This is a genomic window from Citrobacter sp. wls711 (assembly GCF_005281055.1).
GTDB lineage: Bacteria > Pseudomonadota > Gammaproteobacteria > Enterobacterales > Enterobacteriaceae > Citrobacter > Citrobacter gillenii.
In genome coordinates this window covers 57672-100350 of record NZ_SZXC01000008.1, presented here as the reverse complement: position 1 = coordinate 100350, position 42679 = coordinate 57672, and the positions used below count along the sequence as shown (strand labels likewise).

Annotated in this window: 43 protein-coding genes and 1 riboswitch (1 of these 44 running past the window's edge); of the genes, 19 read left to right on the top strand and 24 right to left on the bottom strand. The window is 53.6% G+C overall.

Translation table 11 applies throughout. The features are described from left to right. The 3 genes from FDW98_RS04460 to rlmA form a co-directional block, all read left to right on the top strand. Window positions 1–128, top strand: a 128-nt coding sequence (locus FDW98_RS04460) for a cold shock domain-containing protein (RefSeq protein WP_047525752.1), incomplete at its 5' end; no start/stop codon positions are given. Window positions 129–347: 219 nt separating this feature from the next. After that, window positions 348–2093, top strand: a complete 1746-nt coding sequence (gene ftsI, locus FDW98_RS04455; RefSeq protein WP_096756705.1) for a peptidoglycan glycosyltransferase FtsI — start codon at window positions 348–350, stop codon at window positions 2091–2093. A gap of 63 nt (window positions 2094–2156) precedes the next feature. Then, entirely contained in the window at window positions 2157–2966 is an 810-nt protein-coding gene (gene rlmA, locus FDW98_RS04450; RefSeq protein ID WP_096756706.1) for a 23S rRNA (guanine(745)-N(1))-methyltransferase, read from the top strand. Here rlmA and mntP read toward each other — a convergent pair. The 5 genes from mntP to manX form a co-directional block, all read right to left on the bottom strand. After that, window positions 2963–3529, bottom strand: a complete 567-nt coding sequence (gene mntP / locus FDW98_RS04445) for a manganese efflux pump MntP (RefSeq protein WP_020996621.1) — start codon at window positions 3527–3529, stop codon at window positions 2963–2965. The two genes, rlmA and mntP, sit on opposite strands and share 4 nt — an antisense overlap. 116 nt (window positions 3530–3645) lie before the next feature. Further along, window positions 3646–3746: riboswitch (yybP-ykoY riboswitch) on the bottom strand. Window positions 3747–3943: 197 nt separating this feature from the next. After that, a complete protein-coding gene (locus tag FDW98_RS04440) occupies window positions 3944–4402 on the bottom strand; it encodes a DUF986 family protein (protein ID WP_096756707.1) in 459 nt (152 codons plus the stop codon). A gap of 61 nt (window positions 4403–4463) precedes the next feature. Next, window positions 4464–5315, bottom strand: a complete 852-nt coding sequence (locus FDW98_RS04435; RefSeq protein ID WP_096756708.1) for a PTS mannose transporter subunit IID — start codon at window positions 5313–5315, stop codon at window positions 4464–4466. Between the two features lie 12 nt (window positions 5316–5327). Next, window positions 5328–6128, bottom strand: coding sequence for a PTS mannose/fructose/sorbose transporter subunit IIC (locus FDW98_RS04430; RefSeq protein ID WP_096756709.1), 801 nt, complete (start codon window positions 6126–6128; stop codon window positions 5328–5330). Window positions 6129–6186: 58 nt separating this feature from the next. Next, on the bottom strand, window positions 6187–7149 hold the full coding sequence (manX, locus tag FDW98_RS04425) for a PTS mannose transporter subunit IIAB (protein WP_096756710.1): 963 nt from the start codon (window positions 7147–7149) through the stop codon (window positions 6187–6189). A gap of 263 nt (window positions 7150–7412) precedes the next feature. Between manX and FDW98_RS23775 the strand changes: the two genes are divergently transcribed. Then, entirely contained in the window at window positions 7413–7622 is a 210-nt protein-coding gene (locus FDW98_RS23775; protein WP_096756711.1) for a hypothetical protein, read from the top strand. Then, on the top strand, window positions 7610–9169 hold the full coding sequence (gene yoaE, locus FDW98_RS04420) for a CNNM family cation transport protein YoaE (protein WP_096756712.1): 1560 nt from the start codon (window positions 7610–7612) through the stop codon (window positions 9167–9169). The genes FDW98_RS23775 and yoaE overlap by 13 nt, the downstream gene beginning before the upstream one ends. Window positions 9170–9175: 6 nt before the next feature. On the opposite strand, the gene FDW98_RS04415 is transcribed toward yoaE, so the two are convergent. From FDW98_RS04415 to pabB, 4 genes are all read right to left on the bottom strand, one after another. After that, a complete protein-coding gene (locus tag FDW98_RS04415; protein WP_096756713.1) occupies window positions 9176–10777 on the bottom strand; it encodes an EAL domain-containing protein in 1602 nt (533 codons plus the stop codon). A 130-nt stretch (window positions 10778–10907) separates the two neighbouring features. After that, window positions 10908–12272, bottom strand: coding sequence for an L-serine ammonia-lyase (gene sdaA / locus FDW98_RS04410; protein WP_137398744.1), 1365 nt, complete (start codon window positions 12270–12272; stop codon window positions 10908–10910). Between the two features lie 183 nt (window positions 12273–12455). Further along, window positions 12456–13034, bottom strand: coding sequence for a CoA pyrophosphatase (locus FDW98_RS04405; protein ID WP_096756715.1), 579 nt, complete (start codon window positions 13032–13034; stop codon window positions 12456–12458). A gap of 3 nt (window positions 13035–13037) precedes the next feature. After that, entirely contained in the window at window positions 13038–14399 is a 1362-nt protein-coding gene (pabB, locus tag FDW98_RS04400) for an aminodeoxychorismate synthase component 1 (protein ID WP_170975195.1), read from the bottom strand. A gap of 83 nt (window positions 14400–14482) precedes the next feature. On the opposite strand from pabB, the gene FDW98_RS04395 reads away from it, so the two are divergent. Further along, a complete protein-coding gene (locus FDW98_RS04395; protein WP_096756717.1) occupies window positions 14483–14668 on the top strand; it encodes a YoaH family protein in 186 nt (61 codons plus the stop codon). A 6-nt stretch (window positions 14669–14674) separates the two neighbouring features. Here the strand turns inward: FDW98_RS04395 and FDW98_RS04390 are convergent, their stop codons facing one another. Next, the gene (locus FDW98_RS04390; protein WP_096756718.1) at window positions 14675–15019 is read right to left on the bottom strand and encodes a RidA family protein; all 345 of its coding nucleotides are present in this window, start codon (window positions 15017–15019) and stop codon (window positions 14675–14677) included. 142 nt (window positions 15020–15161) lie between these two features. Between FDW98_RS04390 and FDW98_RS04385 the strand changes: the two genes are divergently transcribed. From FDW98_RS04385 to rnd, 5 genes are all read left to right on the top strand, one after another. Then, the gene (locus FDW98_RS04385) at window positions 15162–17072 is read left to right on the top strand and encodes an ATP-dependent DNA helicase (RefSeq protein WP_096756719.1); all 1911 of its coding nucleotides are present in this window, start codon (window positions 15162–15164) and stop codon (window positions 17070–17072) included. 58 nt (window positions 17073–17130) lie between these two features. Next, window positions 17131–17826 (top strand): tRNA (adenosine(37)-N6)-threonylcarbamoyltransferase complex dimerization subunit type 1 TsaB, encoded by a 696-nt coding sequence (tsaB, locus tag FDW98_RS04380; RefSeq protein ID WP_096756720.1) that lies wholly within the window; start codon window positions 17131–17133, stop codon window positions 17824–17826. Between the two features lie 105 nt (window positions 17827–17931). Then, window positions 17932–18516: a Slp family lipoprotein gene (locus FDW98_RS04375; RefSeq protein WP_096756721.1), complete on the top strand. Its 585-nt coding sequence runs from the start codon at window positions 17932–17934 to the stop codon at window positions 18514–18516. Window positions 18517–18720: 204 nt separating this feature from the next. After that, on the top strand, window positions 18721–20406 hold the full coding sequence (gene fadD / locus FDW98_RS04370) for a long-chain-fatty-acid--CoA ligase FadD (protein ID WP_137398743.1): 1686 nt from the start codon (window positions 18721–18723) through the stop codon (window positions 20404–20406). Window positions 20407–20490: 84 nt separating this feature from the next. Then, a complete protein-coding gene (gene rnd, locus FDW98_RS04365; protein ID WP_137398742.1) occupies window positions 20491–21606 on the top strand; it encodes a ribonuclease D in 1116 nt (371 codons plus the stop codon). Window positions 21607–21740: 134 nt separating this feature from the next. Here rnd and minE read toward each other — a convergent pair whose 3' ends face one another. The 3 genes from minE to minC are packed head-to-tail and all read right to left on the bottom strand — an operon-like array spanning window position 21741 to window position 23554. Further along, window positions 21741–22007, bottom strand: coding sequence for a cell division topological specificity factor MinE (gene minE / locus FDW98_RS04360; protein ID WP_096756724.1), 267 nt, complete (start codon window positions 22005–22007; stop codon window positions 21741–21743). Between the two features lie 3 nt (window positions 22008–22010). Continuing rightward, window positions 22011–22823: a septum site-determining protein MinD gene (minD, locus tag FDW98_RS04355; protein ID WP_096756725.1), complete on the bottom strand. Its 813-nt coding sequence runs from the start codon at window positions 22821–22823 to the stop codon at window positions 22011–22013. Window positions 22824–22846: 23 nt separating this feature from the next. Continuing rightward, window positions 22847–23554, bottom strand: a complete 708-nt coding sequence (minC, locus tag FDW98_RS04350) for a septum site-determining protein MinC (protein WP_096756726.1) — start codon at window positions 23552–23554, stop codon at window positions 22847–22849. A gap of 126 nt (window positions 23555–23680) precedes the next feature. Here minC and FDW98_RS04345 point away from each other — a divergent pair, with 126 nt between their 5' ends. The 3 genes from FDW98_RS04345 (at window position 23681) to FDW98_RS04335 (ending at window position 25242) form a co-directional block, all read left to right on the top strand. Next, window positions 23681–23974: a YcgL domain-containing protein gene (locus FDW98_RS04345; protein ID WP_096756727.1), complete on the top strand. Its 294-nt coding sequence runs from the start codon at window positions 23681–23683 to the stop codon at window positions 23972–23974. Window positions 23975–24043: 69 nt separating this feature from the next. Then, window positions 24044–24703 carry a fumarylacetoacetate hydrolase family protein gene (locus FDW98_RS04340; RefSeq protein WP_096756728.1) on the top strand — a complete coding sequence of 220 codons (660 nt, stop codon included), beginning with the start codon at window positions 24044–24046 and terminating at the stop codon, window positions 24701–24703. 92 nt (window positions 24704–24795) lie between these two features. After that, the gene (locus FDW98_RS04335; RefSeq protein ID WP_196209307.1) at window positions 24796–25242 is read left to right on the top strand and encodes a YcgN family cysteine cluster protein; all 447 of its coding nucleotides are present in this window, start codon (window positions 24796–24798) and stop codon (window positions 25240–25242) included. A 29-nt stretch (window positions 25243–25271) separates the two neighbouring features. Here FDW98_RS04335 and FDW98_RS04330 read toward each other — a convergent pair whose 3' ends face one another. From FDW98_RS04330 to nhaB, 3 genes are all read right to left on the bottom strand, one after another. Beyond that, window positions 25272–25613, bottom strand: a complete 342-nt coding sequence (locus tag FDW98_RS04330; protein ID WP_096756729.1) for a DUF1971 domain-containing protein — start codon at window positions 25611–25613, stop codon at window positions 25272–25274. A gap of 110 nt (window positions 25614–25723) precedes the next feature. After that, window positions 25724–26254, bottom strand: coding sequence for a disulfide bond formation protein DsbB (gene dsbB, locus FDW98_RS04325; RefSeq protein WP_096756730.1), 531 nt, complete (start codon window positions 26252–26254; stop codon window positions 25724–25726). 141 nt (window positions 26255–26395) lie between these two features. After that, window positions 26396–27937, bottom strand: a complete 1542-nt coding sequence (gene nhaB / locus FDW98_RS04320; protein ID WP_096756731.1) for a Na(+)/H(+) antiporter NhaB — start codon at window positions 27935–27937, stop codon at window positions 26396–26398. Window positions 27938–28174: 237 nt separating this feature from the next. On the opposite strand from nhaB, the gene fadR reads away from it, so the two are divergent. Further along, on the top strand, window positions 28175–28894 hold the full coding sequence (fadR, locus tag FDW98_RS04315) for a fatty acid metabolism transcriptional regulator FadR (protein ID WP_096756732.1): 720 nt from the start codon (window positions 28175–28177) through the stop codon (window positions 28892–28894). 102 nt (window positions 28895–28996) lie between these two features. On the opposite strand, the gene FDW98_RS04310 is transcribed toward fadR, so the two are convergent. Then, window positions 28997–30529 carry a SpoVR family protein gene (locus FDW98_RS04310; RefSeq protein ID WP_096756733.1) on the bottom strand — a complete coding sequence of 511 codons (1533 nt, stop codon included), beginning with the start codon at window positions 30527–30529 and terminating at the stop codon, window positions 28997–28999. Window positions 30530–30851: 322 nt separating this feature from the next. Here FDW98_RS04310 and FDW98_RS04305 point away from each other — a divergent pair, with 322 nt between their 5' ends. Both FDW98_RS04305 and dadX read left to right on the top strand, forming a co-directional pair. Beyond that, window positions 30852–32150, top strand: a complete 1299-nt coding sequence (locus FDW98_RS04305; protein ID WP_096756734.1) for a D-amino acid dehydrogenase — start codon at window positions 30852–30854, stop codon at window positions 32148–32150. 12 nt (window positions 32151–32162) lie between these two features. Next, complete coding sequence (dadX, locus tag FDW98_RS04300; RefSeq protein WP_096756735.1) at window positions 32163–33233, top strand: catabolic alanine racemase DadX; 1071 nt, start codon at window positions 32163–32165, stop codon at window positions 33231–33233. Between the two features lie 103 nt (window positions 33234–33336). Here the strand turns inward: dadX and FDW98_RS04295 are convergent, their stop codons facing one another. Together FDW98_RS04295 and ldcA are read right to left on the bottom strand one after the other, a co-directional pair. After that, window positions 33337–35070 carry a potassium/proton antiporter gene (locus FDW98_RS04295; RefSeq protein WP_096756736.1) on the bottom strand — a complete coding sequence of 578 codons (1734 nt, stop codon included), beginning with the start codon at window positions 35068–35070 and terminating at the stop codon, window positions 33337–33339. A 97-nt stretch (window positions 35071–35167) separates the two neighbouring features. Continuing rightward, window positions 35168–36082 (bottom strand): muramoyltetrapeptide carboxypeptidase, encoded by a 915-nt coding sequence (ldcA, locus tag FDW98_RS04290; protein WP_096756737.1) that lies wholly within the window; start codon window positions 36080–36082, stop codon window positions 35168–35170. A gap of 98 nt (window positions 36083–36180) precedes the next feature. Here ldcA and emtA point away from each other — a divergent pair, with 98 nt between their 5' ends. Then, entirely contained in the window at window positions 36181–36792 is a 612-nt protein-coding gene (emtA, locus tag FDW98_RS04285) for a membrane-bound lytic murein transglycosylase EmtA (protein WP_096756738.1), read from the top strand. A gap of 11 nt (window positions 36793–36803) precedes the next feature. On the opposite strand, the gene FDW98_RS04280 is transcribed toward emtA, so the two are convergent. Beyond that, entirely contained in the window at window positions 36804–37538 is a 735-nt protein-coding gene (locus tag FDW98_RS04280; RefSeq protein WP_096756739.1) for a flagellar brake protein, read from the bottom strand. Between the two features lie 198 nt (window positions 37539–37736). Here FDW98_RS04280 and FDW98_RS04275 point away from each other — a divergent pair, with 198 nt between their 5' ends. Next, entirely contained in the window at window positions 37737–37991 is a 255-nt protein-coding gene (locus tag FDW98_RS04275) for a GlsB/YeaQ/YmgE family stress response membrane protein (protein WP_096759380.1), read from the top strand. Between the two features lie 48 nt (window positions 37992–38039). On the opposite strand, the gene FDW98_RS04270 is transcribed toward FDW98_RS04275, so the two are convergent. From FDW98_RS04270 to dhaK, 4 genes are all read right to left on the bottom strand, one after another. Next, on the bottom strand, window positions 38040–39728 hold the full coding sequence (locus tag FDW98_RS04270) for an alpha,alpha-trehalase (protein ID WP_096756740.1): 1689 nt from the start codon (window positions 39726–39728) through the stop codon (window positions 38040–38042). Window positions 39729–39899: 171 nt separating this feature from the next. Further along, window positions 39900–41330 carry a dihydroxyacetone kinase phosphoryl donor subunit DhaM gene (gene dhaM, locus FDW98_RS04265; RefSeq protein ID WP_096756741.1) on the bottom strand — a complete coding sequence of 477 codons (1431 nt, stop codon included), beginning with the start codon at window positions 41328–41330 and terminating at the stop codon, window positions 39900–39902. Between the two features lie 10 nt (window positions 41331–41340). After that, entirely contained in the window at window positions 41341–41973 is a 633-nt protein-coding gene (gene dhaL, locus FDW98_RS04260) for a dihydroxyacetone kinase subunit DhaL (protein ID WP_096756742.1), read from the bottom strand. 11 nt (window positions 41974–41984) lie between these two features. Continuing rightward, window positions 41985–42679 carry the 3' portion of a dihydroxyacetone kinase subunit DhaK gene (dhaK, locus tag FDW98_RS04255; protein ID WP_096756743.1) on the bottom strand. 376 nt of this gene lie beyond the right edge of the window, so 695 of the gene's 1071 nt are visible here — the last part of the coding sequence; its start codon lies beyond the right edge, outside the window; it ends in the stop codon at window positions 41985–41987.

The window sequence follows — 42679 nt, the reverse complement described above, 5'->3', positions numbered from 1 at the left end:
ATGTGTTCGTACACTTCTCTGCAATCCAGGGTAACGGCTTCAAAACTCTGGCTGAAGGCCAGAACGTTGAGTTCGAAATTCAGGACGGCCAGAAAGGTCCGGCTGCTGTTAACGTAACAGCTATCTGATCGAAACCACTGATTTGAAGCGCTCAGGCGCAGCAATTTCAGATATAAAGCCTCGCATTTGCGGGGCTTTTTAATTCAGATTACGTCAAAGTATTTCAAAATGCCCTCCCATTAGCGCTTTGTTGCAAAGGCGTGATATTCGTAGCATTCTTTTCCCCGCTTTCTGTCGCTAATTCTCGTTAAATCAGTCACCTGAAAAACTATCTTGCTGGAGAACAGGTGAAAAAGAAAAACGACGGCGATGCACGCAATTTTACTCCCGTACGTTTTGCCCTGCTTTGCGCGGCAATTTTATTGAGTCTGGGGCTGCTCCTTGGCAGGGTTGCGTGGTTGCAAATCGTCACGCCGACCAGTCTGGTGAAGCAGGAGGACATGCGCTCGTTACGTGAAGTAACGACGGCATCACCGCGTGGAATGATTACCGACAGAGAAGGGCGACCGTTGGCGGTGAGCGTACCGGTTAATGCTGTCTGGGCCGATCCTAAGACGATTATTAGCAAAGGTGGTGTCGGGTATAACGAGCGCTGGCAAGCGTTGGCAAAAACGTTGAATTTGTCGCTTAGCGCACTGGCGGAACGCGTTAATAGTAACCCCGCCGGACGGTTTATCTACCTGGCGCGCCAGATTTCACCCCAACAGGCGCAGTGGGTTGATAACCTGAATCTTCCGGGGATTAATCTTCGCGAAGAGTCCCGTCGTTTCTATCCCGCCGGCCACGTTGCCGCGAATTTGATTGGCTTCACCAATATTGATGGCCAGGGTATTGAAGGGGTAGAGAAAAGCTTTAATAGCCAGTTGATGGGCAAACCCGGCTCGCGGTTGGTGCGTAAAGACAAATTTGGTCATGTGATTGAGAACATCACGGAAGTGATGCCGGTACCCGCGCATGAGTTACAGCTCAGCATCGATGAACGCTTGCAGACGGTCACCGAGGATGCGCTGGACAATGCCGTGACGTGGAATAAAGCCGAGTCGGGGGCGGCGGTACTGATCAACATCGCCACAGGGGAAATATTGTCGATGGCGAGTTTCCCGGATTTCAACCCCAATAACCGCGACGGTGCGGTGCTGGACGATTTTCGTAACCGCGCGATCAGCGATACCTTTGAGCCAGGATCTACCGTTAAGCCGTTGGTGCTTATGACTGCCCTGCAACAGGGAATTGTACAGCCCGACAGCGTGATTGATACCCACCCCTTTAATCTTGACGGGCACCGTATTCGCGATGTTGGCTATTATCCTGAGTTGTCGCTGACCGGTATTTTGCAAAAATCGAGCGATACCGGCGTGTCACATTTATCATTAGCTATGCCCATTCAGCGATTGTTGGACACCTACAAGAGCTTTGGTTTTGGCGAACCGACAGGTCTAGGGTTGACTGGCGAAAGCAGCGGCTTAATGCCTCAGCGACGTTACTGGAGCAGTTTGGATCGCGCAACCTTTGCCTTCGGCTACGGATTAATGGTCACGCCGCTACAGTTGGCACACGTTTACGCCACCATTGGCAGTTTTGGCATCTATCGACCGCTGTCCATCACCCGTATCGATCCGCCGGTAATAGGCCGACGCGTCATGTCTGAGGCGTTAGTTCATCAGGTTGAGCATATGATGGAAAGCGTCGCGCTGCCCGGCGGTGGGGGAACAAAGGCTGCGGTACGAGATTATCGCGTGGCGGTAAAAACCGGGACGGCAAAGAAAATTGGCGATGACGGCAAATATGTCGATAAATACGTGGCATACACGGCGGGCGTGGCTCCGGCAAGCGATCCTAAGTTTGCGCTGGTGGTGGTTATCAACAACCCGCAAAATGGGGCGTATTACGGTGGTGCCGTATCGGCCCCCGTCTTTAGTCAGATAATGGGGGATGTGCTGCGTCTGGAAAACGTTAAACCGGATGGCATGCCCGCTGACTCGGAACACTTGCTGGTAATGCACGGTAATAACGACGTCTCTCCGGCGCTGTAAGTTATTTTCCCTGGGCGCAATTCGCGTTACACTTGCGCCCTGAAGCCATCTGCCGGAGTTGTCATGTTGTTTTCCTGTCCCCTTTGCCATCAGCCTCTTACTCAAGATAACAACAGTTTTGCCTGCCCTGGGCGGCATCAGTTTGATGTGGCGAAAGAAGGGTATGTCAACTTACTGCCTGTTCAACACAAACGCTCGCGCGATCCAGGTGACAGTGCGGAAATGATGCAGGCACGTCGGGAATTTCTCGATGCCGGCCACTATCAGCCGCTGCGTGAGGCGATTGTGAATGTTCTCCAGGAAACGTTAACGCCAGGTGACGCGGCGATTCTCGATATCGGCTGTGGGGAAGGGTATTACACGCACGCGTTTGCCGATGCGCTGGCAGGAAGTATGACCTTTGGTCTGGATGTCTCGAAGGTGGCGATCAAGGCCGCAGCAAGGCGTTATCCGCAGGTGACATTTTGTGTTGCGTCAAGTCATCGGCTGCCTTTTGCCGATGCTTCAATGGATGCCATTGTCAGGATCTACGCCCCCTGTAAAGCTCTGGAGCTGGCGCGCGTGGTGAAGCCGGGGGGATGGGTGATAACGGCCACGCCGGGCCCGCGCCATTTAATGGAGCTGAAAGGGCTGATTTACGATGAGGTGCGTTTGCATGCGCCACACACGGAACAGCTGGAAGGCTTTGCTCTGCAGCAGAGTATTGCGTTGGGCTATCAGATGCAGCTTAGCGGTAGCGAGGCTGTGGCATTACTGCAAATGACGCCTTTTGCCTGGCGGGCAAAACCGGAAGTCTGGGAAACGCTGGCGGGGAAAACGACATTTGACTGCCAGACAGACTTTAGTATTCATATCTGGCAGCGTGTGAATTAACCGTGGAAATGTGCCCAGAGGATCTGGGCACCGATACCAATTAGCACCACCCCGCCGAGAATTTCAGCACGTTTACCCAGCATGGGGCCGATAAAACGGCCGATCATCATCCCCAGCGTGGACATAATTAGCGTGGCGCAGCCGATAGCCAGCGCGGTGGCAATAATGTTCACCTGCAGGAAAGCCAGACCGACGCCGACGGCCATCGCATCGAGGCTGGTGGCAATGGCGGTGGTCACTAACAGCCAGAAACCGTGGCGACGCTGCGGCTCTTCATCTTCATCACCGTTATCACGGAAACCTTCGATTATCATTCGTCCACCGAGAAAAATCAGCAGGATGAAGGCAATCCAGTGGTTCCACTCGAGTACGAATTTACTCGCCAGCATGCCCATACCCCAACCAATCAGCGGGGTCAGCGTTTCGACAGCGCCGAAAATTAAGCCAGTGCGCAGAGCTTCAGAGAATTTAGGTTTGTGTAGCGTAGCACCTTTACCAATTGATGCAGCGAATGCATCCATCGACATGCCGAAGGCGAGAAGAACAGTAGCGGTGAGATTCATAACAGCGTCCTGACCGGGGTATCCATTAAACACATCACTGCCCCCAGTAACCATGCACGCCCGAACACGCGGTTCAGGAGACATGCATTGCAGTTGATGTGTCTATGGTCTCGCCTGACTGTATGTTTACAGTCCGTACGCGCCACGCCTTGCGACGAGTATGTTGACACGTACATTTCCGGAGTCTGGAAATCGGCTACTCCCCAATGACGGGCGCAACCTTAACATATTTTGAGAATATAAAACAAGAAACGGGGGGATATTATTTGACTTCTAATTGAAAACGATTTTCATTTAGATTTAATTGTCGATAATGCGTTAAATTAAATAGCAAAAAGAGAACGTGAATATAGCCTGTGCTATGTTTGTTTTACGTCAATATACAAATAACATAGTTCAGGCTATGTTTCTATGTCATTGATTTGATATGAGAAGTTTATATATTCTCTCGAGGTCGTCTATATTTCGTACGCGGATCAGCAATCGCCGATGTTCTAATTGCATCACCAGTACGCCATCTTCCGACAAATTCATCTCTTTAATCCGGCTATATTCCACCCAAACATTGGCGAAGAAAAACCCTTTCTGTTTAAAGATGATTTTTGGCGTGCGGATCCAGAACAAATATATTCCCATCAATACCAGCGCACACAATAACCAGGTAGTGAATTGCGCCCCATGGCTGGTGACGTTGTTGTAGATGAGAATCGCGATCAATCCAATGAAGATAACGCTATCGACACGACTACGGGGCAGCAGGGGAACAGCAAGCAGAGTAGGGCCATTACGGCGGGGCATGATGAACTGATCGTAGATGGCAAACGCCAGCAGCGACAGTATAAAAAGAACCAGCACCAGGTCCGTGATAGTCATGAATCCTTAACCCTCTAAATAGAAAAACCGGGAGCAGAGCCCCCGGTATGGTATAGCAGTCTTACAGGCCGAGCAGGCCGACAGCGTAACCCGCGATACCGATGACGAAGAAGCCAACGATAATCCACAGAGCGTTCACTTTCTTACGCAGCAGCCACATACAGGCGAAGGTCAGCAGCAGCGGTACCAGGCCCGGCATCAGCTGGTCAAGGATGGTCTGCACGGTGGTTACGCGAGTCTGACCATCCTGACCGGTGATGGTGGAAACCACCAGCGGGATGTTCACGTGCGTCCACTTATTCACCAGGGCCCCCATGACAAACAGGCCGAGGATTGACGCCCCCTCAGTCAGTTTCTGTAGGAAGCCGCCGCCCATATCTTTAACGATATCGACACCTTTACGGTAACCGTAGGCCACACCGTAGTAGCGTGTTGCCAGACGGACCGCGTTGAACAAGATGAAGAACAGCAGTGGGCCTAGCAGGCTGCCACTCATCGCGATACCCGCACCGAGGGCGGCAAATACCGGACGCACGGTACCCCAGAAGATCGGGTCACCTACGCCTGCCAGCGGACCCATCAGACCGACTTTGATACCGTTGATGGCACCATCGTCAATCTCTGCGCCGTTAGCACGCTGTTCTTCCATCGCCAGCGTTACGCCAAGAACCGGTGCCGCAACATAAGGATGGGTGTTAAAGAATTCCAGGTGACGCTTAATAGCCTGCTTACGCGCGTCGTTGTTCTCCGGGTACAAACGGCGAATTGCCGGTATCATGGAGAAGCAAAAACCCAGCGCCTGCATACGTTCGAAGTTCCATGAACCCTGGAACAGGTTAGAACGAAGGAACACGCCACGAATGTCACTCGGAGTGAGTTTTTTCTCGGTGGTAGTTTTAGTCATATCAACCATTTCGCTCACCTGCTAGTCCAGTTCGTTATCAAGGTCATTGTTGCCAGCAGCTTGCGCTGGCGCACCCGCTACGCGGTTATATTTCGGGCTCAGCTGAATGTAGAGGATGGCCATAACTGCGCCAATCACACCCAGTGCAACCAGGTTAAAGTTGGTAAATGCCGCGGTGACGAAACCGAGGTAGAAGAACGGCATCAGGTAGCCTGCGCGCATCATGTTGATGACCATCGCATAACCGACGACGACGATCATACCGCCCGCGATGTTCAGGCCGCCGGTGACCACTTCAGGGATGGCGTTGAGCAGGCCCTGGACTTCACTGGTGCCGACAGAAATCGCCACGATAACCGCAGGGATCGCGATACGCATTGCCTGCAGGAACAGCGAGGACACATGCAGCCAGGAGAGCGCCGTCAAGTTGCCGCTCTCAGCCGCCTTATCCGCAGCGTGCTGGAAGGCGACTGTGATGGTACGAACGATGATAGTCAGAACCTGGCCAGCTGCTGCCAGCGGGATAGCCAGCGCGATACCGGCACCGATGCTTTGGTGACCTGCGATAACCAGAACGGTAGAAATAATTGAGGCCAGTGCGGCATCAGGTGCAACGGCGGCACCGATGTTCATCCAACCCAGCGCGATCATTTCCAGGGTACCACCGATGATAATACCGGTTTTCATGTCCCCGAGAACGGCACCAATCAGCGTACAGGCCACCAACGGACGGTGGAACTGAAATTCATCGAGTACCGACTCCATACCCGCGATACATGCGACGATGAACACCAGCACAATCTGAAGAGTGGTAATCTCCATTGTACTTCTCCTATTGCTATACAGACTTAAGTGTGAAAACTAAGTAAATGCCAGCGGGTTATTTCGCTTTGGCAATCAAATCCATCATTTTCAGTTTCTGATCGGTAGAAACCTTACGGGCTTCGAGTTCAATGCCGCGTGCGTTGAGTTTCTTGAAGGCTTCGATGTCTTTTTCATCAACGGAAATCGCGTTGTTAACCTGCGTTTTACCCTGACGGAAAGCCATGCCACCAATGTTTACCGAGGTGATTTTTACGCCACCTTCCACGACACGTTCAACATCGGTCGGGTTGGTGAACAGCAGCATCACACGATCGCCTGCATATTTCGGGTTATTGTAGACGCGGATCATTTTCGCGACATCCACCACGTGCGCCGTTACGCCTGGAGGCGCAACCTGCGTCAACAGCGTTTTACGCACCGTATCTGCGGCAACTTCATCGCTGACGACGATAATGCGCGTGACGTTGGTTTCTTTGGTCCAGCGGGTGGCTACCTGACCGTGGATTAAGCGGTCATCGATGCGTGCGAGGCCGATGTGCATATAATCGTTCGGACCCATCGGTTTAGCCGGCGCCGCTGCTTTTGCTGCAGCAACTGGGGCCGGAGCGGCTTTTTCTACCGGTTTTGCTTTCAGCGCTTTCACGCCTTCGCTACCGGTTTCTACTGCCAGTGCGACTAATTCATCAAAGCTTGGGTTGTCATCACGCGCCATAAAGGTTTCGACCAGCATGGGAATGTTCACGCCAGCGATCACTTCGTAATGCTCTTTGTCGACGACAATGCGGCTCGCAGCGTTGAACGGGCTGCCTCCCCATGTATCAACGAGAAATAGCACGCCTTTACTGGTATCGAGTTTTGCCAACTGAGCGTTGTACTTTTCGATCAGCGTTTCAGCATTTTCGCCTGGAACGAAATCGATCCAGCCGACGTTTTCCTGCTCGCCTAACAGCATTTCTGCTGTTTTAAGTAACTGCTCTGCAGCCCAACCATGTGTGCCTATTACAATAGCAATGGTCACTTGCTACCTCCTTTATTATCGTTAACACATCGACAACGAGATGTATTTTGAATCGTCGTCCGCAAGCGAATCGATTCAGATAAGGGTTACAATGAAAAACCTATGATTTTCGTGAATTATTTTAGATATCGAAAAAAATAATTTATGTGATGAAGATCCGTAATTTAACTTTCGATTAAAAGAAATTTCGAAGAGTAAAATATCTCCGACACAACTTATTGCAAAGGAAGGTAAATCTTTGCTAAAAACCGGTTGTGTCTGTTATGTTTAGCATATATTTAATTAATCAGGAGTATAGGGCAGTAGCCCACCGTATGGATCGTCACCGACGTCATTTCACCTCAAGGCCGCTTAGCGCCTGTCAGTTTGGCACTTTTTGCCACACACTTTATCTGCATATTGCTTCAACGCCTGAGATGTTCAGGGCGCAGTTTAGCCATTCTTTGAGCAGGAGCTTGTCATGGAATTCTTAATGGACCCGCAGATTTGGGTGGGTTTGCTCACGCTTGTTGTTCTCGAAATTGTTCTGGGTATTGATAACCTGGTCTTTATTGCGATTCTGGCTGATAAGCTGCCGCCTAAACAGCGGGATAAAGCGCGTCTGATCGGGTTGTCGCTGGCGCTGATTATGCGTCTGGCGCTGCTGTCCGTGATCTCGTGGATGGTGACACTGACGAAACCGCTGTTCACGGTGATGGACTATTCGTTCTCGGGGCGTGACCTGATTATGCTGCTGGGAGGTATCTTCCTGTTGTTCAAGGCTACCACTGAACTGCATGAGCGACTGGAAAACCGTGAGCATGATACCGGCCAGTCAAAAGGCTATGCGAGCTTTTGGGTTGTCGTGACGCAGATTGTGATCCTCGATGCGGTCTTCTCGCTGGATGCGGTGATTACAGCCGTCGGTATGGTGAACCACCTGCCGGTAATGATGGCGGCGGTGGTGATTGCGATGGCGGTGATGCTGCTGGCGTCCAAGCCACTGACGCGATTCGTGAACCAACATCCGACGGTCGTGGTGCTGTGTCTGAGCTTCTTGTTGATGATCGGTTTGAGCCTGGTAGCCGAAGGGTTTGGCTTCCACATTCCGAAAGGTTATCTGTACGCTGCGATCGGCTTCTCGATTATTATCGAACTGTTTAACCAGATTGCTCGTCGCAACTTTATTCGCCACCAGTCGACGCTGCCGCTGCGTGCACGTACCGCCGAGGCCATTGTGCGCTTGATGGGCGGTAAACGTCAGGCCGGTGTGCAGATGGAGTCTGACAACCCGGTGCCGGTACCCGTTCCGGAAGGGGCATTTGTTGAAGAAGAACGCTATATGATCAACGGCGTGCTGTCGCTGGCCTCACGTTCTTTGCGCGGCATTATGACACCGCGTGGCGAAATCAGCTGGGTGGATGCAGATCTGAGCGTGGCAGAAATTCGTGAACAGCTGCTCTCTTCCCCACACAGCCTGTTCCCGGTGTGTCGTGGTGAACTGGACGAAATTATCGGTATCGTGCGGGCGAAAGAACTGTTAGTGGCCCTCGAAGACGGCGTAGATGTGGCAGCAATTGCCTCAGCGTCACCAGCCATCGTGGTCCCAGAAACGCTGGATCCGATTAATCTGTTGGGCGTGTTGCGTCGTGCCCGTGGCAGCTTCGTTATCGTTACCAACGAATTTGGCGTTGTTCAGGGTCTGGTGACCCCTCTGGATGTTCTGGAAGCCATTGCCGGTGAGTTCCCGGATGCTGATGAAACACCGGAAATCATCGCCGATGCGGGTGGCTGGCTGGTTAAAGGCGGCACCGATCTGCACGCTCTGCAGCAGGCGCTTGACGTTGATACGCTGGTGGACGAAGACGAAGACATTGCGACGGTGGCGGGGCTGGTTATCGCGGCTAACGGTCACATTCCGCGTGTTGGCGATGTGATTGAGGTTGCACCGCTAAGCATCACCATTGTCGAAGCGAACGACTATCGTGTGGATCTCGTTCGTATTGTTAAAGAGCAATCCGCTCACCACGAAGACGAATAATTTGACCTACCGAAACGGCATAGCAGGCATGATATGCCCGTTATGCCGGGCGGGTGGTGGTGTACTACTGCCCGCCAGCCATTGAGGAAAATCGCGCAGCGGCATCGGCTTGGCATACAGAAATCCCTGCAATACATTCACGCCATGTCGCCGTAAATGCTGGGCCTGCGCCTGCGTTTCAACCCCTTCAGCTACCAGTTCAATATTCAGTTTTTTCCCCAGTGCGATGATGATGTCAGTAACGGTCGAATTGACGGCATCAGTCCCGATCGCAGAGGTAAAGGATTTATCAATCTTCAGTACATCCGGGCGCAACTTTTCCAGCCACGAGAGCGAGCTGTTGCCGGTACCGAAATCGTCAATGGCCAGTTTTACCCCCAGCCGGTGAAGTTCATGCACCAGTCGATAATCGACATCCAGCAGCGCGTCGCGCTCGGTCAGTTCAATCACCAGTTGCTGGATGGGATGCTGACTGAACCAGTACTGATTAAGGTCTTTTAACAACATACCGTCACGAAAATGGCTGGCGGCGACGTTGATACCGATATGAAACTGGCTGCTCATTGGGAAAACGTGCCGTTGCTGAATGGTTTCTGCGATGACGCGACGAGTCAGGGGGACAATCAGGTTGTGCTCTTCCGCGATAGGGATGAACACTTCAGGTGAAATCCAGCCCTGGCGCGGGTTATTCCAGCGTAAGAGAATTTCAACGCCCGTACACTGCTGGGTGCTGGCGTTCAGTAGTGGCTGGCAAAATAGCTCAAACTCCCGCTCGGCGAGGGCCAGATTAATCTCCCAGGAAAAACTCATTCTGTTAGCGGTCGCCAGCCAGGCCAGATACCCCACTAATAAGCTGAGCATGACCGCTAACGGTAACTGGGTGGGCAGGTGTCTTAACGCCAGTTCGCTGGCTCCTGGTCCGCTGACGCTGATGGCAAAGGGGAAATGTTGTGATGAAAGTTGGTAGTGTTGTTCGCCGTCACTCTCTGGTAGCTTGTCGACGACGCCTTGTCCGTACAGCAGATGCCGCTTACCGATGGTTAAACTGGCATGTGTAATTTGCGGAGGCTGTGGTTCAAGCAGCATGCCCGACAATAATTCAATATTGACGATCTCCAGCACCCCATCTTCGCCATTGGCAGACGACGGATACCATTGCGTCAGAATAGGGCTGCCCTTAATGAGCGAATGATCGGTGGATAACAGTAGCTCTGGCTCGCGGCTGGGCAATTCAGGTTGCAACTGCTTGATGGGCACATTGCGATAGCCAAATATACTCGAACAATAGAGGATGCCACCCTGAACCAGGTTAATAGAGCGCACGGTTTGCAGTCTGGCGGCGTGCTTGCTCAGGGCTAAACGCGCCACCGAGCAGGGCAGGCCAATTAACGGCAGCAGCACATCACGTCCGGTCCGCAACGGCAGCAGGATATCATCCAGCTCTTCTACAGCATGGTTAGCGAACGTGACGGTGGAGTGATGATTTAAATTACGCTCCGAAATAAATCGGACAGATAATGTAAGAATGAGCGTCAGTAGTGCACAAACTGTGCAGACGATTAAGCGATTACGGCGATAATTTTTGATGATCCGTTGTGCTGTTTGCATGCGGGCCGCCCGATAAGCCGTTGGTCACAGAAGCCAACAGCAACAGAGCAAGTGTAGTGGGGAAAATTACCGTAGACGAGGGAGGGGAAGCAAATTCGCCCATCCGTCGCAGATGGGCGAAAATTAAGTATTAGTCACACTGAACTTTGATCGCCAGGCCACCGCGGGAGGTTTCGCGGTATTTGGCGTTCATGTCCTTGCCGGTTTCGTACATGGTCTCGATGACTTTATCCAGCGAGACGCGCGGGGCGCTGGTACGACGCATGGCCATACGTGCCGCGTTGATCGCCTTCACGGAAGCAATAGCGTTACGCTCAATGCACGGCACCTGGACCTGTCCGGCAACCGGATCGCAGGTTAAGCCGAGGTTGTGTTCCATACCGATTTCGGCAGCCACACATACCTGCTCCGGGCTCGCACCCAGTAACTCTGCCAGACCTGCTGCGGCCATAGAACATGCCACACCGACTTCGCCCTGGCAGCCCACTTCTGCGCCAGAGATAGAGGCATTCATTTTGTACAGCGCGCCAATTGCACCGGCCGCCAGGAAATAGCGGGTATAGATATCCGGGCTGACGGGCTCAATGAAGTGATCGTAATAAGCCAGAACCGCAGGCACGATGCCGCAAGCACCGTTGGTCGGCGCTGTCACAACGCGACCACCCGCGGCGTTCTCTTCGTTTACGGCCAGCGCAAACATGTTCACCCAGTCGATCACGTTCATCGGATCGTTGGAGAGTTTGTCGCTGGAGACCAGCATACGACGCAGGGCAGAGGCACGACGAGGCACGCGCAGCGGCCCCGGCAGAATGCCTTCGGTGTTCATCCCACGATCGATACAGGCCTGCATGGTATGCCAGACGTTACCAAAATACTCTTCAATTTCTTTTTTGCTGTGCAGCGCAAGTTCGTTCTGCATTACCATGCCAGAGAGCGACAGACCGGTGCTGTTGCAGTACTCCAGCATTTCAGCGGCAGATTTGAACGGATAAGGTACGCTGACCTCATTCGCCGCGTCCTGACCAAAGTGTTCTTCATCAACGATGAAACCACCGCCAATGGAATAATATGTTTTGCTGTAAACAACGGTGTCACCGTTGTAGGCATGAATTTGCATACCGTTTTCATGCAGCGACAGGTTGCTGTTGCGAAAACGCATGCCGTCGTTTTGTGGGAAGTCGACTTCGTGTTGACCCTGCGCAAGCAGCAGGCGTCCACGCGTTTCTACATCGCGGATAAATCCGGGAATGCTGTCGATGTCCACGGTCGCAGGCTCATAGCCTGCCAGACCCATAATAATGGCGATATCGGTGTGGTGACCTTTACCCGTGAGCGACAGTGAACCATACACATCGACGGCGACACGAGTAACGTTGTCCAGTAATCCTTTTTCGACCAGGTCATCGACGAACTGTTTACCCGCCTTCATAGGTCCTACGGTATGGGAAGATGAGGGACCGATCCCCACCTTAAACATGTCGAATAGACTAATCACGATAATACTCCTACAGGGCGACTGGGCTTTCCAGTAACGATGTTATAACTGCGCATAGTGTAAGAGGGAACGCGGCGATCGGCTTAACTATTCACATGAATTAAACTAATAGATAACCGCGGTTTTACTAATGTTGTGACCGGCGTTTCAGGTTGTGTCTGCGGTGCGTAAAGATAAGTATAGTCAGGGCTTCACACCAATTTGCAGCGCCAGCTCACGAATTATCCCGGCGGTCATTCCCCAGACGAAATAATGCTCATACCAGGAAAGCCAGACGCGATGCGAGTCACCCCGGCGGTAGATATCTAAGGGGTGATAACGACCCAGATGCAACGCTTGCGCCAGCGGCATTTCGAATACTGCAGAGACTTCATCTTCGCTTGCACGATAGGGCAGATTAGGCGGGATAATACCTACCACTGGCGTGACCTGAAAACCGGTGACGCTATCCACCGGCGGCAGGACGCCAATCACCTCAACGCACGAAGGAGGAATGGCCACTTCCTCCTCGGCTTCTCGTAGCGCGGCGGCAATCAGCGACACGTCGCTGCTGTCTACAGCTCCGCCCGGGAAGGCAACCTGTCCGGCATGTTTACGCAAATGCACCGAGCGTTGGGTTAACAGCAATCCCGGCTGTGGGCGGCGAACGACCGGGATCAGCACGGCGGCCTGGCGCTGGTTTAACGCTTCATGATTGACCTGCGGGCGCAGAAGAAGAAAGCGCGATAAAAAGTCATCAAGCGTCAGGCTGCTGTTTTCCACGGTTCAGTTCTCCAGTTGGTGCAAAATACGGTTCACTTTATCAAACGTTTCCTGATATTCCGCGTCTTCCTGACTGTCCGCAACAACTCCACCGCCAGCCGAACAGTAAAGCTGTCCGTCGGTGGCCGTCAGGGTGCGGATGGTAATACTGGTATCCATATTGCCGCAAAAGCTCAGATAGCCGACGCTGCCGCACCAGGCGTTACGTCTGTGCGGTTCCAGTTCGTCAATAATTTCCATCGCCCGCACCTTTGGCGCGCCGGTAATGGAACCACCAGGGAAGGCGGCGCGCAGCAGATCCGTGGCGTGCAGCGATTCCGGCAAACGCGCCGTAATGGTGCTGACCAGATGGTGCACGGCAGGGAAGGGCTCGACAACAAACAGTTCGGGAACCTCGACCGAACCCGGCACGGCAACGCGACCAATGTCGTTACGCATCAGATCCACGATCATCAGGTTTTCAGCACGATCTTTAGGCGAGTTTGCCAGTCTTTGCGCCTGCTGACGATCGGCATCTGGCGAGTCCAGTCGCGGCAGGGTGCCCTTGATGGGACGCGTCTGGATCTGCCGATTTTCCAACTGAATAAACCGCTCTGGTGACAGGCTGAGGATTGCGCCTTCCTCAAGGCGGATAAACGCACTGAACGGGGCGCGGTTGGCCTGGTTGAGTCGCTCAAAGGCGAGCCATTCATCCCCCTGATACTGCGCCTGAAAACGCTGGGCAAGGTTGACCTGATAGCAGTCCCCGCTGTGCAGATAGCGCTGTACCTGGCGAAACTTTTCGCCGTACTGCGCGCGGCTCATATTGGATTGCCACGCTGACGTTAACATAAAAGGCTCACGCGTTGGCGCGCGCTGGCTTTCCAGCCAGTGGCGGCAGGCCTGCACATCACCGTGGCTGAGCAGCGACACGGTTTGCCGCTGGTGGTCGACAATCAGTGCCCAGTCGTAAATGCCAACCGCCATATCCGGCAGGGTGATATCACGTTCAGCGACATTTGGCAGCGCTTCGAAGCGTCGGCCCAAATCGTAGCCAAACAGGCCCAGCGCCCCTCCCTGGAAGGGAAGATCGGGATTATAATCGGGCCGTATTGCCAGTGAAGTTAGCGCCGAGCGTAACACCGTCATCGGGTCATCAGGCGTGTGCGTGATTCCGTCTTTGTCATGCACTGCGGTGTCTGCATCTCGCGTGACCAGCGTCATCACAGGATCGGCGACCAGAATATCAAAGCGATTATGCGGGTGGTCGGCGTGCCCCGAATGTAGCAGCATCGCCCACGGCAGATGGCTTAAGGTCGAGAAATAGCGTTCAGCGGCGTCCTGACGCCAGGGTAATGTAATTACTGCGGGAGATAACGTTTTCATCAGTCCTGACTCGTTACTACTTTACTGGCTTACTGCCCGGTAGCATGGGATAATTAGCGCAGACAATCTAGCAGGAGTTAACAATGTTTGCAGGTTTACCTTCACTCAGTCATGAACAGCAGCAAAAAGCAGTCGAGCGTATTCACGAACTGATGTCACAGGGGATGAGCAGCGGCGAAGCGATCACTCAGGTCGCGGCTGAAATTCGCGCCACTCATACCGGCGAACGGATCGTGGCGCGTTTTGAAGACGAGGACGAAGACGAGTAACGCTCGTTACACTGCGGCGATAATCTTGATCTCGACTTTGTATTTCGGGTTCATCAACCCGGCCTGTACGGTACAACGCACGGGCGCGTGACCGGCAACGACCCACGCGTCCCAGGCTTTGTTCATGGCGGCGAAGTCGCTTTTGTCCGTCAGGAAAATGGTCGCGTCAAGAATACGTGACTTGTTGCTGCCCTGTTTTTCCAGCACCGCATCAATTTGTGCCAGCGTGTTGGCCGTTTGTTCAAACGCGTCAGCATCCAGGTTTTCCGGTACGCCGGTGTAATACAACGTGTTGTTGTGAATCACCACGTCTGACCAACGATCCTCGGCATCAATGCGCACGATAGTCATAAATTATTCCTCATTTACGTTTTTATTTAATCGGTTTCTGCTGGCGACAAGACTGCCATAATGTTGTGCCCTCGTCACCTCTTCAACTGGCGAAAGACCCGCTGGCCTGACATAATCCCTGTTCAAATGAACAGGGGGTAGTGTGACGGACGATTTTGCAGCAGACGGTCAATTGGCTAAAGCGATACCGGGTTTTAAACCGCGTGAACCACAGCGACAGATGGCCGTCGCCGTCTCGCATGCCATTGAAAAATCACAGCCGCTTGTCGTCGAAGCCGGGACCGGGACCGGGAAAACTTACGCCTACCTTGCGCCTGCACTGCGCGCCGGTAAGAAAGTGATCATTTCTACCGGATCGAAAGCGCTGCAGGATCAACTCTACAGCCGCGATCTCCCTACCGTGGCAAAAGCGCTGAAATTTACCGGCAAACTGGCGTTGCTGAAAGGGCGCTCTAACTACCTGTGTCTGGAACGCCTTGAACAACAGGCGTTGGCGGGCGGTGACCTGCCGGTGCAAACCTTAAGCGACGTGATCCTGCTGCGCTCGTGGTCGAATCAAACCGTTGATGGTGATATCAGCACCTGCGTCAGCGTGGCGGAAGACTCGCACGCATGGCCGCTGGTGACCAGTACCAACGACAACTGTCTGGGCAGCGACTGCCCACTGTATAAAGACTGTTTTGTCGTTAAAGCGCGTAAAAAAGCCATGGATGCCGATGTGGTGGTAGTTAACCATCACCTGTTTCTCGCTGATATGGTGGTGAAAGAGAGCGGGTTCGGGGAGCTGATCCCGGAGGCAGACGTGATGATCTTCGATGAAGCCCATCAGCTACCGGATATCGCCAGCCAGTATTTTGGTCAGTCGCTTTCCAGCCGCCAACTGCTCGATCTGGCCAAAGACATTACCATCGCCTATCGCACCGAGCTAAAAGACACCCAGCAACTGCAAAAATGCGCCGACCGTCTGGCGCAAAGCGCGCAGGATTTCCGTCTACAGCTGGGCGAACCGGGCTATCGCGGTAACCTGCGTGAATTGCTGGCCGATCAGCGCGTCCAGCGGGCATTTTTGCTGCTCGATGACACGCTGGAACTGTGCTATGACGTAGCGAAGCTGTCGCTCGGACGTTCGGCGCTGCTGGATGCCGCGTTCGAGCGCGCCACGCTGTATCGCGCCCGCTTGAAACGCCTGAAGGAGATCAACCAACCGGGATTCAGCTACTGGTATGAATGCACTTCACGGCATTTTACGCTGGCGCTGACGCCACTCACCGTAGCGGATAAATTCAAAGAGGTGATGGACCAAAAACCGGGCTGCTGGATTTTTACTTCCGCTACGCTGTCGGTCAACGACGATCTCCGCCACTTTACCGCGCGACTGGGCATTGAACAGGCTGAATCAATGTTGTTGCCGAGCCCCTTTGACTACACGCGCCAGGCGCTGCTGTGCGTGCCGCGCAATCTCCCGCAAACTAACCAGCCGGGGGCGGCGCGTCAGCTGGCCGCCATGCTGCGCCCCATTATTGAAGCTAACAATGGACGCTGCTTTATGCTGTGTACCTCGCACGCGATGATGCGCGACCTGGCTGAACAGTTTCGTGCCACCATGACGCTCCCGGTCCTGCTACAGGGAGAAACCAGCAAAGGGCAGCTATTGCAGCAGTTTGTCAGTGCGGGCAATGCCCTGCTGGTGGCGACCAGCAGCTTCTGGGAAGGTGTGGACGTACGAGGTGATACGCTGTCGCTGGTTATTATCGACAAGCTGCCGTTTACCTCGCCGGACGATCCGCTGTTAAAAGCGCGGATGGAAGACTGCCGGCTGCGCGGCGGCGATCCGTTTGACGAAGTCCAGCTCCCGGATGCCGTGATCACGCTTAAGCAGGGGGTGGGGCGCTTGATTCGTGACGCTGACGATCGCGGCGTCCTGGTGATTTGTGATAACCGGCTGGTCATGCGACCTTACGGTGCGACATTCCTGGCCAGCCTGCCACCGGCACCCCGCACGCGTGACATTGCCCGCGCGGTTCGCTTTCTTGCCATACCAACGACTGAGTAATTTGTTACAGACTGTGCTAAGATACGCGCCAAATTTATTGATCTGATCACGAAGACCCATGCGAATTCTGGCTATCGATACCGCCACAGAGGCGTGCTCTGTCGCCCTGTGGAATGACGGTAATATCACATCTCATTTCGAGCTTTGCCCTCGAGAGCATACCCAACGCATCCTGCCGCTGGTTCAGGATATCCTGACTGCTGGCAATGTCACATTAACGGATATCGACGCTCTGGCGTTTGGCCGAGGTCCCGGTAGTTTCACCGGCGTGCGTATTGGTATTGGTATTGCTCAGGGGTTGGCGTTAGGGGCGAACTTGCCAATGATCGGCGTGTCCACGCTGGCAACTATGGCGCAGGGGGCCTGGCGCAAAAACGGCGCAACGCGCGTGCTGGCAGCAATTGATGCGCGCATGGGTGAAGTCTACTGGGCCGAATATCAGCGTGATGAGAACGGTATCTGGCACGGCGAAGACACCGAAGCGGTATTAACTCCGGGACAGGTTCATGAGCGACTGCTGCAGCTTTCCGGTGACTGGGTAACGGTCGGCACGGGCTGGCCTGCATGGCCTGAACTCGGTAAAGACAGTGGCCTGATGCTGCGCGATGGCGACGTTTTGCTTCCGGCCGCTGAAGATATGTTGCCTCTCGCCACCCAACTGTTCGCCTCTGGAAAGACGGTAGCGGTTGAACATGCTGAACCGGTTTATTTACGTAACACCGTGGCGTGGAAGAAACTTCCCGGAAAAGAATGAATCTTAGTAGTACATCCCCCGATGCTTTCAAACGGGCTCAACGCGATGAATGCGCAGCAGTTTAAAACTCACCGGGGACAGGCGCTGAGATAAGGGAGTCGCAACATGGCGGTTCAAAAATGGGTATTAAAAGGCGTGTTGACGGGCGCATTGGCGTTCATGCTAAGCGGTTGCGTTACGATTCCTGATGCGATTAAAGGTTCAAGCCCAACGCCGCAACAGGATCTGGTTCGGGTCATGAATGCGCCGCAACTGTACGTCGGACAGGAAGCACGCTTTGGCGGCAAAGTGGTGGACATTCAGAATCAGCAGGGGAAATCCCGACTGGAAATTGCCACCGTGCCTCTCGACAGCGGCGCGCGTCCGATTCTGGGTGAAGCCTCACGCGGGCGTATTTATGCCGATGTTAATGGCTTTCTCGATCCGGTGGATTTCCGCGGACAACTGGTCACCGTCGTAGGGCCTATTAGCGGCACGGTGGACGGTAAAATTGGCAGTACGCCGTATAAGTTCATGCTGATGCAGGTAACCGGTTATAAACGCTGGCATATTACTCAGCAGATCGTGATGCCTCCGCAGCCCATCGATCCCTGGTTCTACGGTGCGCGTGGCTGGCCATACGGCGGCTACGGCGGATGGGGATGGTACAATCCAGGTCCGGCACAGGTTCAGACGATAGTTACAGAATAACTCTTTGATTTATATGTAAAAGAAGCAGCGGCGCGTCCGCTGTTTCTGCATTTATGTGGCTATAAGAAAAATAAATAGTGACGTGCTTCGCAACCTTGTCGTTGTGTAATAAACAAACTGGTACGCTGAGTTAATATTATGTTAACAGTTTGTTTATTGTCTGGGGTTGTGATGACGACGAATACGCATTTTAGAGGTGATGTATTGAAAAAGGTTTGGCTTAACCGTTATCCCGCAGGTGTTCCCGCGGAGATCAATCCTGACCGTTATCAATCCCTGGTGGAACTGTTTGAACATTCAGTCAGGCGCTATGCCGATCAGCCCGCGTTTGTGAATATGGGGGAGGTGATGACCTTCCGCAAACTCGAAGAGCGTAGCCGCGCATTTGCGGCATATTTGCAAGAAGGGCTGGGGCTGAAAAAGGGCGATCGTGTCGCACTGATGATGCCGAACCTGCTGCAGTATCCGGTGGCGCTGTTTGGCATTCTGCGTGCCGGTATGATCGTGGTAAACGTGAACCCGTTGTACACACCGCGTGAACTGGAGCATCAGCTTAATGACAGCGGCGCGGCAGCGATTGTGATCGTGTCCAACTTTGCCCACACGCTGGAGAAAGTGGTCGATAAAACATCGGTTCAGCACGTGATCCTGACGCGAATGGGCGATCAACTCTCAACCGCCAAAGGAACGCTGGTTAACTTTGTTGTGAAGTACATCAAGCGGCTGGTACCGAAATATCACCTGCCTGATGCCATCTCGTTTCGCAGTGCGTTACAAAACGGGTATCGCATGCAGTATGTGAAGCCTGAAGTGGTCTCTGAAGATCTGGCCTTCCTGCAATACACCGGGGGTACAACCGGTGTGGCAAAAGGTGCAATGCTCACCCACCGCAATATGCTGGCGAACCTCGAGCAGGTCCATGCTACTTACGGTCCGTTGCTGCATCCGGGTAAAGAGCTGGTGATCACCGCGCTACCGCTGTATCACATTTTTGCTTTAACGATGAACTGCCTGCTGTTTATTGAGCTTGGCGGTCAAAACGTACTGATCACTAACCCGCGTGATATTCCGGGCCTGGTAAAAGAGCTGGCGAAATACCCGTTTACCGCCATGACCGGCGTCAATACGCTGTTCAACGCCTTGTTGAATAACAAAGACTTCCAGCAACTGGATTTCTCGTCGCTGCATCTTTCTGCGGGGGGCGGTATGCCCGTCCAGCAGGCGGTTGCAGAACGTTGGGTGAAGCTGACCGGCCAATATCTGCTGGAAGGCTATGGCCTGACCGAGTGTTCGCCGCTGGTGAGCGTCAATCCGCATGATATCGACTATCACAGCGGCAGTATTGGCCTGCCGGTTCCCTCCACTGAGGTTAAGCTGGTGGATGATGACGATAACGAAGTCCCGCCGGGCGAGCCGGGTGAACTGTGCGTGAAAGGCCCGCAGGTGATGCTGGGTTACTGGCAGCGCCCGGATGCGACCGATGAAATCGTTAAAGATGGTTGGCTGCACACCGGGGATATTGCGGTGATGGACGACGAAGGCTTCCTGCGTATCGTCGATCGCAAAAAAGATATGATCCTGGTCTCCGGTTTTAACGTTTATCCGAACGAAATTGAAGACGTGGTGATGCAACATCCTGGCGTTCAGGAAGTTGCCGCGGTGGGCGTGCCCTCGGGCAGCACCGGTGAAGCGGTGAAGATTTTTGTCGTGAAGAAAGACGCGTCACTCACCGATGAAGCGCTGATTACGTTCTGCCGCCGTCAGTTGACCGGCTACAAGGTCCCGAAGCTGGTGGAATTCCGTGATGAGTTACCAAAATCTAACGTCGGCAAAATTTTGCGACGAGAATTGCGTGACGAAGCCCGTAGCAAAGTGGACAATAAAGGCTGAGCGTTAAGTCAGTCATCAGAAAGCGCCGGTTAATCCGGCGTTTTTTTTGGCGCAAACCTGAGAGAGCACGATTTGAATTACCAAATGATTACCACGGACGACGCGTTGGCCACGCTGTGCGAAGCCGTTCGTGAGTTTCCGGCGATTGCCCTGGATACTGAATTTGTTCGCACGCGTACCTATTATCCGCAGCTGGGACTCATTCAGCTGTTTGACGGCAAACACGTTGCTCTGATGGATCCGCTGGGGATCACCGACTGGTCGCCGCTGCGCGACATTTTACGCGACACCACGATAACCAAATTCCTGCACGCGGGAAGTGAAGACCTGGAAGTGTTTCTCAACACCTTTGGCGAACTTCCGCAGCCGCTGATTGATACGCAAATTCTGGCCGCGTTTTGCGGTCGCCCGCTGTCGTGGGGATTTGCCGCGATGGTGGAAGAGTTTACGGGCGTGGCGCTGGACAAAAGCGAATCCCGTACGGACTGGCTGGCCCGACCGCTGACTGAGCGTCAGTGTGAGTATGCTGCCGCGGACGTCTGGTATTTATTACCGATCACCGCAAAACTGATGGCTGAAACCGATGCCTCTGGCTGGCTACCGGCCGCGCTGGATGAGTGTCGTTTAATGCAGCAGCGTCGCCAGGAAGTACTGGCGCCTGAGGACGCGTGGCGTGACATTACCAACGCCTGGCAGTTGCGTACCCGTCAGCTTGCCTGCCTGCAACTGCTGGCTGACTGGCGACTGCGTAAAGCGCGTGAACGCGATCTGGCGGTGAATTTCGTGGTACGCGAAGAGCACCTGTGGTCAGTGGCGCGCTATATGCCGGGTAGTCTGGGTGAGCTGGACAGCCTCGGTCTTTCCGGGAGCGAAATTCGCTTCCATGGCAAGACACTGATTTCATTGGTAGAAAAAGCGCAGGCCCTGCCGGAAGCATCGTTGCCTGAACCACTGCTGAACCTGATGGATATGCCGGGCTACCGTAAAGCCTTCAAAGCTATTAAGGCGCTGGTGGCTGACGTGAGCGCGGAACACAATCTCAGCGTGGAGCTGCTGGCCTCCCGCCGTCAGATCAACCAGTTGCTTAACTGGCACTGGAAATTAAAGCCGAAGTCTTCCTTGCCGGAGCTTATTTCCGGCTGGCGTGGCGAGCTGATGACCGAGCGACTTAACGCCCTGTTGCTGGAATATCCACAATAAGCGAGTGTCTGGTGGTTATTCTGGAACCCTGTCTACTGTTTACTCGGTAATAACGCTATTCAGGACGGGTCACTGAAAATAAAAAAGGCAGAATATTCTGCCTTTTTTCGACCACAACTTTTTTACCAAAGCGCTTATTTCGACTCTTCTGCTTCTGGTAATGTCACGTTAAGTTCGAGGATAGAAATATCGCCGTCTTTTTGTTCAAGTTGTACAGTGACCATCTCTGGATCGATTTGTACATACTTACAGATAACGTCGAGAATATCTTTCCTCAACTGCGGTAAATAATGCGGCTCGGCGTCACTACGACGACGTTCCGCAACAATGATCTGCAGTCGCTCTTTAGCGATGTTTGCTGTGTTCTTTTTCCGCGAGAGAAAAAAATCCAGTAATGCCATAACTTATCCTCCGAACAGGCGTTTGAGGAAACCTTTCTTCTCTTCTTCAACGAAGCGGAAAGGACGTTCTTCTCCCAACAGACGGTCTACGGTATCTGCATAAGCTTTGCCAGCATCCGCATTGATGTCGAGGATCACCGGCTCACCCTGGTTAGATGCGCGCAGGACTGACTGATCTTCCGGAATCACACCAACCAGTTTGATGCGCAGAATTTCCAGTACGTCTTCCATGCTGAGCATGTCGCCTCTGTTTACGCGGCCAGGGTTGTAGCGCGTAAGCAGCAGATGCTCTTTAATCGGATCTTCACCATTTTCCGCGCGACGAGATTTCGACGCCAGAATGCCCAGAATACGGTCAGAGTCACGTACTGAAGACACTTCCGGGTTGGTGGTAATAATCGCTTCATCGGCAAAATACAGTGCCATCAGCGCACCGGTTTCAATACCGGCCGGGGAGTCGCAGACGATGAAGTCGAAGTCCATCGATTTCAGATCATCCAGAACTTTTGCGACGCCTTCACGCGTCAGCGCGTCTTTATCGCGAGTCTGTGAAGCCGGAAGAATAAAGAGATTTTCAGTACGCTTATCTTTGATTAGCGCCTGATTTAACGACGCATCGCCCTGAATAACGTTGACGAAGTCGTAAACGACGCGACGTTCGCAACCCATGATCAAATCGAGGTTGCGCAGGCCGATATCAAAATCAATAACGACAGTTTTCTTTCCCTTCTGGGCCAAACCTGTAGCGATGGCCGCGCTGGAGGTGGTTTTGCCAACGCCCCCTTTACCCGAAGTAACAACAATAATGCGTGCCATAGAAATTCCTTGTTAAAAAGGGATCAATTCAACGGTTGAACTGTCAAAGCGTTCTCTGCTAATTGCAGACGCGCCGCTTTGCCATAAAATTCTGCTGGGATTTTATCACTCAGCCAATAAACACCTGCGATAGACACCAGTTCTGCCGTCAGGTGGGTACAAAAAATCTGTGCTTCTCGATCGCCGCTTGCACCCGCCAGTGCACGGCCTCTCATCATGCCATAAACGTGAATATTGCCGTCAGCAATGAGTTCTGCGCCCGCGCTGACGTGGTTTGTAACAATCAGATCACATTGTGGTGCATAAATGCGCTGACCGGAACGAACCGGGACATTTATTAATCGTGTTTTTGTGATGGGAGTAACGTTTTGTACCGGCGCGGCAGGCGCGGGTTCAGCAATGGGGGCAGGGCGCAGCGCTTTTTCTTTACCTTCAGTCAGCAAAGGCAGGCCCATTTCGTCGATCTCTGCTTTGAGTCTGGCATCTTTGCAGCCGCTAACGCCGATAATGCGCAGACCGGTAGATGCGACAACTTTCTGCAGCGTTGGCCAGTTTACCGGGCTTTCAAGGCCACTGACGTTGATCACCACGGGAGCATGTTTTAAAAAAGCAGGAGCCTGCGCGATTTTGTCTTCCAACGCCTGACGAATAACCTCGGGTTCTGACTCGTGCAAGTGAACCACAGATAAGGTGAAGCTACTGCCTTTAAGCTCGATTGGCGTGTTTGACATCCTGGCCTTACTCAATTTGCTATTTATCATCCCCAGCGCGGGGTGATATTCCGAAGACTATAAGGCATGTTATAGTCAGTATTATATTGAGGCAAGCCACCATTCCGTGAATTCAGAGTAAAAGATATGTTTTGTGTGATCTACCGAAGCAGCAAACGTGACCAGACCTATTTATATGTCGAAAAAAAAGACGATTTCTCTCGCGTTCCTGAAGAACTGATGAAAGGTTTTGGTCAGCCGAAACTGGCAATGATTTTACCACTTGATGGTCGCAAGAAACTGGTGAACGCTGACCTTGAAAAAGTAAAACAGGCGTTAACCGAGCAGGGCTATTATTTACAAATCCCGCCACCGCCAGAAGATTTACTCAAACAGCATCTGTCTGTGGCAAAACAAAATATACCAGACGCTAAAGGTTAAACTGTATCCGGCAGCCGCATGTCCCGTCGATGCAGTTCCTGAAATCGAAGACGACGTTAGGGGAAAGTCATGTATCAACATCACAACTGGCATGGTGCTCTGCTGGATTACCCAGTGAGTAAAGTGGTTTGCGTGGGCAGTAATTACGCAAAGCACATTAAGGAGATGGGCAGCGCAACGCCAGATGAACCCGTGCTGTTTATCAAACCGGAAACGGCATTGTGCGATCTGCGCCAACCGCTGGTTATCCCGGCGGATATGGGGGCGGTGCACCACGAAGTTGAGCTGGCGGTGCTGATTGGCGCGACCCTGCGCCAGGCAACGGAAGATCATGTGCGTAAAGCCATTGCCGGTTATGGCGTGGCGCTGGATCTGACCCTGCGCGATATTCAGGGAAAAATGAAGAAAGCGGGGCAGCCGTGGGAGAAAGCGAAGGGCTTTGATAATTCCTGTCCGCTGTCGGGCTTCATTCCGGTATCGGAGTTTAACGGCGATCCGCAAAATACGCTGCTCAGTCTGACGGTAAACGGTGAAACACGTCAGCACGGTTCTACGGCGGACATGATCCATCACATTATTCCGTTGATTGCCTACATGAGTCGTTTCTTCACCCTCAAAGCGGGGGATGTGGTACTGACAGGAACGCCAGAAGGCGTAGGGCCGTTACACAGTGGTGATGAGCTGGCAATCGGTTTTCACGGTCAAACGCTGACGACGAGAGTACTGTAATCTCTTCTTGCCGCCTTTTCGGGCGGCAAAACTTGCATCAACGTGCCAGACTGGTTATAAGGTGCAGCTTTATTGCAATAGCGGATACCCTGATGAGCGACATACCTTTCTGGCAAAGCAAAACCCTGGATGAAATGACCGATGCCGAGTGGGAGTCATTATGCGACGGATGTGGTCAATGCTGCCTGCATAAGCTGATGGATGAAGACACCGACGAAATCTATTTTACCAACGTCGCCTGTAAGCAGCTCAATATTAAAACCTGCCAGTGCCGTAACTACGAACGTCGTTTCGAATACGAGCCTGATTGCATCAAGCTGACGCGTGACAATTTGCCAACTTTTGAATGGCTACCGATGACCTGCGCGTATCGTCTGCTTGCGGAAGGGAAAGGGCTGCCGGACTGGCACCCGCTACTGACTGGCTCGAAAGCCGCGATGCACGGTGAGCGTATTTCAGTCCGTCATATTGCGGTGAAAGAATCAGAAGTACACGACTGGCAGGATCACATTTTGAACAAACCTTCATGGGCGGACTGAGCCGCCCATCGGTTAACAGGCGCTAAAGATTAAGACTTTTTCGCCTGATACATCTCATCTGAGTGGTTGTCATCTTCAACCCAGAAATTAATGTTGAACTGCGCGTCGTCGCTTAATTCAACACGATGCCAGTACTGCGGTGGGCTGGTCGCAAACTGACCGGCATTTATCACCACTTTCACTTCAGGCTCTTTCGCTTCTTCATTCGCAAAGCCGTAATACGTTACTGTACCTTCCATCACGCAAAGCTGTCCAAAGACGCCTGCTGCGGTGTTATGGTGGGAAAGCAGTGCGGCTGGGACAGTGTCTTTTGTGAAAAAGGGAGTAGAGCGTTTAACTTTCCAGTTTGCCGGGATGCGTAAATGGGACATGGGACATCTCCTTGGTGTGGCATCTATAAGATGTATTTAATATACATCTTATAGATGCCACCAAGCAATGACATTATGGTAAAAAAAACGCTCCCGAAGGAGCGTCTCTGTTAGCGACCGAAGAGGTCGCGTTTTTTCGGTTTAAACGGTTGGGCAATGACCACCAGCACGGCGACCACCAGGTACGCAGCAAAGATCCCTAATAGCCACTGTGGCATTTCAAGGGTTAAAAAAGACCACTGACGTTCGGCGCAGTCGCCGGATGCCAGGAAAACCTGAGGCAGCCATTTGTCCAGCGGTAACCAGCTCGGAAAGCGTGCCGCAAAATCACAGGTCATGAACGGAGACGGGTGAAGCTGGATCATGGTGTGCTCGTACGCCAACTGCAGACCGCGCCAGGCGCTGTAAATCCAGATAACCATCGCTACATAACGCAGCGGCGTTTTTGGCGCGATAGCACCCACCAGCCCGGCACCCATTACGCCGAATAACGCACTACGTTCGTAAATACACAACACGCAAGGTTTAAGCAGCATCACGTGCTGGAACCAAAGCGCAACGAGTTCCAGCGCCAGGGCGGTTAACGCCAACAATAACCATGCTCCGCGACCGCGGGAGCACTGGTTTAAAAATCGCAACATAATAAATTCCCTGCAACATGCGTAGAGAGCGCAGTTTAAACCAATTCAATTTATGCGCCACTAGCAGCTATTGAAATATTGTGTAATCGGATAATTATCATGCAAAAAGTCAAACCGGGCAGTGATTTGCCCGGTAAGTTGTTATGAAAGTGTAGCTAACCAGCCTATTTGCGTCATCCACTCGGTCACCGGGACGAGGGTGAATTCCACGCACAAAAGACCGACCAGCGTCAGTACGAGGGTATACGGCAGCGCCATCCATACCATGCGGCCATAGGAGAGGCGAATCAACGGTGCCAGTGCGGAAGTCAGCAGGAACAGGAATGCGGCCTGGCCATTCGGGGTTGCGACGGAAGGCAGGTTAGTCCCGGTATTAATCGCCACGGCTAACAGTTCGAACTGGTTCAGGCTGATGGTCCCGTGCTCCATCGCCGCTTTGGCTTCGTTAATGTAAATCGTGCCTACAAAGACGTTATCGGAGATAGAAGAAAGCAGACCGTTAAAGAGGTAGAACAGAGTGAGCTGGGCATGCTCTGAAGCCTGTAAAACAAAATGAATAATCGGAGCGAACAATTGCTGATCGATAATTACGGCCACAATTGAGAAGAACACGGTCAGCAGCGCGGTGAACGGCAGTGACTCGGTGAATGCCTTGCCGATAGCATGTTCATCAGTGACCCCCGTTAAGGACGTCGCCAGGATGATAACCGACAGGCCTATCAGTCCAACTTCGGCCAGATGCAGGGCCAGGGCGATAACCAGCCAGACGCCGATAATCGCCTGGACAATCAGTTTGATCCTGTCCTGGCGGGTACGCTGCTGGCGGCTTTGATCGTCATATTGCTGCAGAACGTCACGCACCTTTTCAGGCAATGTTTCACCATAGCCAAACCAACGTAATTTCTCGACCAGCATGCAGGTTAGCAGTCCGCAGATCAGCACCGGGACGGTGACCGGGGACATCCGCAGGAAGAAATCCCCGAAATGCCAGCCCGCCGCTTTGGCGATAATCAGGTTTTGCGGTTCACCAACCATGGTCATCACGCCGCCTAACGCCGTGCCGACGCCGGCATGCATCATCAGGCTGCGCAGAAAACCGCGGAACTGCTCGAGCACGGCTTTATTGTGCTGATCAATATGGCTGTCATCGAGCATATTATCTTCCCCACGGGAAGAGGCGATGCGGTGGTAAATGCCATAAAAACCGACCGCCACGCTTATCACGACGGCGACCACGGTCAATGCATCGAGGAACGCGGACAGGAAGGCGGCGGCTACGCAGAAGGACAGCGACAGCAGCATTTTAGAGCGAATGCTCAGCAGCAATCGGGTAAAAATAAACAGCAGTAACTGCTTCATAAAGTAGATGCCCGCCACCATAAACATCAGCAGCAATAACACCTCAAGATTGGCGGCAATCTCTTCACGCACGTGCGTGGCGCTGGTCATGCCAATGACGACGGCTTCAATCGCCAGCAGGCCACCCGGCAGCAGCGGATAACACTTGAGCGCCATTGCCAGCGTAAAGATGAACTCAGCCACCAGCAGCCACCCGGCAACGAACGGGTTGATGAAGAAAATAATCGGGTTAACGATTAAGAAGGATAATAATGCGAGTTTGTACCAGTCCGGCGACTGGCCTAAAAAGTTGCGCCACAGCGCGCGACCCCAGGATAGCTCCATGGCAGTTTCCCTTACCTGTAAAAATGAAATCATGTTTTTATGTTTGACGGCAAAGCTTAGCGGGAGGAGGGAACGCAGGCAAGCTCTTCACGTGCTTCGTCGCGCCAATTGCGCCCCAGCGTTATCTGGAAAATGAAGCCTTGATCCACTTTTTCTTCATTGCCTCAGCTATCAGCCATCAGACCCGTCTGGTATGATGTGTGTAACTATGTTTTGCTGTGTAATGGAATTATTACTATGGTCATTAAGGCGCAAAGCCCAGCGGGGTTCGCGGAAGAGTACATCATTGAAAGTATCTGGAATAACCGCTTCCCCCCAGGCACTATTTTGCCCGCTGAACGTGAACTCTCTGAACTTATCGGAGTAACACGCACCACGCTACGCGAAGTGTTACAGCGCCTGGCGCGGGACGGCTGGTTGACCATTCAGCACGGCAAACCGACGAAAGTGAATAATTTCTGGGAAACGTCAGGACTGAATATTCTTGAAACGCTGGCGCGCCTCGATCACGAGAGCGTTCCGCAGCTCATTGATAATCTGCTGTCGGTGCGTACCAACATCTCAACAATCTTCATTCGCACCGCATTCCGCCAACATCCGGACAAAGCGCAGGAAGTGCTGGCGACGGCAAATCAGGTGGCCGACCACGCTGACGCTTTTGCTGACCTTGACTACAACATTTTCCGCGGCCTGGCATTCGCGTCCGGCAATCCGATTTACGGCCTGATCCTCAACGGCATGAAGGGATTGTATACCCGTATTGGTCGTCATTATTTCGCCAATCCGGAAGCCCGCGGTCTGGCACTGAGTTTCTACCGTAAGCTGTCATTGCTCTGCGAGCAGGGCTCCCATGACCAGGTGTATGAAACGGTGCGCAGTTACGGTCACGACAGCGGCGAGATTTGGCATCGCATGCAGAAAAACCTGCCCGGCGATTTAGCCATTCAGGGCCGTTAATCACTCAATGCCGGATGGCGGTGTGAACACCTTATCCGGCCTACGTGGATGTCTAGTGTAGGCCGGATAAGACGCTTTCGCGTCGCCATCCGGCAATAAGATTCACAGACCGTTCATTCTCGGCGGGCAACGTTCCAGCAGCTCCACGCTGCCATCTTCATTCTGTTGCTCCAGCGTCACGTCAAAACCCCATAACCGATGGACGTGCTTCAGCACCTCTTTGCGACCCTTATCCAGCGGGGCGCGATTATGCGGGATATAGCGCAGTGTGAGAGAGCGATCGCCGCGCAAATCGACATTCCATACCTGAATGTTTGGCTCCAGGTTGCTCAGGTTATACTGCGACGACAGCCGGTTACGAATTTCACGGTATCCCTCTTCGTTATGAATTGCTGAGATTTCCAGATAATTATGTCTGTCATCGTCCAACACGGTGAACAGGCGGAAATCACGCATCACCTTCGGTGACAGGAACTGGCTGATAAAACTCTCATCTTTAAAATCACGCATCGCGAAGTGCAGGGTTTCCAGCCAGTCAGAACCGGCGATATCCGGGAACCAGTATTTGTCTTCCTCGGTCGGGGACTGACAAATACGTTTGATGTCCTGGAACATGGCGAATCCGAGCGCATAGGGGTTTATCCCGCTATACCACGGGCTGTTGTACGGCGGCTGGAACACCACATTGGTATGGCTGTGTAGAAACTCCAGCATAAACCGCTCGGTCACTTTGCCTTCATCGTACAGGTGGTTAAGGATGGTGTAATGCCAGAATGTCGCCCAGCCTTCGTTCATCACCTGGGTCTGTTTCTGCGGATAAAAATACTGGCTCACTTTGCGCACGATACGCAGCACTTCACGCTGCCAGGACTCCAGCAGCGGGGCATTTTTTTCCATAAAGTACAGCAGGTTTTCCTGGGGTTCAGAAGGATAACGCCGCGCTTCAAACACGGTTTTCTCTTCCTCTTTTTTCGGCAAGGTACGCCACAGCATATTTACCTGACTTTGCAGATATTCTTCGCGGCTTTTTTGCCGCGCTTTCTCTTCCTGCAATGAAATTTTTTGCGGGCGTTTATAGCGATCGACACCGTAGTTCATCAGTGCATGGCAGGAATCGAGCAGTTTTTCGACTTCGTCGACGCCGTAGCGCTCTTCACACTGGGTAATGTAGTTTCGGGCAAAAATCAGATAATCAACAATGGAGCTGGCATCCGTCCAGCTACGGAAAAGGTAGTTGTTCTTGAAGAAGGAGTTATGCCCATAGCAGGCGTGTGCCATCACCAGCGCCTGCATGGTGATGGTGTTCTCCTCCATCAGATACGCGATACACGGGTTGGAGTTGATGACAATCTCATAAGCCAGCCCTTGCTGACCGTGCTTATACAGACGTTCGGTTTCAATAAATTTTTTACCAAACGACCAGTGGGTATAGTTAATCGGCATCCCGACGCTGGAGTAGGCATCCATCATCTGCTCGGAGGTAATGACCTCGATTTGGTGCGGATAGGTCTCCAGTCGGTAGAGTTTTGCCACGCGGTCTATTTCCGCCAGATAGACATCCAGCAGATCAAACGTCCAGTCGGGTCCATCGCTCAACCGTGTGGTGTCCTTGTTCATGGAATCAATCGTAGCCATTCGCGCACCCTCATTGTTGGCGGCACTCTCTGTCTGGAGTACCTCATTTCAAGCATAGAACACGGTGTTAAAAAACGTGCTGCGGCAGAAAATTTTTCTTTGCGATATCACGTTAATCCAACATCGAAAAACAGGATGTTCACGAAATTTTATGCTGGATAAAAATGACGCACAGCAGGAGATCCTAAAGCAGAGACATCCCTGTCATTACCGCTATGTGTGAGGTACATCACCATAAAAAAGCCATATGTTGAATAATATTTTCAACTGAGTTATCAAGATGTAATTAGATGATTATTCTTTTACTGTTAACGGAGTGGCTATGCGAGTTGTCATACTGGGAAGTGGTGTCGTTGGCGTGACCAGCGCCTGGTATTTAAGTCAGGCTGGACACGATGTCACCGTCATTGATCGTGAGCCCGGTCCGGCGCTGGAAACCAGTGCGGCGAATGCGGGGCAAATCTCTCCAGGCTATGCAGCACCGTGGGCGGCACCCGGCGTACCGCTAAAAGCGATTAAATGGATGTTTCAACGCCATGCGCCGTTGGCCGTTCGCCTTGACGGCACGCAGTTCCAACTGAAATGGATGTGGCAGATGCTACGCAACTGTGACACCAGTCATTACATGGAAAACAAAGGTCGTATGGTGCGTCTGGCGGAATATAGCCGTGATTGCCTGAAGGCGCTGCGAGCCACTACCGGCATTGAATATGAAGGTCGTCAGGGCGGGACGCTGCAGCTATTCCGTACCGCGCAGCAGTATGAGAACGCCACGCGCGACATCGCCGTTCTGGAAGATGCGGGTGTGCCATATCAACTGCTGGAAGCCCATCGCCTCGCGGAAGTGGAACCGGCGCTGGCCGAAGTGGCGCATAAGCTGACCGGCGGGCTGCGTCTACCGAATGACGAAACCGGCGACTGTCAGCTGTTTACCCAACGCCTGGCACAAATGGCGGAGCTGGCAGGGGTTAAATTCCGCTTCAACACACCGGTTGATAAGCTGCTGAGCGATGGCGAGCAGATTTATGGCGTGCAATGCGGTAAGGAAATTATCAAAGCCGATGCTTATGTGATGGCGTTTGGCTCTTACTCCACGGCTATGCTGAAAGGGATGGTCGATATTCCGGTTTACCCACTCAAAGGTTATTCGCTGACCATTCCGATCGCGGAGGACGACGGCGCGCCGGTGTCGACTATCCTTGATGAAACCTACAAAATTGCCATTACCCGTTTTGATAACCGTATCCGCGTGGGCGGCATGGCGGAGATCGTGGGCTTCAATACTGAATTATTACAGCCGCGACGTGAAACGCTGGAAATGGTGGTGCGCGATCTCTTCCCGCGCGGAGGGCATGTGGAGCAGGCCACCTTCTGGACCGGGCTGCGGCCGATGACGCCGGACGGCACGCCGGTAGTCGGGCGTACCCGTTTTAAGAACCTGCTGCTCAACACTGGTCACGGTACGCTGGGCTGGACCATGGCCTGCGGATCGGGACAGTTGCTGAGCGATATTCTTTCTGGTCGCACGCCCGCCATCCCTTACGATGACCTGAGCGTGGCGCGTTACAGCCCAGGATTTTCGCCGTCACGTCCACGACATTTACACGGCGCACATAGCTGAGAAGGACGCGAGATGACCCGCCCAATACTGGCCAGCATTGACCTGCAGGCGTTGAAACAAAATTTAGGCATTGCGCGGCAGGCCGCACCGGACGCCCGCGTCTGGTCGGTGGTAAAAGCCAATGCTTATGGACATGGCATTGAGCGCGTCTGGAATGCGCTGGGGACCACCGACGGTTTCGCCATGCTGAATCTGGAAGAAGCGATAACGCTGCGCGAGCGTGGCTGGAAAGGCCCGATCTTAATGCTGGAAGGTTTTTTCCACGCCGACGATCTGACAGTGTATGACCAATATCGTTTAACCACCTGTGTACACAGCAACTGGCAGCTCAAAGCGTTACAAAATGCCCGACTGAACGCTCCGCTGGATGTATACCTGAAGGTTAACAGCGGCATGAACCGTCTGGGCTTTTTGCCTGAGCGGGTGGCAACCGTCTGGCAACAGCTGCGGGCGATGCCGAATGTGGGTGAGATGACGCTGATGTCGCACTTTGCTGATGCCGAACATCCGGACGGTATTCAGGACGCGATGGCGCGTATTGCACAGGCGACGGAAGGGCTTGAATGCCGACGTTCGCTGTCAAACTCCGCCGCCACGCTGTGGCACCCGGAAGCCCATTTCGACTGGGTACGCCCGGGTATTATTTTGTACGGCGCCTCTCCGTCAGGGCAATGGCGGGACATCGCCAACACCGGTCTCAAACCGGTAATGAGCCTGAACAGCGAGGTCATCGGGGTGCAAACGCTGAAGGCCGGTGACAGGGTCGGCTACGGTGGGCGTTACACCGCACGCGGTGAACAACGTATCGGGATTGTGGCGACCGGCTATGCCGATGGATATCCGCGCCATGCACCGAGCGGCACGCCGGTGCTGGTGGACGGTGTCCGTACCGGGACGGTCGGCACGGTGTCGATGGATATGCTGGCAGTGGATCTGACGCCATGTCCTCAGGCAGGCATTGGTACGCCGGTAGAGCTGTGGGGCAAAGAGATCAAAATCGACGATGTGGCTACCGCGGCCGGTACGGTGGGGTACGAGTTGATGTGCTCGCTGGCGCTGCGCGTACCAGTTCTGACGGTGTAACTTTTGTAAAGTTGCCTGATGGCGCTGCGCTTATCAGGCCTACAATAGCAGTACATTTGTAAGCCGGGTAAGGCGCAGCCGCTACCCGGCAAAAACATCACTATTATTCATCCTCATCTTCTGCCACGCGAACGCCGACTTTCAGCACCGAATTATCTTCTTTCTCGGCCACAGTCCAGATCATCCCGGCAAATTCGACCTGGTCGCCGACCACCGGTGCGGCGCCTAACAATTGCTGGACGATCTCACCCAGTGTCTGCTGCTTATCGCGATATTCAGTGCCATCTTCCAGCCCGTAAATCAGCGCCACGTCGGCGTATTTGGCGCTGGCTTCGAGAATAAAGTCACCAAAGAAACGCTGGTCTAACGCGACCGGCGGCGACTGGCTGAACAGCTTGCCTAATGCGGGAAGATCGCGCTCGCGACCAATAACGCACAGCACGTCACCTTCGCGCAGGCGGGTGCTGCCCGACGGATGAAACAGCACGTTGTCACGGAACAGCGCGGCAATTCGCGTCTCGTCTGGCATATGCAGGTCGCGTAGTGCGGCCCCCACACACCATTTATCTGCACTCAGTTGATAAACAAACTGCTCCCAGGGATTGTCAGGATGAATATCCAGACCAATACGCGAAACGGGCCAGCCGACCGGTGGAACCACCACTTTGGCTTTTTTGGCAGCCCACGAGAGCGATGTTCCCTGAAACAACAGCGAAATCAGGACGACGAAGAACGCCACGTTAAAGAACAGACGGGCATTGTCCAGCCCGGCCATCATCGGGAAGACGGCGAGGATGATCGGCACCGCACCGCGCAAGCCGACCCAGCTGATGAAAATGCGCTCACGCAGATTAAAACCCCGGAACGGCAGCAGCCCGGCGAACACCGACAGCGGGCGGGCAACGAAAATCATCCAGGCAGACAAAATCAGCGCCGGAATGGCAATGGGCAGCAGGTCGGACGGCGTCACCAGCAGACCCAGTACCAGGAACATGGCGATTTGCGCCAGCCAGGCCAGGCCGTCAAAGTTTTGTAGAATACCGAACCGGTTGCGAATGGGGCGATTACCCAACAGGAAACCACACAGGTAGACCGCCAGAATACCGCTGCCTTCCAGTGCGGTGGTGAGGGCAAAAATCAGGATCCCGCCGCTTAACGCCAGCAGTGGATACAATCCGGCAGGCAGCGAGATCCGGTTAATCATTTGCTGGAGCAGATAACCGCCACCCAGACCCAGCGCAATACCCAGACCGAACTGTTGAATAATATGCACCGCGAACATCCAGCTTAAGCCGGTCTCGTGGTTTTGGATCATTTCAATTAGCGTGATGGTCAGAAACACCGCCATCGGGTCATTGCTGCCCGATTCTATTTCCAGCGTCGAGCCGACACGTTCGTTCAGACCCTTCCCACCGAGCAGGGAAAACACCGCTGCGGCGTCGGTTGAGCCAACAATCGCGCCAATCAATAAACCCTCGATGAGATCCAGATGAAACAGCCACGCGGCCATCATGCCGGTTAAGCCGGAGGTAATCAGCACGCCCACGGTCGCCAGCGATAATGCCGGACCGAGCGCTACGCGAAAGGAACTGGCCTGGGTGCGCATCCCGCCATCAAGCAGGATAACCGCCAGCGCCAGGTTACTCACCATGTAGGCGAAAGGGTAGTTATCAAAAGGAATACCGCCAATGCCATCTACGCCCGCTAACATACCGATCGCGAGAAATATCACCAGGATCGGGATACCAAGACGTGATGAGAATGAACTGAGTAAGATACTGCAGGTGACGAGAACGGAACCCAAAATAAAAAGGCTAATAATTGCTGCGGCATCCAACGTTCGGTTACTCCTGTATTACGCTGTTTCGTGTTTACAAACCCTATCATAATAGCGGCAGAAACAGCGTTTTACTTAGCCCTGTTAGCCGCTTTTTTTACGATTTCAGCACCGGATGCCCGGTTAAGGTGAGCTGGCTGCTATTTTTCACGTTTTTCAGCACCGCTTTTGCTCCCAGCGGGAGCGTGACGGTACGCTGTTCGTGACCAAAATCGAGACCGCTAATCAACGGTACCGACAGTCTGGCACGCAGAAATGTGCAGACTTCCTCCAGATTGTAGCCAGCGTCGTAATCGTTTGGTGCGCTGCCGCTAAAGCTGCCGAGAATAATGGCGTTCTGACGGGCTAAAACGCCCGCGTGGTACAGTTGCAACAGCATGCGTTCGACGCGGAACGGGTGCTCATTAATGTCTTCCAGCACCAGAATACCGTTATCAATGGCGGGCATATACGGGGTGCCAATCAGCGAAATGAGCATCGCCAGATTACCGCCCCACAGCGTGCCTTCGGTGGCGCAGTCCGGACCATCACCTTGCCAGTCGATAGTAAATTGCGCATTGCGTAACGCCTGCCAGAAATGGTGTTCGGTAAACGCGTTCATTTCTTCGGCACCAAAATTGGCCGCTAACATCGGGCCGCTGAAGGTAATGACGTTGCCTTGTGCCAGCAGGCCGCACTGGATTGCCGTAAAGTCGCTGTGTCCGCAAATGAGCAGTGGGTCGTGTTGCTGGCGGGCGGTCAGTGCCTGCCAGTCAATAGCATCCAGTAAACGGCTGGCGCCATAGCCGCCGCGCACCGCCAGTACAATGGTATCGGGTGTTTTCAGCTCAACCAATGCATTCACATCCGCCAGCCGTTCGGTTTCCGTCCCGGCAAAACGCTGGTAGCGACGTGCAATAACCGCCGAGTTTGTGACCTGATGACCGGCCTCAGTAAGGCGCGAAAGCCCGCGCAATGCCGCTTGCTGGTTGATACAGTAGCCCGAGGGGGCAATTAAGTGAAACCGGGACATGGCATTTCCTTGCTACAACTAAAACCAAATGTATATCATGCCGCGTAGGTATGTCGTTGTCACCTCAGCGACAGGTTCCGGCTATAAGGATAGATGACGTGAAATTGAGATGGTTTGCTTTTTTGGTTGTATTACTTGCGGGCTGTAGTTCAAAACAGGATTACAAAAATCCGCCATGGAATGCTGAAGTTCCGGTTAAACGCGCAATGCAATGGATGCCGATCAGTGAAAAAGCCGGCGCGGCCTGGGGGGTAAGCCCACAATTGATTACGGCCATCATCGCCATTGAATCAGGCGGAAATCCGAATGCGGTCAGTAAATCTAACGCCGTTGGGCTGATGCAGCTCAAAGCCTCTACCTCCGGACGTGATGTCTACCGTCGGATGGGCTGGAGTGGCGAGCCGTCAACCAGTGAGCTGAAAAACCCTGAGCGCAACATCTCCATGGGTGCCGCGTACCTGAATATTCTCGAAACCGGACCATTGGCCGGCATCGAAGACCCACAGGTGATGCAATATGCGCTGGTGGTGTCATATGCCAACGGTGCGGGGGCGTTGCTGCGGACATTCTCCTCCGACAGGAAAAAAGCCATCAACAAAATCAACGATCTCAGTCCGGATGAGTTTATTGAGCATGTGGCTGATAATCATCCGGCGCCGCAGGCTCCGCGTTATATCTGGAAGCTTCAGCAAGCGCTGGATGTGATGTAGTTCGCGTGAGGTTACTCGCGTACCTTGTTGGATTTTTCCCGGGCCTCACGTTCGAGTGAAAAAATAATCCGCTGTAAGTTCCGCTCCACCGCCGGGCTGACGTTGAGAAAACGGAAGCTCAGGCGGGGAGTGGTGATGGTTTCATTTTTCCCGTCGATAACTTTGCGCTCGCTGATGGAAATAAGCTGGGCGTCAACGTGGTACATTCCCCATTGTTCCATGTTGATTTCAACCTGCGAAAAGCGCATGCCCTCCACCAGTCCTTCTGGTTTTGCCTCTTCTAACAGCGCGCCCATCCCGCCGAGCGATAAATCGAACAACCGAAAACGTAAAATGCTGTTGTCCGGCATTTTTGCCGTGCAGTGATAGGGCGGATGCAATGGGGCACCAATACGGAAATATTCCCGGCGCTGGACAAACCACAGCGCGGGCGGCAGCGACGAGATAAATGCCGGCAACCGTTGAAATTCCCCTTTTTTGAGTTGAGGCAGGGTGAACTCGACCTTGGCACCCTGCGTTTCAGCGATGACAGAGACTTGGCTTGCCCGCTGAACGGCCTGGTTTTCATATTCCTGGCTGCCAAAATCCATAACTAATTCATCCGGGCTCACCGCGAGAATTTTGCTGATGAATTGCCCGCCTGACCAGGAGATTCGCAGGGGGATCTGCTGTGAATTTAAGTCGCGGAGAACGCCTAACACCGCCAATGGATTTTGCTTCAGGAACTGCTCATGGTAGTTGCTCACACCTAATGACTCCTGGATGCCTGGTTTGTCGTTGGATTATCGGCATCGCGCGACAGAACTTAATACAAATGGATGAAATTTTTTATTAAGTCCGCTGAACGCAAGCTGTAGAAAAACGCCGGGCGACGGCTTGCCTATACTTAACGTACTGGCGCAGGAATGGCTTGCGCGTGCGTTCATTGGAAAGAGGGCCTGAAAATGGGAATTATTGCCTGGATTATTTTTGGTCTGATTGCGGGTGTTATCGCTAAACTGCTCATGCCGGGGCGCGATGGCGGAGGATTTATTCTGACCTGTATTCTCGGCATTGTCGGGGCTGTGGTCGGCGGATGGCTGGCAACCATGTTTGGTATCGGGGGAGATATCAGCGGGTTTAATCTGCACAGTTTCCTGGTGGCCATCGTCGGTGCCATTCTTGTGCTGGGGATTTTCCGCCTGGTACGGCGAGATTAATTGAGCGGCCCCTGCGGGGGCCGCCTCTCATGGCTAATCTGGTGTAATTTATTGCACGGTCTGCGTTGTTTTTTCAGTTACTGGCCGTGTCGACGGGACACTATCACAGGGTTTTTCTTTGGCGCAAATCAGGTCGAGCATTTTTAAGGTGACGCCGTTGGTCCAGCCAAAGCCATCCTGCAACGGGTACTCGCCACCGCCACCGCCGGTTCCTGTGCTGCTGACGTCGTATTTTTCAACCAGCTTTTTCTCCCGGTCATAGGTATGCTGCACGTTGGTCAGGAAGCGCCAGGTGACCTCCATGGCGACCTTATCCTGGCCGTAGTTTTGTAACCCGGACGCTGCAACCCACTGGAGTGGTGCCCAGCCGTTCGGGGCATCCCACTGTTGACCGCTTTTCACCGACGTTGTGGCCAGACCGCCGGGTTGCAGCAGATGCGCCTGGGTCGCCGCAGCCACCTTGCTGGCGCGATCGTTGGCCGCCGCATTGACATACAGCGGGAACAGGGCGGCGGCGGTCAGTTGATTGCGTACTTTCTGACTTTTTAAATCGTAGTCGGCATACCAGCCCTCTTTATCGTTCCACAGGTAGCTTTCAATCCCTTTTTGTCGCGCATTAGCGAAGCCTTCGTACTGTGTAGCTTTGGCTTCATCCCCTGCGGCTTTGCTGGCAAGCGCAATCATTTTTTCCATCTTGTACAGCAGCGCATTGAGATCGACAGGGACGATGCTGGTGGTGCGCAGGGTGCTTAACCGGTTCGGGTTGTCCATCCAGCGTGAGCTAAAATCCCAGCCCGAGGCGGCGGCCGAACGCAGGTCGCGGTAAATGTCGGTGGCCGGACGGTTCGGATTGCTTTTGGCGGTGGCGATATCTTCAACCCAGGACTCGGGTCTTGGCGTATCACGGTCATCCCAGTAGCGGTTTAACACCGTGCCGTCAGCCAGTTTGACTACCCGTTTGTTTTGCTGACCTGGCTTAAGCGTTTCGACGCCCTCCATCCAGTAGCTGTACTCCTTCTGCATCTGCGGGAGGTATTTTTTCAGCGCATCATTACCGTCGTGCTGCGCCAGCAGTTCAACCATAAAGGCGAAGAACGGCGGCTGGGAGCGGCTCAGATAATAGCTGCGGTTACCGTTAGGAATGTGCCCCCAGGCATCAATCTCGTAAGCGAAGTTCGCCACCATGTCGGAGACCTTGTCCCAGTGGTTGCTCTCGGCAAGCCCCAGCATGGTGAAATAGCTGTCCCAGTAATAAATTTCGCGAAAACGCCCACCGGGCACGACATATGGCTCCGGCAGTGGCAGCAATGAGTCCCATTTTTCCACGTCAGTCGTCGAGCGCGTTAGCACTGGCCACAGCCCGTCGATATGCTCACGCAGCGACTGTCCGGCGGGCGGGACGTATTTCTCACCGGCTTTGGGCAGCGTAAAATTCACCCCGACGAAATGACGAAGATCGAAGCCGGACTGGTTTTTTTGCATCCGATAATCAGCAAGGATCATCAGCGGATCGCTATTGGGCACTGCATCGGCAAAGGTTTTCTGATCCGGGAACAGCTTGGCGGTTTGCACATCATTAAACAGAGGGCCGAGCAGGATATCAGGGGGCTGCGGCGTTGCGGCGGGCTGTTCCTCGGCGTGGGCGCCGAATGAAGCAAGGGCCAAAAGGGTACTTGCGAGCGTGAGTTTTACTGTAACAGAGAGCAGGCCAGGATGGCGAATTGCTGGCGTTATCATCGGGTAATCTCCTTAGCGGCGTGCCGAAGTTGCGGCATTTACCATGAGAAAACCTTAGTCCAGGATCGACCGTTACGCGTTATAGGGACCCTATTTTGCGAACAAACAGACGTTTCTGCACGTGATGTGAAAGCTGCACGCCCTTTGTGATAACAGGACGTGCAGCGGCGTTTAGCCCACCCGGATGACCTGATGTGCCGCGCAGTCAAGGGTCAGGGTGTCCCCCATTTTGATGGCGTCGAGCGCCTCACCCTGCTGGCATACCCAGCCGATCCCCATCTCGCGGGCAATGATTGCCGAATGGGACGCATCGCTGCCCGCGCGCAGACAGATGCCTTTGATGGTCAGCGGATCCAACTGCAGTACGGTGGACGGGTAAATGACGTCTGCCACCAGGATTGTCGGGCGAATAAAGGTCGGGATTTGAGCGGGTATTCCGGTCAAATGCCGAAGCGAGCGGTACAGTAAATCGTCAATATCGATATACCGCGCCTGCAAATAGGGGTCGTCGAGCTGGAGATACTGCTGACTCAGGTCGCTCAATACCGTATGCCAGGCATGTTCGGCGCGACACTGTTTTTCGCGCATGATAGCGCAGGCCATGTCATATAACTCGGTATCGTCCAGCAGCGTGTGGTGGCCGGAGAAAATCGCGGCGATATCGGCGGAGTATTTCTCTTCGGCAAGCGCCGTTAAACAGTTCAGATCCTCCAGCGTATTGCGGATTGCCGCCTGTAACCGCTGCTGTTCGTACGGTAAATCGGTGGCAGGCTGCGGGGCTACCTCTGCGGCGACCGGCGTATAGCAAAAGGCCATCCCCGTTGCTTGTATCGGCGCTGAGTTGGTGATGCCGCCGGTATGTGGCTGTTCAACGGACTCACCAAAGTTCTGCGCAGCCAGCTGTTTGAATGCCGCCAGCGCGTCGTCGGCCTGTTCACCTTTGGCAATTAAGCGCAGCGTGTCATTACAACGCACCTGCAGCAGCGCGATTTGGTTCAGGCTGTCCGGGACCACACACTTACCGTTTTTCTCAAGCAGCATGTCGGCGCGAAAGCCAGACAGCGTGGAGACCAGCCGTGACGCCGGGCGAACGTGGATGCCGTTGGGGTTTTTGACCACCACGGCAACAGAGCGGGCCTCGTCATCAGCAGAGAGGCCTTCCGGCGCGGTAACGACCGGGGACGACGGTGGTAAACCCAGTTGCGCATATTTGGCATCGAGGGCGCTCATGGCATCGCGAATGACGCGGTCGATATCGGCACCTGCTGCGGCGCTGACCGTTGCGGCCAGGGAGCCTTCTACCAGCGGGGCTGCGCACAAGCGTACCTTCGCGGCGATCGTCGGATCGAGCAGTTCCAGGGCGGTTTCCGCACTTAATAACGCGCTGCCGATATCCATCATCACCAGCACGTGATCCGTGTCCGCGACGGACTCAATGGCTTCCATCACTTTAATTGGATCGGTGCCGATAGGATTATCGGGATCGTCAATGCCCGCGGCGATTGCTAGTTTGCACCCTTCGCCCATTAACATCTGTCGGGCTAACTCGCCGACGCCTGCGCCCAACTGCGCGCTATGAGACACAATAACCAGGTTTACCATCGCTTTATCCTTACTCTCTGGCGGCCTGAGCCAGCATTTGCATCATAAACATCACCGACGTTGCGCCGGGATCCTGATGCCCGATACTGCGCTCACCCAGATAGCTGGCACGACCTTTACGTGCCTGCATGGTGATGGTGCTTTGTGCAGCCGCTTCTGCTTGTTGACTCGCCGCGTCCAGCGCCGCCTGTACACTCAGTTTTTGTTCGCAGGACTGACGTAGCGACTCGACCACCGGCACCCAGACATCACACATGGTTTTGTCCCCAGGCTCGGCTTTACCTCGGCTAATCACGCCTTCTGCGCCATCGCGCATCATCTGATACAGCTCATCCAGCGTCAGGCTCTGATGGGCCTGAGTCACCTGTGCGGCGCGGATGAAGAAGGTGCCGAACAGCGGACCGCTGGCCCCGCCGACGCTGGAAAGCAGCACCATGCCGGTGTTTTTCAAAATGAAACCGATGTCTTTATCCGCAATGGACGGCAGTTTTTCGACCACTTTACTGAAGCCACGGTGCATATTCAGGCCGTGGTCGGCGTCGCCAATTTCCCGGTCCAGACCGGTCAGAAAATCACTTTCTGTGGTAAATATTTCACCGCAGCGATAAAGCCAGTTAACGATTTGTGTTCTGTTGAGGGACATTATGAATCTCCTTATTTACCCCAGTTGAGAGCAGGGGTGTGTACCGGTGCATCCCACAGGTTCAGCGTTTCGTCATCGACCTTTAACAGGGTGATGGAGAAACCGGTCATATCCAGAGAGGTACAGTAAGAGCCAATCAGATTGCGTTCGATGATGATACCCGCATCCTGACAGCGGCTTTCAAGACGGTTATAGACGCCGAACAGCTCGGATAGCGGCGTTGCGCCAAGGTTATTGACCAGCGCAATGACGCGGTCGCCCTGTTGCAGCGCTTGTTTGGTTTCTTTACCTTCCTGCCAGGCACCCTGGATGTTGTCCCAGTGGCGCAGCGTACGGCTGTAGTGACCGTTCTCCAGCAGAGTGTCGAACATTTCATCCACGGTCTGGTCGAGGGAAGAGAAGGCGCGTCGATCGATCCCCGGCTCCCCATGAATGCCGACGCCAAACTCCATTTCGTTATCCTGCAGCGTAAACGAAGGTTGCCCTGCGGCCGGGACGGTACAGGCGCCGATAGCAATGCCGATAGAGTGACCGAGGTTATTCAGTTTGCGACCCAATGCGGCACACGCTTCCAGCGAGTCTCCGCGCTCGGCAGCCGCGCCGATCAGTTTTTCAATCAGCACGGTATTCGCAACACCGCGACGTCCGGCGGTATACAGGCTATCTTTTACCGCTACGTCGTCGTCAACAACCATGGTCGTGACCT

What these genes read in the sequence shown, in the direction of transcription:
- rlmA (WP_096756706.1), top strand. Translation starts at nt 2,157, where the DNA reads ATGTTGTTTTCCTGTCCCCTTTGCCATCAGCCTCTTACTCAAGATAAC.
- mntP (WP_020996621.1), bottom strand. Translation starts at nt 3,529, where the DNA reads ATGAATCTCACCGCTACTGTTCTTCTCGCCTTCGGCATGTCGATGGAT.
- FDW98_RS04440 (WP_096756707.1), bottom strand. Translation starts at nt 4,402, where the DNA reads ATGACTATCACGGACCTGGTGCTGGTTCTTTTTATACTGTCGCTGCTG.
- FDW98_RS04435 (WP_096756708.1), bottom strand. Translation starts at nt 5,315, where the DNA reads ATGGTTGATATGACTAAAACTACCACCGAGAAAAAACTCACTCCGAGT.
- FDW98_RS04430 (WP_096756709.1), bottom strand. Translation starts at nt 6,128, where the DNA reads ATGGAGATTACCACTCTTCAGATTGTGCTGGTGTTCATCGTCGCATGT.
- FDW98_RS23775 (WP_096756711.1), top strand. Translation starts at nt 7,413, where the DNA reads ATGTTTAGCATATATTTAATTAATCAGGAGTATAGGGCAGTAGCCCAC.
- yoaE (WP_096756712.1), top strand. Translation starts at nt 7,610, where the DNA reads ATGGAATTCTTAATGGACCCGCAGATTTGGGTGGGTTTGCTCACGCTT.
- FDW98_RS04415 (WP_096756713.1), bottom strand. Translation starts at nt 10,777, where the DNA reads ATGCAAACAGCACAACGGATCATCAAAAATTATCGCCGTAATCGCTTA.
- pabB (WP_170975195.1), bottom strand. Translation starts at nt 14,399, where the DNA reads ATGAAAACGTTATCTCCCGCAGTAATTACATTACCCTGGCGTCAGGAC.
- FDW98_RS04395 (WP_096756717.1), top strand. Translation starts at nt 14,483, where the DNA reads ATGTTTGCAGGTTTACCTTCACTCAGTCATGAACAGCAGCAAAAAGCA.
- FDW98_RS04390 (WP_096756718.1), bottom strand. Translation starts at nt 15,019, where the DNA reads ATGACTATCGTGCGCATTGATGCCGAGGATCGTTGGTCAGACGTGGTG.
- tsaB (WP_096756720.1), top strand. Translation starts at nt 17,131, where the DNA reads ATGCGAATTCTGGCTATCGATACCGCCACAGAGGCGTGCTCTGTCGCC.
- FDW98_RS04375 (WP_096756721.1), top strand. Translation starts at nt 17,932, where the DNA reads ATGGCGGTTCAAAAATGGGTATTAAAAGGCGTGTTGACGGGCGCATTG.
- rnd (WP_137398742.1), top strand. Translation starts at nt 20,491, where the DNA reads ATGATTACCACGGACGACGCGTTGGCCACGCTGTGCGAAGCCGTTCGT.
- minE (WP_096756724.1), bottom strand. Translation starts at nt 22,007, where the DNA reads ATGGCATTACTGGATTTTTTTCTCTCGCGGAAAAAGAACACAGCAAAC.
- minD (WP_096756725.1), bottom strand. Translation starts at nt 22,823, where the DNA reads ATGGCACGCATTATTGTTGTTACTTCGGGTAAAGGGGGCGTTGGCAAA.
- minC (WP_096756726.1), bottom strand. Translation starts at nt 23,554, where the DNA reads ATGTCAAACACGCCAATCGAGCTTAAAGGCAGTAGCTTCACCTTATCT.
- FDW98_RS04345 (WP_096756727.1), top strand. Translation starts at nt 23,681, where the DNA reads ATGTTTTGTGTGATCTACCGAAGCAGCAAACGTGACCAGACCTATTTA.
- FDW98_RS04340 (WP_096756728.1), top strand. Translation starts at nt 24,044, where the DNA reads ATGTATCAACATCACAACTGGCATGGTGCTCTGCTGGATTACCCAGTG.
- FDW98_RS04335 (WP_196209307.1), top strand. Translation starts at nt 24,796, where the DNA reads ATGAGCGACATACCTTTCTGGCAAAGCAAAACCCTGGATGAAATGACC.
- FDW98_RS04330 (WP_096756729.1), bottom strand. Translation starts at nt 25,613, where the DNA reads ATGTCCCATTTACGCATCCCGGCAAACTGGAAAGTTAAACGCTCTACT.
- dsbB (WP_096756730.1), bottom strand. Translation starts at nt 26,254, where the DNA reads ATGTTGCGATTTTTAAACCAGTGCTCCCGCGGTCGCGGAGCATGGTTA.
- nhaB (WP_096756731.1), bottom strand. Translation starts at nt 27,937, where the DNA reads ATGGAGCTATCCTGGGGTCGCGCGCTGTGGCGCAACTTTTTAGGCCAG.
- fadR (WP_096756732.1), top strand. Translation starts at nt 28,175, where the DNA reads ATGGTCATTAAGGCGCAAAGCCCAGCGGGGTTCGCGGAAGAGTACATC.
- FDW98_RS04310 (WP_096756733.1), bottom strand. Translation starts at nt 30,529, where the DNA reads ATGGCTACGATTGATTCCATGAACAAGGACACCACACGGTTGAGCGAT.
- FDW98_RS04305 (WP_096756734.1), top strand. Translation starts at nt 30,852, where the DNA reads ATGCGAGTTGTCATACTGGGAAGTGGTGTCGTTGGCGTGACCAGCGCC.
- dadX (WP_096756735.1), top strand. Translation starts at nt 32,163, where the DNA reads ATGACCCGCCCAATACTGGCCAGCATTGACCTGCAGGCGTTGAAACAA.
- ldcA (WP_096756737.1), bottom strand. Translation starts at nt 36,082, where the DNA reads ATGTCCCGGTTTCACTTAATTGCCCCCTCGGGCTACTGTATCAACCAG.
- FDW98_RS04275 (WP_096759380.1), top strand. Translation starts at nt 37,737, where the DNA reads ATGGGAATTATTGCCTGGATTATTTTTGGTCTGATTGCGGGTGTTATC.
- FDW98_RS04270 (WP_096756740.1), bottom strand. Translation starts at nt 39,728, where the DNA reads ATGATAACGCCAGCAATTCGCCATCCTGGCCTGCTCTCTGTTACAGTA.
- dhaM (WP_096756741.1), bottom strand. Translation starts at nt 41,330, where the DNA reads ATGGTAAACCTGGTTATTGTGTCTCATAGCGCGCAGTTGGGCGCAGGC.
- dhaL (WP_096756742.1), bottom strand. Translation starts at nt 41,973, where the DNA reads ATGTCCCTCAACAGAACACAAATCGTTAACTGGCTTTATCGCTGCGGT.